At 73.9% G+C, this 57,316-nt stretch carries 48 protein-coding genes and 3 pseudogenes (2 of these 51 only partly in view); 38 read left to right on the forward strand and 13 right to left on the reverse strand.

Going from position 1 to position 57,316, the window contains the following annotated elements; all coding sequences use genetic code 11:
* The 5 genes from ACFYE1_RS08645 to ACFYE1_RS08665 form a co-directional block, all read left to right on the forward strand.
* Positions 1–367 carry the 3' portion of a type II secretion system F family protein gene (locus tag ACFYE1_RS08645; protein WP_387741873.1) on the forward strand. 398 nt of this gene lie to the left of the window's left edge, so 367 of the gene's 765 nt are visible here — the last part of the coding sequence; its start codon lies beyond the left edge, outside the window; its stop codon occupies positions 365–367.
* A complete protein-coding gene (locus ACFYE1_RS08650; protein ID WP_387741875.1) occupies positions 364–930 on the forward strand; it encodes a type II secretion system F family protein in 567 nt (188 codons plus the stop codon). The genes ACFYE1_RS08645 and ACFYE1_RS08650 overlap by 4 nt, the downstream gene beginning before the upstream one ends.
* 269 nt (positions 931–1,199) lie before the next feature.
* Positions 1,200–1,499, forward strand: a complete 300-nt coding sequence (locus ACFYE1_RS08655; protein ID WP_387741876.1) for a DUF4244 domain-containing protein — start codon at positions 1,200–1,202, stop codon at positions 1,497–1,499.
* A 296-nt stretch (positions 1,500–1,795) separates the two neighbouring features.
* Positions 1,796–2,113: a TadE family type IV pilus minor pilin gene (locus ACFYE1_RS08660; RefSeq protein ID WP_387741877.1), complete on the forward strand. Its 318-nt coding sequence runs from the start codon at positions 1,796–1,798 to the stop codon at positions 2,111–2,113.
* Positions 2,097–2,531, forward strand: a complete 435-nt coding sequence (locus ACFYE1_RS08665; RefSeq protein WP_387741879.1) for an Rv3654c family TadE-like protein — start codon at positions 2,097–2,099, stop codon at positions 2,529–2,531. Before ACFYE1_RS08660 ends, ACFYE1_RS08665 begins: the two co-directional genes overlap by 17 nt.
* Before the next feature lie 4 nt (positions 2,532–2,535).
* Here ACFYE1_RS08665 and ACFYE1_RS08670 read toward each other — a convergent pair whose 3' ends face one another.
* Together ACFYE1_RS08670 and ACFYE1_RS08675 are read right to left on the reverse strand one after the other, a co-directional pair.
* A complete protein-coding gene (locus ACFYE1_RS08670) occupies positions 2,536–4,878 on the reverse strand; it encodes a DEAD/DEAH box helicase (protein ID WP_387741881.1) in 2,343 nt (780 codons plus the stop codon).
* 123 nt (positions 4,879–5,001) lie between these two features.
* The gene (locus ACFYE1_RS08675) at positions 5,002–6,792 is read right to left on the reverse strand and encodes a glycoside hydrolase family 13 protein (RefSeq protein ID WP_387741882.1); all 1,791 of its coding nucleotides are present in this window, start codon (positions 6,790–6,792) and stop codon (positions 5,002–5,004) included.
* A gap of 289 nt (positions 6,793–7,081) precedes the next feature.
* On the opposite strand from ACFYE1_RS08675, the gene galT reads away from it, so the two are divergent.
* The 10 genes from galT (at position 7,082) to proC (ending at position 19,175) form a co-directional block, all read left to right on the forward strand.
* Entirely contained in the window at positions 7,082–8,218 is a 1,137-nt protein-coding gene (gene galT / locus ACFYE1_RS08680) for a galactose-1-phosphate uridylyltransferase (protein WP_387741884.1), read from the forward strand.
* Positions 8,215–9,450, forward strand: coding sequence for a galactokinase (gene galK, locus ACFYE1_RS08685; RefSeq protein ID WP_387741886.1), 1,236 nt, complete (start codon positions 8,215–8,217; stop codon positions 9,448–9,450). The genes galT and galK overlap by 4 nt, the downstream gene beginning before the upstream one ends.
* A gap of 76 nt (positions 9,451–9,526) precedes the next feature.
* Positions 9,527–9,979, forward strand: coding sequence for a pyridoxamine 5'-phosphate oxidase family protein (locus tag ACFYE1_RS08690; protein WP_387741888.1), 453 nt, complete (start codon positions 9,527–9,529; stop codon positions 9,977–9,979).
* Between the two features lie 77 nt (positions 9,980–10,056).
* On the forward strand, positions 10,057–11,073 hold the full coding sequence (trhO, locus tag ACFYE1_RS08695) for an oxygen-dependent tRNA uridine(34) hydroxylase TrhO (protein ID WP_387741890.1): 1,017 nt from the start codon (positions 10,057–10,059) through the stop codon (positions 11,071–11,073).
* Positions 11,070–12,728 carry a DUF7059 domain-containing protein gene (locus tag ACFYE1_RS08700; RefSeq protein WP_387741892.1) on the forward strand — a complete coding sequence of 553 codons (1,659 nt, stop codon included), beginning with the start codon at positions 11,070–11,072 and terminating at the stop codon, positions 12,726–12,728. The genes trhO and ACFYE1_RS08700 overlap by 4 nt, the downstream gene beginning before the upstream one ends.
* Positions 12,729–12,786: 58 nt before the next feature.
* Positions 12,787–13,224 carry a pyridoxamine 5'-phosphate oxidase family protein gene (locus ACFYE1_RS08705; protein ID WP_387741894.1) on the forward strand — a complete coding sequence of 146 codons (438 nt, stop codon included), beginning with the start codon at positions 12,787–12,789 and terminating at the stop codon, positions 13,222–13,224.
* A gap of 193 nt (positions 13,225–13,417) precedes the next feature.
* On the forward strand, positions 13,418–16,255 hold the full coding sequence (gene topA, locus ACFYE1_RS08710) for a type I DNA topoisomerase (protein ID WP_387741896.1): 2,838 nt from the start codon (positions 13,418–13,420) through the stop codon (positions 16,253–16,255).
* Between the two features lie 50 nt (positions 16,256–16,305).
* On the forward strand, positions 16,306–17,283 hold the full coding sequence (locus ACFYE1_RS08715; protein ID WP_387741898.1) for a Ppx/GppA phosphatase family protein: 978 nt from the start codon (positions 16,306–16,308) through the stop codon (positions 17,281–17,283).
* Positions 17,280–18,155, forward strand: coding sequence for a sugar phosphate isomerase/epimerase family protein (locus ACFYE1_RS08720; RefSeq protein ID WP_387741900.1), 876 nt, complete (start codon positions 17,280–17,282; stop codon positions 18,153–18,155). The genes ACFYE1_RS08715 and ACFYE1_RS08720 overlap by 4 nt, the downstream gene beginning before the upstream one ends.
* A 183-nt stretch (positions 18,156–18,338) precedes the next feature.
* Positions 18,339–19,175 carry a pyrroline-5-carboxylate reductase gene (proC, locus tag ACFYE1_RS08725; protein WP_387741903.1) on the forward strand — a complete coding sequence of 279 codons (837 nt, stop codon included), beginning with the start codon at positions 18,339–18,341 and terminating at the stop codon, positions 19,173–19,175.
* Between the two features lie 24 nt (positions 19,176–19,199).
* Here the strand turns inward: proC and ACFYE1_RS08730 are convergent, their stop codons facing one another.
* Both ACFYE1_RS08730 and ACFYE1_RS08735 read right to left on the reverse strand, forming a co-directional pair.
* A complete protein-coding gene (locus ACFYE1_RS08730) occupies positions 19,200–19,868 on the reverse strand; it encodes a potassium channel family protein (protein WP_017832491.1) in 669 nt (222 codons plus the stop codon).
* Positions 19,861–21,264, reverse strand: a complete 1,404-nt coding sequence (locus ACFYE1_RS08735; RefSeq protein ID WP_387741983.1) for a TrkH family potassium uptake protein — start codon at positions 21,262–21,264, stop codon at positions 19,861–19,863. The genes ACFYE1_RS08730 and ACFYE1_RS08735 overlap by 8 nt, the downstream gene beginning before the upstream one ends.
* Before the next feature lie 170 nt (positions 21,265–21,434).
* Between ACFYE1_RS08735 and ACFYE1_RS08740 the strand changes: the two genes are divergently transcribed.
* The 11 genes from ACFYE1_RS08740 to ccsB all read left to right on the forward strand — a co-directional run bounded on the left by ACFYE1_RS08740 (position 21,435) and on the right by ccsB (position 31,424).
* Positions 21,435–22,655 carry an acetoin utilization protein AcuC gene (locus tag ACFYE1_RS08740; RefSeq protein WP_387741905.1) on the forward strand — a complete coding sequence of 407 codons (1,221 nt, stop codon included), beginning with the start codon at positions 21,435–21,437 and terminating at the stop codon, positions 22,653–22,655.
* 125 nt (positions 22,656–22,780) lie between these two features.
* Positions 22,781–23,350, forward strand: coding sequence for an ArsR/SmtB family transcription factor (locus ACFYE1_RS08745; RefSeq protein ID WP_387741907.1), 570 nt, complete (start codon positions 22,781–22,783; stop codon positions 23,348–23,350).
* 35 nt (positions 23,351–23,385) lie between these two features.
* A complete protein-coding gene (gene gdhA, locus ACFYE1_RS08750) occupies positions 23,386–24,726 on the forward strand; it encodes an NADP-specific glutamate dehydrogenase (RefSeq protein ID WP_387741909.1) in 1,341 nt (446 codons plus the stop codon).
* A gap of 115 nt (positions 24,727–24,841) precedes the next feature.
* The gene (locus ACFYE1_RS08755) at positions 24,842–25,675 is read left to right on the forward strand and encodes a FadR/GntR family transcriptional regulator (RefSeq protein ID WP_387741911.1); all 834 of its coding nucleotides are present in this window, start codon (positions 24,842–24,844) and stop codon (positions 25,673–25,675) included.
* Positions 25,676–25,839: 164 nt separating this feature from the next.
* Positions 25,840–25,938: a 30S ribosomal protein bS22 gene (locus ACFYE1_RS08760; RefSeq protein ID WP_005504750.1), complete on the forward strand. Its 99-nt coding sequence runs from the start codon at positions 25,840–25,842 to the stop codon at positions 25,936–25,938.
* A 105-nt stretch (positions 25,939–26,043) separates the two neighbouring features.
* The gene (locus ACFYE1_RS08765; protein ID WP_387741913.1) at positions 26,044–26,307 is read left to right on the forward strand and encodes a glutaredoxin family protein; all 264 of its coding nucleotides are present in this window, start codon (positions 26,044–26,046) and stop codon (positions 26,305–26,307) included.
* Positions 26,308–26,358: 51 nt separating this feature from the next.
* On the forward strand, positions 26,359–27,030 hold the full coding sequence (locus ACFYE1_RS08770) for a histidine phosphatase family protein (RefSeq protein WP_387741914.1): 672 nt from the start codon (positions 26,359–26,361) through the stop codon (positions 27,028–27,030).
* Between the two features lie 54 nt (positions 27,031–27,084).
* Positions 27,085–27,705 (forward strand): TlpA family protein disulfide reductase, encoded by a 621-nt coding sequence (locus ACFYE1_RS08775; RefSeq protein ID WP_387741916.1) that lies wholly within the window; start codon positions 27,085–27,087, stop codon positions 27,703–27,705.
* A complete protein-coding gene (locus tag ACFYE1_RS08780; RefSeq protein ID WP_387741917.1) occupies positions 27,702–28,463 on the forward strand; it encodes a cytochrome c biogenesis CcdA family protein in 762 nt (253 codons plus the stop codon). Before ACFYE1_RS08775 ends, ACFYE1_RS08780 begins: the two co-directional genes overlap by 4 nt.
* Before the next feature lie 44 nt (positions 28,464–28,507).
* Positions 28,508–30,334: a cytochrome c biogenesis protein ResB gene (gene resB / locus ACFYE1_RS08785; RefSeq protein ID WP_387741919.1), complete on the forward strand. Its 1,827-nt coding sequence runs from the start codon at positions 28,508–28,510 to the stop codon at positions 30,332–30,334.
* A gap of 13 nt (positions 30,335–30,347) precedes the next feature.
* Entirely contained in the window at positions 30,348–31,424 is a 1,077-nt protein-coding gene (gene ccsB, locus ACFYE1_RS08790; RefSeq protein WP_387741920.1) for a c-type cytochrome biogenesis protein CcsB, read from the forward strand.
* Positions 31,425–31,552: 128 nt separating this feature from the next.
* On the opposite strand, the gene ACFYE1_RS08795 is transcribed toward ccsB, so the two are convergent.
* Positions 31,553–32,026, reverse strand: a complete 474-nt coding sequence (locus tag ACFYE1_RS08795) for a PLDc N-terminal domain-containing protein (RefSeq protein ID WP_387741921.1) — start codon at positions 32,024–32,026, stop codon at positions 31,553–31,555.
* Positions 32,027–32,107: 81 nt separating this feature from the next.
* Between ACFYE1_RS08795 and ACFYE1_RS08800 the strand changes: the two genes are divergently transcribed.
* On the forward strand, positions 32,108–32,395 hold the full coding sequence (locus ACFYE1_RS08800) for a DUF4229 domain-containing protein (protein WP_387741923.1): 288 nt from the start codon (positions 32,108–32,110) through the stop codon (positions 32,393–32,395).
* Between the two features lie 29 nt (positions 32,396–32,424).
* On the opposite strand, the gene ACFYE1_RS08805 is transcribed toward ACFYE1_RS08800, so the two are convergent.
* The 3 genes from ACFYE1_RS08805 to ACFYE1_RS08815 form a co-directional block, all read right to left on the reverse strand.
* Complete coding sequence (locus ACFYE1_RS08805) at positions 32,425–33,306, reverse strand: 1,4-dihydroxy-2-naphthoate polyprenyltransferase (protein WP_387741924.1); 882 nt, start codon at positions 33,304–33,306, stop codon at positions 32,425–32,427.
* Between the two features lie 123 nt (positions 33,307–33,429).
* On the reverse strand, positions 33,430–34,590 hold the full coding sequence (locus ACFYE1_RS08810) for an AMP-binding protein (RefSeq protein ID WP_387741926.1): 1,161 nt from the start codon (positions 34,588–34,590) through the stop codon (positions 33,430–33,432).
* A gap of 72 nt (positions 34,591–34,662) precedes the next feature.
* Positions 34,663–35,637, reverse strand: coding sequence for a 1,4-dihydroxy-2-naphthoyl-CoA synthase (locus ACFYE1_RS08815; protein WP_387741928.1), 975 nt, complete (start codon positions 35,635–35,637; stop codon positions 34,663–34,665).
* A gap of 189 nt (positions 35,638–35,826) precedes the next feature.
* Here ACFYE1_RS08815 and ACFYE1_RS08820 point away from each other — a divergent pair, with 189 nt between their 5' ends.
* From ACFYE1_RS08820 to ACFYE1_RS08840, 5 genes are all read left to right on the forward strand, one after another.
* Positions 35,827–36,636: an alpha/beta fold hydrolase gene (locus tag ACFYE1_RS08820; RefSeq protein WP_387741930.1), complete on the forward strand. Its 810-nt coding sequence runs from the start codon at positions 35,827–35,829 to the stop codon at positions 36,634–36,636.
* A 106-nt stretch (positions 36,637–36,742) separates the two neighbouring features.
* On the forward strand, positions 36,743–39,328 hold the full coding sequence (gene hrpB / locus ACFYE1_RS08825) for an ATP-dependent helicase HrpB (protein ID WP_387741932.1): 2,586 nt from the start codon (positions 36,743–36,745) through the stop codon (positions 39,326–39,328).
* Between the two features lie 362 nt (positions 39,329–39,690).
* Positions 39,691–40,653: an HpcH/HpaI aldolase/citrate lyase family protein gene (locus ACFYE1_RS08830; protein WP_387741934.1), complete on the forward strand. Its 963-nt coding sequence runs from the start codon at positions 39,691–39,693 to the stop codon at positions 40,651–40,653.
* A gap of 172 nt (positions 40,654–40,825) precedes the next feature.
* Positions 40,826–42,802 carry a penicillin-binding transpeptidase domain-containing protein gene (locus ACFYE1_RS08835; protein ID WP_387741936.1) on the forward strand — a complete coding sequence of 659 codons (1,977 nt, stop codon included), beginning with the start codon at positions 40,826–40,828 and terminating at the stop codon, positions 42,800–42,802.
* 109 nt (positions 42,803–42,911) lie between these two features.
* Complete coding sequence (locus ACFYE1_RS08840) at positions 42,912–43,880, forward strand: L-lactate dehydrogenase (RefSeq protein ID WP_387741937.1); 969 nt, start codon at positions 42,912–42,914, stop codon at positions 43,878–43,880.
* A 66-nt stretch (positions 43,881–43,946) separates the two neighbouring features.
* Here the strand turns inward: ACFYE1_RS08840 and putP are convergent, their stop codons facing one another.
* Complete coding sequence (putP, locus tag ACFYE1_RS08845; RefSeq protein ID WP_387741939.1) at positions 43,947–45,443, reverse strand: sodium/proline symporter PutP; 1,497 nt, start codon at positions 45,441–45,443, stop codon at positions 43,947–43,949.
* A 173-nt stretch (positions 45,444–45,616) separates the two neighbouring features.
* A pseudogene (locus ACFYE1_RS08850) lies at positions 45,617–46,595 on the reverse strand (XRE family transcriptional regulator); the annotation flags it as partial.
* Between ACFYE1_RS08850 and aceA the strand changes: the two are divergent.
* Both aceA and aceB read left to right on the forward strand, forming a co-directional pair.
* Positions 46,593–47,426 (forward strand): annotated as a pseudogene (gene aceA / locus ACFYE1_RS08855) (isocitrate lyase); the annotation flags it as partial. The pseudogenes ACFYE1_RS08850 and aceA sit on opposite strands and share 3 nt — an antisense overlap.
* Before the next feature lie 134 nt (positions 47,427–47,560).
* A pseudogene (gene aceB, locus ACFYE1_RS08860) lies at positions 47,561–49,236 on the forward strand (malate synthase A).
* Here the strand turns inward: aceB and gluQRS are convergent.
* Positions 49,158–50,159: a tRNA glutamyl-Q(34) synthetase GluQRS gene (gene gluQRS, locus ACFYE1_RS08865; protein WP_387741940.1), complete on the reverse strand. Its 1,002-nt coding sequence runs from the start codon at positions 50,157–50,159 to the stop codon at positions 49,158–49,160. The pseudogene aceB and the gene gluQRS overlap by 79 nt on opposite strands.
* 40 nt (positions 50,160–50,199) lie before the next feature.
* Here gluQRS and ACFYE1_RS08870 point away from each other — a divergent pair, with 40 nt between their 5' ends.
* Positions 50,200–51,093 (forward strand): MBL fold metallo-hydrolase, encoded by an 894-nt coding sequence (locus tag ACFYE1_RS08870; RefSeq protein WP_387741941.1) that lies wholly within the window; start codon positions 50,200–50,202, stop codon positions 51,091–51,093.
* Here ACFYE1_RS08870 and ACFYE1_RS08875 read toward each other — a convergent pair.
* Positions 51,026–51,874 carry a phosphatase PAP2 family protein gene (locus ACFYE1_RS08875; RefSeq protein ID WP_387741942.1) on the reverse strand — a complete coding sequence of 283 codons (849 nt, stop codon included), beginning with the start codon at positions 51,872–51,874 and terminating at the stop codon, positions 51,026–51,028. The two genes, ACFYE1_RS08870 and ACFYE1_RS08875, sit on opposite strands and share 68 nt — an antisense overlap.
* A 130-nt stretch (positions 51,875–52,004) precedes the next feature.
* Here ACFYE1_RS08875 and ACFYE1_RS08880 point away from each other — a divergent pair, with 130 nt between their 5' ends.
* A complete protein-coding gene (locus ACFYE1_RS08880; protein WP_387741943.1) occupies positions 52,005–53,018 on the forward strand; it encodes an o-succinylbenzoate synthase in 1,014 nt (337 codons plus the stop codon).
* Here the strand turns inward: ACFYE1_RS08880 and ACFYE1_RS08885 are convergent.
* Entirely contained in the window at positions 53,009–53,419 is a 411-nt protein-coding gene (locus tag ACFYE1_RS08885; protein ID WP_387741944.1) for a hypothetical protein, read from the reverse strand. The genes ACFYE1_RS08880 and ACFYE1_RS08885 overlap by 10 nt on opposite strands.
* A 373-nt stretch (positions 53,420–53,792) precedes the next feature.
* Here ACFYE1_RS08885 and ACFYE1_RS08890 point away from each other — a divergent pair, with 373 nt between their 5' ends.
* Together ACFYE1_RS08890 and menD are read left to right on the forward strand one after the other, a co-directional pair.
* Positions 53,793–55,991, forward strand: coding sequence for a PhoX family protein (locus ACFYE1_RS08890; protein ID WP_387741946.1), 2,199 nt, complete (start codon positions 53,793–53,795; stop codon positions 55,989–55,991).
* A gap of 141 nt (positions 55,992–56,132) precedes the next feature.
* Positions 56,133–57,316: the 5' portion of a 2-succinyl-5-enolpyruvyl-6-hydroxy-3-cyclohexene-1-carboxylic-acid synthase gene (menD, locus tag ACFYE1_RS08895; RefSeq protein ID WP_449274636.1), read on the forward strand. 580 nt of this gene lie beyond the right edge of the window; 1,184 of the gene's 1,764 nt are visible here — the first part of the coding sequence; the start codon lies at positions 56,133–56,135; its stop codon lies beyond the right edge, outside the window.

A 57,316-nucleotide genomic window follows, 5' to 3' on the forward strand; every position in this document is an offset into this window, starting at 1 on the left:
CCCGCTGGAACGGCGGGCCGTCGCCACCACGGCCGAGCTCTCCCTGTGCTGGGAGGTCTCCGAGCGCACCGGCGCGCCCCTCGCCGCCCTGCTCGCCGGTCTCGCCGACGCCCTCGAGGCGGAGCTCGACGCCGAGGCGGCTCGCGGCACCGCCCTGGCGGGGCCCCGCTCCACCGTCCGGATCCTGACCTGGCTGCCGGTGCTCGGGATCGGGCTGGGCATGCTCATGGGCGTCGACCCGCTGCGCACGCTGTTCACCACGCCGTGGGGGCTGGCCGCCCTCGTGGCCGGCGCGGTGCTCGCGGCCCTCGGACGGGTGTGGACGCACACGCTGATCGGCCGCGCCGAGGCGGTGGGGGCACGATGACCGCCCTCGCCGCGCCCGCCGCCGGACTGCTCCTGCTGGCCGCCGTGGCACTGGCCGCGCTCCCGTCCCGGGCCCGGCTGCCGGGGACGCCCCGCCCGTCCACGGCCCGCCGCCGCCCACCCGGGCCGCACGTCTCCGCGGGCGTCCTCGTGGAGCTCACCGCCGCCATGCTGGACGCCGGTCTGCCGCTCGGGGAGGCCGTGGCCGTGCTGGGCGGGAGCAGCCAGGACGCCACCGGCGCCGCCCTGGAGGGGGTGGGCTCCCGACTGCGACTCGGGCTGCCGTGGCACGCGGCGTGGGCCTCGGCGGGCGAGCTGCCCACGCACCTGGCCGACTACCGCGAAGCCCTCATGTTCACCGCGACGTCCGGGGCGCCGTCGGCCCGGAGCCTGCGCTCGCAGGCGGCCCAGGTGCGGCGAGCCGCCTATCGGCGGGCCGAGCGCGCCGCGGAGTCGCTGTCCGTCCAGCTCGTTCTGCCGCTCGGCCTGTGCTCCCTGCCGGCCTTCGTCTGCTGGGGCGTGCTGCCGGTCGTGATGGGGCTCGTCCCCGAGGTGTTCGGATGACCCGCCGCGCCCGGAGCCGCGGGCCCCCGGCCGCCGAGGTCGCGCCCGGTCCGCACCGGATCCCCGCCCGTGCCCCTGTGCCCTCGGGGACCTGCCCGGCGCCGCTGTGCTGGGCCGTCCGCCCTCCTCGTCCGGCACTGCGTCGCCCGGTGCTGCTCGTCCAGTACGGGCCGTCCTGCACCTGTTCGCCCTGCACCTGTTCGCCCTGCACCTGTTCGCCCTGCACCTGTTCGCCCTGCACCTGTTCGCCCTGCACCGAAAGGATCGTCATGTCCCAGCACCAGATCACCGCATCCCGTCCCGCCCGGAAGCGCCGCAGCCTCCCGGGGCTCCACCTGGCCGGCGTCACGGGAGGCCGCCCGGCCGCGCCGGCCGCCCGCGGGACCACCGGGGCTCCGCCCCGCCCGCTCGTCCGGGCCGGAGAGGCGGACCTCGGCGCGACCACCGTGGAGTACGCCATGGTCGTGCTCGCCGCCGCGGCCTTCGGCGGTGTCATGGCCGCGGTGCTCTCCTCCGGCCAGGTGCGCGAGCTCCTGACCGCCATCATCGAGAAGGCGCTCGGCGTCTGAGCGTCCGCACCCGCGGGGTCCACGGTGCCTTCCCCGGCACCGTGGACCCCGCGGGTCCTGCCCGTCCCACCGACCGCCGACCCGAGCGGCCACGCACCACGCCCCGAGAGGAGTCCGCCATGCCTGCCGACCGTCCCCGCTCCTGTTCCCGTTCTCGTGCAGTTGCCCGTCGCCGTTCCCTTCGTCGTTCCGCCTGCAGTTCCCGTTCCCGTCCCTGCGCTCCGCCCCGCCCATGGTCCAGTCCCGGGCCACGGCCTGCCTCACCGGACCACGGCGCCGTCACCGCCGAGACGGCCGTGCTCCTGCCCGCTCTCGTGCTGCTCCTGGCCGTGCTCCTCGCGGCCGCCGCGGCAGGAATGACCCTGATCCGGTACGAGGAGGCGGCGCGGGCCTCGGCCCGGGCCGCTGCCCGCGGCGAGAGCGCCGCCGTGGTCCGCGCCACGGCGCTGCACGTGGCCGGGGAGGACGCCGCCGTCCGCCTGGGCGGGGACGCCCGGACGGCCACGGTCACCGTCACCGGCCCCGCTCCCGGCATCCTCGGGACGTGGGGCCGCTGGGAGCTGCGCGCGGACGCCTCCTCCGCGACGGAGGGTGCCGGTGGGAACGGTGGCTGAGCCCGCGGCGCGGGGCGCACCGGGGCGGCTCGACCGCTGCGGGGACGGCGACGGTGACCGGGGGAGCGGCACCGTGCACGCGCTGACGCTCACCCTGGTGCTGGGCGTGCTGCTGGTGGCCGTGCTCCTGCTCGCCCAGGCGGGGATCGCGACCCACCGCGCCGGCAAGGCCGCCGACCTCGCGGCGCTCGCCGCTGCTGACACCGCCCGGGGACTCGTGGCCGGCGACCCGTGCGGCACCGCCGCGCGCGTGGCCCGGGAGAACGGGGCGCGGCTCGAGCAGTGCTCGCTCGTGGAGCCGGAGCGCGTCGTCGTGGACGTGCGCACCGCCGTGGCCCTCGACGGACCGCTCGCCCGCTTCGGGGCCGCCTGCGGCGTGTCCCGGGCCGGTCCGCCGGAGGCAGCCGGTGCGCCCTGAGGGATCAGGGGCGGGGGGCGTCGTGCAGCACCGCGTCGATCAGCCGCACCGCGCCGCCCTTGTCCAGCGGGTTGTTGCGATTGCCGCACTTGGGCGACTGCACGCAGGACGGGCACCCGGTCTCGCACTCGCACGAGGAGATCGCCTCCCGGGTGGCGCGCAACCACGCGACCGCCGTGGCGTAGCCGCGCTCGGCGAACCCCGCCCCGCCGGGGTGGCCGTCGTAGACGAAGACCGTCGGCAGCTCCGTGTCGGCGTGCAGCGCGGTCGAGAGCCCGCCCACGTCCCACCGGTCGCACGAGGCCACGAGCGGGAGCAGGCCGATCGCGGCGTGCTCGGCCGCGTGCAGCGCGCCGGGGACGTCGGGCTCCTCGATCCCCGCGCCGGTCAGCACGGCCCCCGGGACGGTGAACCACACGGACTTCGTGAACAGGTCCCGGGCCTCGAGGTCGAGAGGCTCCTCGCCCAGCACCTCGTTGGAGATCACGGCCTTGCGCTGGAACGAGACCACCTTCGTGGTGACCTGGACCTGGCCGAAGTGGACGGTCACCGGCCCCCAGCGCTCCGAGCGCTCCTCGGCGACCACGCTCACCTGCGTGATGTCCCGGGCGGTGGTGTAGAAGTCGGGGTGCGCCCGCGTCACGGCGGCGACCGACCCGGCCTTGTCGAGGTCGTCCACGATGTAGGTCCGCCCCTGGTGCACGTACACGGCCCCCGGGTGGGCCTGGTAGTGGGACTGGGGGGAGTCCATCGTGCCGAGCACCGCGCCGGTGTCCGTCTCGATGATCCGGATCGGCCCGCCGCCGTCCGAGCGCAGCGACACCATGCCCGCCGCGGACTGGGGATGCGTCCAGAACCAGCCCGTCGGCCGGCGGCGCAGGTGCCCGCTCGACACGAGCGAGCCGAGCACCTCCGCGGCGGTGGGCCCGAAGCTGTCGACCTCCTCCGCGCGCAACGGCTGCTCGGCCGCGGCCGCGCACAGGTGCGGGGCCAGGACGTAGGGGTTCGAGGGGTCGAAGACCGTGGCCTCGACGTCCACGTCGAAGATCGCCTCCGGGTGGTTCACGAGGTACGTGTCGAGCGGGTCGTCGCCGGCCACGAAGGCCGCCAGAGCCTCCTGCCCGGCCCGGCCCGCCCGGCCGATCTGCTGGAAGAAGGACGCCCGGGTGCCGGGCCACCCCGCCACCACCACGGCGTCCAGCCCGGCCACGTCGATGCCGAGCTCGAGCGCGGACGTACTGGCGACCCCCAGGAGCCGCCCGTCCCGCAACCCCTCCTCAAGCTCCCGGCGCTCCTCGGGGAGGAACCCGGAGCGGTAGGCCGCCACCCGGTGGGCCAGCGACGGGTCGACCTCCTCGAGCTGGCGGTGGGCGATCTGGGCGATCGTCTCCGCGCCGCGGCGGGACTTGATGAACGCGATCGTGCGGACCTGGCGGAGCACCAGGTCCGTGAGCATGTCGGCCGTCTCGGCGAGGGCGGTGCGGCGCACGGGGGCGTCGTTCTCGCCGCCGCCGTCCGTCTGCTCCGGCTCCCAGAGCACCACGGTGACCGGCCCGTGCGGGGAGAAGTCCGTGGTCACCGGCGTCACCTCGGCCTCGGGGACGCCGACGAGACGGGCGAAGGAGGCGTGCGGCGCGAAGGAGGTCGCGGACGCCCCGATGAAGACCGGATCCGCCCCGTAGACGCGGCAGATCCGCCGCAGCCGCCGCATGAGGTTGGCCACGTGCGAGCCGAAGACGCCCCGGTACGAGTGGGCCTCGTCCACCACGACGTACTTCAGGCGGCGGAAGAACCGGGACCAGCGCGCGTGGTGGGGCAGCACCCCGTAGTGCAGCATGTCCGGGTTGCACAGCACCACGTCGGCGTGGTCCCGGACCCACCGGCGCTCCGCGGGGTCGGTGTCGCCGTCGTAGGTGGCGGCGCGCAGGGTCGGCAGGCCGAGCGCGTCCAGGCCCTTGAGCTGGTCGGCGGCCAGGGCCTTGGTGGGGGAGAGGTAGAGGGCCGTGGCCTCGTCCGGGTGGTGGATCATGCCCGGGTTCGCCAGCGCCGCGAGCCGGCCGCGGTGCACGGCGTCGGCCACGGGCGCCTGGTAGGCCAGGGACTTCCCGGACGCGGTCCCCGTGGCGACCACGACGTGCCGGGGGGCCAGCACCGCCTGGACCTGGTGCAGGTACGGCGCGTGCACCCCGAGCCGCTCGTAGGCCGCGACCACGTCCGGGTGGAGGTGCTCGGGCCACGGCGCCGTCACGGCGTCCCGGTCGGGGATCTCCCGGACGTGACGCACCTGCTCGGGCGCGGCGCCGCGCCCGAGCAGGGGGATCAGGGAGTCGTGGTCGGAGGACGGCACCGGTTCATTGTGTCACCGCCGCCCCTGGTGGCTCTCACCGGCAGGAGGACCGGCGGGAGCCACCAGTGGTGCGGTGCCGGGCGGCCGGCCTGGCGCCTCCGCGCCGTACCCCTGCCCCTCGCCTCAGCCGTGCGCCGCTGCTCCCCGGGTCCGCCGGTGGACCCGGGCCTCCCAGGGGCGCAGCAGACCCTCGTCGCCGGGGACGACAGGGCCGGTGCGGTTGCCGATCAGGACTCCGGTGCCGGCCCAGCCGTCGGGGAGGTCGGCGCGGACCTCCTCGCCCGAGACGTTGGCCAGCACCAGCAGCTCCACGTCCTCGAGGCGGCGGGTGAAGGCGTAGACCTGCTCGTGGTGGGGGACGAGCATGGTGAAGTCGCCCAGGGCGAACACGGGCTCGGCGTGCCGCAGCCGAATGAGCCGCCGGTAGTGGTGGAAGACCGACCCCGGGTCGGCCCGGGCGGTCTCGGCGTTGACCACGTCGTGGTTGGGGTTGACCTCGATCCAGGGCGTGCCGGTGGTGAACCCGGCGTTCGGGCCGGGAGTCCACTGGACGGGGGTGCGGGCGTTGTCCCGGCCCGTCCAGCGCAGTCCGGCCAGCACGGTGGCCGGGTCCGCGCCGGCGGCCACGGCGTGGCGGTAGTGGTTGACCGACTCGATGTCGCGGAAGTCCTCGATCGCCTCGAAGGGCGCGTTGGTCATGCCCAGCTCCTCGCCCTGGTAGACGTAGGGGGTGCCGCGGTGCAGGTGCAGCAGCGTGGCCAGGCACGTGGCCGAGGCCAGCCGGTGCTCGGGGCTGTCGTCACCGAAGCGGGAGACCACCCGGGGCTGGTCGTGGTTGTTCCAGTACACGCTGTTCCAGCCGATCTCCTCCAAGCCCTCCTGCCAGCGGCCCAGGGAGGCCTTCAGATCGGTCAGTCGCAGCGGCCGGGGGTCGAACTTCCCGCCGGGGCCGTGGTCCAGGCCCACGTGCTCGAACTGGAAGACCATGTCCACCTCGGCCCGGGCCGGGTCGGTGAACAGCGCCGCCTGCTCCACGGTCACCCCGGGCATCTCGCCCACCGTGATGAGCTCGGCGTCCCGGCCGGCGAAGACCTCCCGGTGCATCTCCTGGAGGAACTCGTGGATCCGGGGACCGCAGAGATAGGACGCCGAGCCGTCGCCCCAGGGTGTGCCGTCCACGGGTGGTCCGTCGTGCAGGTGCCCGTCCTCGGCGACGTCCTTGCTGATCATGTTGATCACGTCCATGCGGAAGCCGTCCACCCCGCGGTCCAGCCACCAGCCCATCATGGCGTACACGGCCGCCCGCACCTGCGGGTTCTCCCAGTTGAGGTCCGGCTGCTTGCGCGAGAACAGGTGCAGGTAGTACTCCCCGGAGGACGGATCGAGCTCCCAGGTCGAGCCGGAGAAGAAGCTCTGCCAGTTCGTGGGTTCGGCCCCCGGGGCGCCGGGCTCCATGCCCGCCCGGGGTGCCCGCCACCAGTACCAGTCGCGCTTGGGGGAGTCGGGCGAGGAGCGGGACTCGATGAACCAGGGGTGCTCGTCGGAGGTGTGGTTGACCACCAGGTCCATCACCAGCTTCATGCCGCGTCCGTGCACGGCGGCGAGCAGCTCGTCGAACTGTTCCAGGGTGCCGAAGGTCGGGTCGATGTCCTGGTAGTCGCTGATGTCGTAGCCGTTGTCGTCCTGCGGGGAGGAGTAGACGGGGGAGAGCCAGATGACGTCCACGCCCAGGGCCTCCAGGTGGTCCAGGTGGGCGAGGATCCCGCCGAGATCGCCGATCCCGTCGCCGTCGGAGTCGGCGAAGGACCGGGGGTAGATCTGGTAGACGACCGCGTCGGTCCACCACGCCGGGGCGTCCCCGGTGCCGCTTCCGGACTGCTGGGCGGTGAGGTCCTGCTGGGGGTCGGTGCTCATTCGGCTGCTCCTCGGGTGACGCCGCGGACGGCCGGCCGACGGCGGACAACGGACCCTCCGGGTGGGCAGGCAGTGCCGTTGCTCCGGTGCGACCGGTCTCGGTGCCCCACCAGTCTGCTCGAACGGTGTGCTCCGCCGACACCCCCGACACCGTCGACACCGGGCACGGAACAACGCGATCCAGCGGACAATGTGTCCTGATGAACAGGCTGCGGGCCGCGTGCACCGCCGCCCTGCACCGCGAAGTCCTGAACCGATCCGTCCCCGACCTGCGACTGGAGCCCGTCCGATGACACCGTCCCCGCCCCCTGACGGCGCCGGGACCCTCCCGCACCGGACCCACCACCTCGCCGACGGGCGGGAGGCCGTGTTCTTCAGCGACCGCGGCACCCCACCGGTGGAGCACGTCGTGGACCGCCGGTCCCTGGACGCCCGGTCCGGTGGTGGTGAGGTGCGCTTCGACCGGCTGACGGGGGAGTGGGTGGCGGTGGCCGCCCACCGCCAGGCGCGCACCTACCTGCCCCCGGCCGGCCGGTGCCCGCTGTGCCCCACGACGGGCGGGCGGGAGTCCGAGATCCCCGCGGCGGACTTCGACGTCGTCGTCCTCGAGAACCGCTTCCCCTCCCTGGGCCCGGACCTGGACGAGCTGCCGGACCCGCAACAGGTGGGTGAGCGGTCCCTCTGGGGGGTCCCGTTCCCGGCCGTGGGGCGGTGCGAGGTGGTGGTGTTCACCCCGGAGCACCAGGGCTCCTTCGCGTCCCTGCCCCCCGAGCGGGCGCGCACGGTCGTGGAGGCCTGGGCGCAGCGCACCGAGGCGCTCTCGGCCCTGGAGGGCATCCGGCACGTGTTCCCCTTCGAGAACCGTGGGGAGCAGATCGGGGTGACCCTGCACCACCCGCACGGGCAGATCTACGCCTACCCCTACTCCGCCCCGCACGCGGCCCGGCTGGCCACCCGCTCACGGACCCACCTGGCCGCCACGGGCCGAGCCCTGATGGGGGAGGTCCTGGCGGACGAGCTCGCGGCCGGGGACCGCATGGTGCTGGCCGGCGAGCACTTCTCCGTCTACGTCCCCTACGCCGCGCGGTGGCCCTTGGAGGTCCACCTGGTTCCGCACCGCCAGGTCCCGGACCTGGCCGCCCTCACGGGGGGCGAGCGGGACGAGCTGGCGGTGGTGTACCAGGACCTGGTCCAGCGCGTGGACCGGCTCTACGACACGCCGACCCCCTACATCGCCGCCTGGCACCAGACCCCGATCACGCCTGCCGACCGGGAGGCCGGCTGGCTGCACCTGCAGCTGACCAGCCCTCGCCGGGCGGAGGACAGGCTGAAGTTCCTCGCCGGCTCCGAGGCCGCCATGGGGGCGTTCATCAACGACGTCACGGCCGAGCAGACCGCCGCACGCCTGAGGGAGGCCGCACGATGACCCGCCGGCAGACCGCTCCTCGACCCGGGCACGACGACGCCGCCCGGGCCGAGGAGCTCTCCCTCCGGTTCGCCGAGGTCTACGGGTACGCACCCGACGGGGTGTGGCGCGCGCCGGGGCGGGTGAACCTCATCGGGGAGCACACCGACTACAACGACGGCTTCGTGCTGCCCTTCGCCATCGACCGCTCGGCGATGGTCGCGGTCCGGCTGCGCCGGGGTGCCGCGCAGGGGGCCGGGCAGGGACCGGCCGGGCACGACGTCGTCGACCTGGCCTCCACCTGGGCCCCGGACGGATCGGACCTGGTACGGGACCGGTTCCGGATGCCCGGCCTGGCCCCGGGCGCCGTGTCCGGGTGGGGGGCCTATCCGGCCGGTGTGGTGCACGTGCTCGCCGGCCTCGACGGGGTGGCCGTGCCCGGTTTCGAGCTGCTGCTGGACTCGACCGTCCCGGTGGGTGCGGGCCTGTCCTCCTCCCACGCCGTGGAGGTCGCCACGATCGTGGCGCTCGACGACCTGCTCGACCTGGGCCTGGGCCGGCCGGAGATGGCGCGGCTGACGCAGCGAGCGGAGAACGAGTTCGTCGGGGTCCCGACCGGGATCATGGACCAGTCCGCCTCGTTGCGGGGACGGGCCGGGGCGGCGCTGTTCCTGGACTGCCGCACCCAGGAGGCCGAGCTCGTGCCGCTGCCGGTGGCCGAGCAGGGGCTGACCGTGCTGGTGATCGACACGAGGGTCGCCCATTCCCACTCCGACGGCGGCTACGGCGCCCGGCGCGCCTCCTGCGCGCACGGGGCTGCCGCCCTCGGGGCGGCCTCGCTGCGCGACGTGCCGGAGCAGAGCGACCTGACCGGGCTGGACGAGGAGACCGCCCGGCGGGTGCGGCACGTGCTCAGCGAGAACCGCCGGGTCCTGCAGACCGTCGAGCGGCTGCGGGCCGGAGACGTCGCCGGCATCGGGGAGCTGCTGGTCGCCTCCCACACCTCGCTCCGGGACGACTACGAGGTCTCCTGCCCCGAGCTCGACCTCGCCGTCGACGCCGCCCTGGCGGCCGGGGCCGTCGGCGCGCGGATGACCGGGGGCGGCTTCGGAGGCAGCGCGATCGCCCTCGTGCCCGCGACCCGGGCGGAGCACGTCCGGAACGCCGTCGCGGAGGCCTTCGCAGCAGCGGGCCGCCGGGCGCCGGACGTCTTCGCCGTCGTGCCGGGGGAGGGCGCCGGCCGCGCGCGGTGACGGGGCGTGCTCGGGGCCGCCGGTCACGAACATGACCCGCGTCACCCCGGCAGGGGCCGCGTGCCAGAATGACCGCATGAGCAACCCCATGAACATCTCCGGGCACCATCCCGACGAGGAGGCCCGGGCGCACCGGCCCCCGGTCACGGAGCTGTTCCCGGAGCAGTGCTGGGAGCACCTCTACAGTGCGCGCTTCGGCCGGATCGCCACCATGGACGGCGACGAGATCGAGATCACCCCCATCAACCTCGTGGCCGACGACGAGAAGATCTACTTCTGCACCGCCAAGGGCACCAAGCTGCTGCACCTGGTGCTCAACGAGCACGTCGCCGTGCAGGTCGACCAGGCGCAGGGCGGGGAGGCGTGGTCCGTGATCGTGCGCGGCACGGCCCGGCTGCTGACCGATCCGGAGGAGACCGCCCGGGTGGACGAGCTGCCGCTGCGGCCGTGGGTCGAGACCGCCAAGCTCGAGTACGTCGAGGTGGTCCCCACCAAGGTCACCGGCCGCGTGTTCCGCCTGGGCCACTGACCCGGCGCCCCGCACCGGGTCCCGGCCCGGCGGCCGGCACAGCGCAGGACGCCCCGCCGCGCTTGTAGCCTTGACCAGTGGCACAGCACCGGATCGTCCTGCACTACGTCTTCACCCCGCTCCCCGACCCCACGGCCGTGATGCTCTGGCAGCGCGCCCTGTGCGAGGGCCTGGGCCTGCGCGGGCGGATCATCGTCTCCCCGCACGGGCTCAACGCCACCGTGGGCGGTGAGGTCGGGGCGCTCAAGCAGTACGCCCGGACCACCCGCTCCCATCCCGGCTTCCGGGACACGGTGTTCAAGTGGTCGGACGGCTCGGCCGAGGACTTCCCGCGGCTGTCGGTCAAGGTCCGGGACGAGCTCGTGTCCTTCGGCGCGCCCGGGGAGCTCGAGGTGGACGAGCACGGCGTCGTCGGCGGCGGCACCCGCCTGGCCCCCGCCGCAGTGGACGAGCTCGTGGCCCGCCGCGGCGAGGACGTTGTGTTCTTCGACGGCCGCAACGCCCACGAGGCCCGGATCGGGCGCTTCCGCGGAGCCGTGGTCCCCGACGTCGCGCACACCCGTGACTTCGTGGCCGAGCTGGACTCCGGGAAGTACGACCACCTCAAGACCCGGCCCGTGGTCACCTACTGCACCGGAGGGATCCGCTGCGAGGTGCTCTCCGCGCTGATGCGCAACCGCGGCTTCGAGGAGGTCTACCAGCTCGACGGCGGCATCGCCGAGTACGGCCGCGAGCGCGGGGACCGAGGGCTGTGGGAGGGCTCCCTGTACGTCTTCGACCGGCGCATGCACGTGCGGTTCACTCCGGCCGCGGTCACGATCGGGCGCTGCGACCGGTGCGCCGGCCCCGCGAACCGTTTCGTCAACTGCGCAGACGCCGCCTGCCGCGCTCTCTTCCTCGCGTGCCCGGCCTGCCACGAGGAGTGCCCGCAGCTCACCTGCCCCACCGGGTGCAGGACCTCCTCGCGCCCCGCACCCGACGACGGCGCCCCGGTCGCCGTGGGGTCCGCTCCGACACCCGCACCCGACGACGGCGCCCCGGTCGCCTTCCGGCCCGTCCCGGCGCCCGTGCCCGTGCCGACGAGCGCCGCATGAGCCCGGCCGACTCCGGCCCCTTCGGGGCGCCGGCCTTCTCCCGGGTCCCGGGGACCCCCGTCTCCGACGACCCGCGGGCGCCGGTCGAGCTGCGCCACGCCCTCCGCCGGACGGGCTTCACCCACGACCGTGTGGCGGAGCTGCTGGGGGAGGCCGCCATGGACGCGCTCGCGCGGGACCAGGCCGTGCCCGCCCTGCGGGTGCTCGAGCCGGCCCTCCGCACGCCCGGGCACCCGGACCGGGGTCTCGCCGGGGTCGTCGCCCTCTTCCTGCTCGGCCGCACCGTCCCCCTGAAGACGCTCGAGCCCGCCCCGGTGCGGCCGGAGCAGCTCGTGGGCCTGGGGCTCGCCGAGGAGACGTCGGGCGGGTTGCGCTCCACCGTTGACCTGCGCCCCCACGCCTCCGACGACGGGACGGAGCTGTACGTGGCGAGCGACCTGGGCGAGTCCCAGCGCCCCGGCGCGCTCCGCCGCGACCACGTGCTGGGCATCGGGCAGGCCTCCCTGACGCTGGCCCAGGCGACCGACCGCCGCCGCGCGGACCGGGCGCTGGACCTGGGCACCGGGTGCGGCATCCAGACGTTCCACCTGCTCTCGCACGCGGGGCACGTGACTGCCACCGACGTCTCGGACCGGGCGCTGGGCTTCACCCGGTTCAACCTGCTGCTCAACGCTCAGGCCCTGGACATCGACCCCGGCCGGCTCGAGGACCGCGTGAGCCTGCGGGCGGGGTCCCTGCTGGAGCCCGTGCGCGGCGAGCTGTTCGACCTCGTGGTGTCCAACCCGCCGTTCGTCATCACCCCGCGCCCCGCCGGCGAGACCCCGCAGGACCGCTACACCTACCGGGACGGCGGCCTGCCGGGGGACCGGATCGTGGCCGACCTCGTGCGGGAGCTGCCCGGGGTCATGGCCCCCGGGGCCACCGCCCACCTGCTCGGCAACTGGGAGGTGCTCGCCCCGGCGCCCGGGGACGCGAGGTCGGCGGCCGAGCGCTGGGCTCTGCGGCCCGAGCAGTGGGTGGCCGAGGACGTCGACGCGTGGTTCGTCCAGCGGGAACTGGCCGGCCCGGAGGAGTACGCCGAGACGTGGTTGCGGGACGCCGCCGAGTCCCGGGAGCTCGACCACTACGAACGGGCCTACCGCGCCCACCTCGACGATTTCGCCACCCGCGGCGTCGAGGCCGTGGGCTTCGGGATGATCCGTCTCCGCCGCCCCGCCGGGAGCCGGCCCGGGGGTGCGCTCCGCCGCTTCGAGCACGTCCCCCACCCGGTCCAGCAGCCGCTCGCCCCCGCGCTCGCCGCGACCTGGGAACGGGCCGACTGGCTCGCGGCACACCCGCAGGACTGGCCGGACGCCCGGCTCGTGGCCGCCGAGGACGTCACCGAGGAGCGCCACCAGCGTCCCGGCGCGGAGCACCCCGGTGTGATCCTGCTCCGGCAGGGGGCCGGGCTGCGCCGGACCGTGGTGCTCTCGAGCGAGGCCGCGGGCTTCGCCGGGGCCTGCGACGGCGAGCTGAGCGCCCGGCAGATCCTCGGGGCGCTGGCCGCCCTGCTGGACTGGGCGGGCGAGGAGCGGCAGCGGCTGACCGAGGAGGTCCGGCACCTCGTGCTCGACGGCTTCCTCGTGCCGCAGGAGCTGGTGCCGCCCTCCGCCTGAGCACTTCTGGGGCGGATCAGCAGGCGACGCGGCGGCGGTGGGGTGGAAGGATGGAGGCATGACCATCGGAGAGAACCTGAACCCCATCAAGAACCTCGACAAGGACACCGTCTGGCAGCTCCTCGAGCAGCACCCCTTCGGCCGGCTGGCCGTCGAGGCCGCCGGCCTCGTGGACATCTTCCCGGTGAACTACGTGGTGCACCACCGCAAGCTGTACTTCCGCACCGCCCAGGGGTCCAAGCTCTCGAGCCTCATCGTCAACGACCAGGTGGCGTTCGAGATCGACGAGGTCACGGAGGAGCACGTCGTGCGCTCCGTGGTGGTCCACGGCAAGGCCCGCCGGCTCGAGACGCGCGCCGAGATCGACGCCGCCGAGGAGCTGCCGCTGAAGCCCTGGGCGCCCACGCTGAAGTACAACTTCGTGGTCATCGACGTGGAGCACGCCACGGGCCGCGAGTTCACGATCGGCGACGAGCCCGAGCGCTACCCCTCCTGAGCCCGGTCCGGGCCGCCGCGCCTCCCGGGCGACCCGCCCGGGAGGCGCCGACGTCCCCCGGGTCACCGCCGCGCGGGGGTTGACGGCGGTGACGCGTTATGGTGGAGCGCAACGGCGGGCCGACGCCCGCCCATTCGCCCCGACGTCCAGCAGCGCCGCGGCCGTGGCACCGCGGACCGCAGCAAGGAGTACCGTGCCAACGAAGGCCACCCAGAGCCCGGGAACGGGCAAGAGCCTGCTCATCGTGGAGTCCCCCTCCAAGGTCAAGACCATCGCCGGGTACCTCGGCGACGCCTACGAGGTCGAGTCCTCGATGGGGCACATCCGTGACCTCCCGCAGCCCTCGGAGCTGCCGGCGGAGCTCAAGAAGGGTCCCTACGGCAAGTTCGCGGTGGACGTGGAGCACGGCTTCGAGCCGTACTACGTGGTGAACCCGGACAAGAAGAAGAAGGTCACCGAGCTCCGGCGCAAGCTCAAGGACGCGGACGCCCTCTACCTCGCCACCGACGGCGACCGCGAGGGGGAGGCCATCGCGTGGCACCTCCTCGAGGTGCTCAAGCCCAAGATCCCCGTCTACCGGCTGACCTTCTCGGAAATCACCCGCGAGGCCATCGAGCGGGCCTTCGGCGAGCTGCGCGAGCTCGACCAGGACCTGGTCGACGCCCAGGAGACCCGTCGCATCCTGGACCGGCTCTACGGCTACGAGATCTCCCCGGTGCTGTGGCGCAAGATCGCCTCGGGCCTCTCCGCCGGACGCGTGCAGTCCGTGGCCACCCGCCTGGTCGTGGAGCGGGAGCGGCAGCGCATGGCGTTCGTGCCCGCCGACTACTGGGACCTCAGCGGGACCTTCGCCCGCACCGACGGCGAGGATGCCGGCACCGCCTTCAGCGCCCGTCTGTCCTCCGTGGACGGCAAGCGGGTGGCCGGGGGTCGCGACTTCGGTGACGACGGCGTGCTCAAGGGCGCCGCCGACAAGCTCGCGCACCTGGACGAGCAGGCCGCCCGTGAGCTGGCCGCCGGCCTCGAGGACGCGGCGTTCACGGTCCGTTCGCTCGAGACCAAGCCGTACACCCGCCGCCCGGCCGCGCCGTTCACCACGTCGACGCTGCAGCAGGAGGCGGCGCGCAAGCTGCGCTTCACCTCCCGCACCACCATGCAGGTGGCGCAGAAGCTGTACGAGAACGGCTACATCACCTACATGCGCACCGACTCCGTGGCGCTGTCCGACCAGGCGGTCTCGGCCGCCCGGCGGCAGGCCACGGAGCTCTACGGCGCCGACTTCGTGCCCGGCTCCCCGCGCGTCTACAGCTCCAAGTCGAAGAACGCGCAGGAGGCGCACGAGGCCGTGCGCCCGGCCGGGGACTCCTTCCGCACCCCGAACCAGGTCCGCGGCGAGCTCTCCGCGGACGCGTACCGGCTCTACGAGCTGATCTGGAAGCGAACCGTGGCCTCGCAGATGGCCGACGCCAAGGGGTCGACGGCGACCGTGCGGCTCGGGGCGACGTCGTCCGCCGGGCGGGACGCCGAGTTCTCCGCGTCCGGCACCGTCATCACGTTCCGCGGCTTCCTGGCCGCCTACGAGGAGGGCCGCGACGAGGACCCCGCCGACGGCAAGGACGGCAAGGACGGCAAGGACGGCGACAAGCGGCTCCCGCGGATGGCGGAGGGCGACCGCCTGGACGCCACCGACGTCGAGGCCGACGGGCACCGCACCTCGCCGCCCCCGCGCTACACCGAGGCGTCCCTGGTCAAGGTGCTCGACGAGCTCGGCATCGGCCGGCCCTCGACCTACGCGGCGACCATCTCCACGATCATGGACCGCGGCTACGTCCGGGTCCGGGGCTCGGCGCTCATCCCCTCGTGGACGGCGTTCTCCGTGGTGCGCCTGCTCGAGGAGCACTTCTCCGACTACGTGGACTACGACTTCACGGCCGAGATGGAGGAGGGCCTGGACCGCATCGCCCGCGGCGAGGAGGACAGCACCGACTGGCTGCAGGACTTCTACTTCGGCTCGCAGGACCACGAGAACGGGCTCAAGCCCATCGTCGACGACCTCGGCGAGATCGACGCCCGCGCCGTGAACTCCATCCCCGTGACCGAGGACATCACCCTGCGGGTCGGCAAGTTCGGCCCCTACCTGGAGGTGGTCGGCGCCGTGGACCCCGAGACCGGGGAGATCACCGACCCCGTCCGGGCGAACGTGCCGGAGGACCTCGCCCCCGACGAGCTCACGCCCGACAAGGCCCGCGAGCTCATCGAGACGGGCAAGTCGGACGGCCGGGAGCTCGGCCGCGACCCCGGGACCGGGCGCGCCATCGTGGCCAAGGACGGCCGCTACGGGCCCTACGTCACCGAGGTGATCCCCGAGCCGACCGCCGAGGAGCTCGCGGCCCAGCCCGTCGAGTACTACAAGAACGGCAAGCCCAAGCCCCCGAAGAAGCCGGTCAAGGAGAAGCCCCGCACGGGGTCCCTGCTCTCCACGATGACCCTGCAGGACGTGACCCTCGAGGACGCGCTCAAGATCCTCTCGCTGCCGCGCACGCTGGGCACGGACGCCGAGGGCAACCAGATCACGGTGCAGAACGGCCGGTTCGGCCCCTACCTCAAGAAGGGGAGCGACTCCCGCTCCCTGCAGTCCGAGGAGCAGCTGTTCACGGTCACGCTGGACGAGGCCCTGAAGATCTACGCCCAGCCCAAGCAGCGCGGCCGCGGCAGCGCCAAGCCGCCGCTCGCGGACCTCGGCACCGACCAGATCACGGAACGGCCCATGGTGATCAAGGACGGGCGCTTCGGCCCGTACATCACCGACGGGGAGACCAACGTGACGGTCCCGCGCGGCGAGACCGTGGAGCAGATCACGCCGGCGCGCGCCAGCCAGCTGCTCGCGGAGAAGCGGGCCCAGGGCCCCGCCCCGAAGAAGACGGTGCGGTCGTCGGCCAAGGGGACGACGGCCAAGAGCAGCACGACGAAGAAGATCACGGCCAAGAAGCCCGCGGCGGCCAAGCCCGCCCGCGCCGGGTCCAAGGGCTGAGCCGCTCCGCACACGCGGGACGGACACGGAACTCGAAGGAGCACCACGGCATGCGTCTCGGAGTCCTCGACGTGGGGTCGAACACCGTCCACCTCCTCCTGCTGGACGTCTACCCGGGCTCCCGGCCCGAGCCGTACGCGTCCCACAAGCTCGCCCTGCGGCTGGTGCAGTACCTCGACGGGGACGGCAACATCTCCGACGCCGGCAGGGACGCCCTCACCGCGTTCGTGGTCGAGGCCCGGGACTTCGCCGTGGACAACCGGGCCGAGGACTTCCTGGCGTTCGCGACCTCCGCGATCCGCGAGGCCGGCAACGGGGCGGAGGTGCTGGACCACGTGCAGTCCCGCTCCGGCGTCACCCTCACGGAGCTGTCCGGGGACCAGGAGGCGGCCGTCACGTTCTTCGCGGTGCGCCGCTGGTTCGGCTGGGGCGCGGGGACCGTCCTCGACCTCGACATCGGCGGCGGGTCCTTCGAGATGGCCCTGGGGGACAACGCGCTGCCCACCGTGGCGACCTCGGTGCCCCTCGGCGCGGGGCGGCTCACGCGCACCTTCATCGCCGGGGACGTCCCGACCCCCAAGGAGATGAAGGCCCTGCGCAAGCACGTGCGCAACGAGCTCAAGCCCGCGGTCGCCCGGGTGAGCGCGGCGGGGGAGCCCACCTGCGTGGCCGGCACCTCCAAGACCTTCCGCTCCCTGGCCCGGATCTGCGGGGCGGCACCGTACGCCATGGGCCCGTACGTGCCCCGCACCCTCCACCTCGAGGACCTGCGGCTGTGGACCCGCCGGATGGAGGCCATGACCCCGGAGGAGCGCGCCGAGCTGCCGGGAGTCTCCGCCGCCCGGGCCGGTCAGGTCCTCGCGGGAGCCGTGGTGGCCGAGTCGGCCATGGACGCCTACGGCGTCGAGTCGATCCGGATCTGTCCGTGGGCGCTGCGCGAGGGACTGATCCTGCGCCGCCTGGACCAGCTGAGCAGCCACTCCGACGTCCGCACCGTGGACCCCCGGCACCTGGTGGGTGCGCCGTGAGCGACCAGCAGGGCTCCGCCGCGGAGCCGTACCGTCCCCACGTGGCGCTGTCCACCAGCTCCCTCTATCCACTGGGGGTCCCGGAGACCTTCGAGGCGGCCGTGGAGCTGGGCTACGACAGCGTGGAGGTGCTGGTCACGCACGAGCGGATGAGCCAGCTCACCCACCAGCTGCAGGACCTCGTGCAGCGCCACCAGCTCCCCATCTCGACCATCCACGCCCCCACACTGCTGCTGACCCAGCAGGTGTGGGGCAAGTCGTGGACCAAGATCCAGATGGCCGCCGCGCTCACCGAGCAGGTGGGAGCGGAGGTCGTCGTGGTCCACCCGCCCTTCCGCTGGCAGCGCCGGTACGCCGCGAACTTCGTGGACGGCGTGCGGGTGGTCTCCCAGGCCACGGGCGTGAAGATCTCCGTGGAGAACATGTACCCCTGGCGGGTCCGCGGCCGCGACACCGTGGTCTACGCCCCGCACTACAGTCCGCTGGGCCTGGACTACGACTGGGTGACGTGGGACTTCTCGCACGCCGCGACCGCCCGGATGGACTCCCTGGCCGCCATCCAGGAACTGGGCTCCCGGCTGGGCCACGTCCACCTGACCGACGGGTCGGGGGAGACCACGGCGGACGAGCACCTCCTGCCCGGCCACGGCGTGCAGCCGGTGGCCGAGTCCCTCGAGTTCCTCGCCTCCACCCGGTGGCAGGGCATCATCGGGGTCGAGGTCTCGACCCGGCGCTCCAAGAACGCCGATGAGCGCACGCAGTGGCTCTCGGAGTCCCTCGAGTTCGCCCACCGGCACACGAGCCGGCCCGACGGCGCCCAGAGTGCCGGCGGCACCGACAGCACGGAGAGCACTGACCGCACCGAGAGCTGACCGCCCCGAGGGCTGACGGCCGAGGGCACCCCCGCCTCCCGGCCCGCGCCCCTCCTCGTCCGCCCCGATCCGCTCCGGACGATGAACACCCGCCGCCCCGCTGCCACCGCTGAATCTCCACCGATGCATGTCACCGATCCATATCCACCGAACCCCTTCCACGACGAGAGGACCTCACCGACCATGACTCCTGTGCTCGCCTTCCTGGGCTGCGGCTCCATGAACGGATCCATCCTGCGGGGGGTGCTGGCCTCCGGAGTGCCCGTCGATCAGGTCCGGGCCACCGTCCGCTCCGCGGAGAGCGCCCGCCGGCTCGAGGACGAGACGGGCGTGCGGCCCTACGTCACCGGGGAGGACGCCGAGGCCAACCGGCGGGCGGCCCGCGAGGCGGACGTCGTGCTGCTCGGCGTGAAGCCCGTCGGCATCCTCGACCTCGCCCGCGAGATCGCCCCCGCACTGCGCACCGGCACGGTCGTGGCGTCGGTGGCGGCGGGGATCTCCGTGGGCGCCCTCGAGCTGGCCCTCCCCGCCGGGCAGCCGGTGGTGCGCACGATGCCGAACACGCCCTCCAGCGTGGGGCGCGGGGTCGTCTCGGTCACCCCGGGGACCGCCACCGCTCCCGAGCAGACGGAGTCCGTGCGCCGGGTGCTCGCGGCCGTGGGCACCGTGGTCGAGGTCCCCGAGGAGCAGGTGGACGCCGTGACCGGCGTCTCCGGCTCCGGGCCCGCCTACGTGTTCCTGCTGGCCGAGGCCATGCAGCGAGCGGGGGAGCGGATGGGGCTGCCGGCGGACGTCGCACGCGTCCTCGCGAAGGAGACCGTCTCCGGCGCCGGGGAGCTGCTGCGCCCGGCGGAGGCCGACCCCGCCGCCCTGCGCAAGGCCGTCACGAGCCCCAAGGGAACCACCGACCGGGCCATCACGACCTTCCAGGACAACGGCTTCGAGGACCTCGTCGCTGCCGCGGCCCGGGCCTCCGCGGACCGCTCGGCAGAGCTCACGCGCGAGTTCAGCGGGTCCTGATTCGCGGCCCGGGAGGCCTCCGGGTCAGGGGCGGGCCGCGAAGCGCTCGAGCAGGTCCACGTGCCCCGAGACGATCAGCAGGTCACGGGAAGTGACCTTGGTGTCGGGACGGGCGTAGGTGAAGTCCTCGCCCGGTGACTTCACACCGACCACGGTCACGCCGTACTTGGAGCGGACGTTGGAGTCGCCCAGGGTGAAGCCCTGCACCTCCCGCGGCGGGTACATCTTGACGATCGCGAAGTCGTCGTCGAACTCGATGTAGTCCAGCAGCCGGCCCGAGACCAGGTGCGCGGTGCGCCGCCCCGCGTCCGCCTCGGGAAAGATCACGTGGTGCGCCCCGATGCGGGAGAGGATCTTGCCGTGCGAGGGCGTGATGGCCTTCGCCCAGATCCGGCTCACGCCGAGGTCCACGAGGTTCGCCGTGATGAGCACGCTCGACTCGATGGACGTGCCCACACCGACCACGGCGGAGTCGAACTCGGCCGCGCCCAGCTGCCGCAGGGCGTCGATGTCGGTGGCCTCGGCCTCGACCACGTGCGTGAGCTGCCCGGAGAGCTTCTGCACCAGCTGGGCGTCCCGCTCCACGCCCAGGACCTCCCGGCCCTGACGGGCCAGCTGGAGCGCGGTGGCGGTGCCGAAGCGGCCGAGGCCGATCACCAGGACGGGGACGCTGTGGGACGAACGGTCAGCCAATGATGGGCCTTTCCTCGGGGTACCTGTACAGGCGCCGGCGCGAGCGCAGCGCCAGGGCGGCGGCCACGGTGGTGATGCCGATGCGTCCCACGAACATGGTCGCCGCGAGCACGTACTTGCCCTCCGGGGGGAGCTCCGCGGACAGGCCGACGCTCAGCCCGCACGTCGCGTAGGCCGAGATCACCTCGAAGAGCACCCGGTCCAGGGGCGCGTCGGAGAAGGCCAGCAGGAATCCGCAGGACACCAGCACGATCGTCGCCCCCATCATGATGACCGAGATCGCGATGCGCAGGGCCTCCTCGGGGATGGTCCGGTAGAACGAGATCACGGACCGGTCGCCGCGGGCCTCGGCCAGCACCGCGAGGAACACGACGGCGAGCGTGGTGACCTTGATGCCACCGGCCGTGGACGCCGAACCGCCGCCCGCGAACATCATGGCGTCCGTCATCAGCAGCGTCTGCGGCAGCTCGCTGTTGGTGTCGACGAGGGCGAAGCCCCCGGAGCGCATGTTGACCGAGGAGAAGAAGCCGTTGAAGATCTTCTCGCCCACGGAGAGGTTCTGCAGCGTCCCCGGATTGGACCACTCGAACGCGGTGTACATGATCCACGCCAGGACGAGCAGCACGGTCGTGGTCGCCACGGTGAGCTTCGTGTTGAGGTTCCACCGGGTGAACCGCAGGCCGACCTGCCGCACCACCAGGACCACGGGGAAGCCGAGGGAGCCGATGAAGACTCCGAGGGCGATGGGCACGACGATCAGCCACGCCGTCGTGTAGGGCCCGAGGCCGGCCTCGTTGGGCACGAAGCCGCCGTTGTTGAACGCCGAGATCGCGTAGAAGACGCCCTGCCACAGGGCGAGCAGGACGGGCTCTCCCTCCAGCAGGAAACCGACGGTGAGGACCGCGGCCAGAACCGCCTCGATGCTCACGGAGGTGAGCACGATGATCTGCAGGAGCGAGCCGACCTCACCGAGCCGCCCGATGTTGAGGGCCTCCTGCGTGAGGAGCCGCGACCTGAGGCCGAGCTTGCGGCCCACGGCGAGAGCGAGGATCGACGTCATCGTGAGGGTGCCCAGCCCGCCGATCTGCATAGCGACCATGATGACGAACTGCCCGAAGAACGACCAGTTCGCGCCGGTGGGCACCGTGGTCAGGCCCGTCACGGTGACGGCGGACGTCGCCGTGAACACCGCGTCCTCCAGCGAGGTGTCGACGCCGGGAGCGGCCGAGACGGGCAGCCACAGCAGGAAGGAGAAGGCGGCGACGACGACGGCGAAGACGATGAGCGCCAGGCGCGCCGGGGAGGACGCCGCGATCCGGTCCACGAGGTCGCGCAGGGAGGTGAGCCGCCAGAAGCGGCCGCGCTCCTCGGGACGGACCCAGGCACCGCGCTGCAGGTTGCTCACGGGCGCTCCTCCTGGTGTCCGGACCGCCGGGCGAGGCGGGGCGGCGGCTGCGGTCGCCGCGACCGCTGACAGTATCGCACTGCCGGGGGTGCGCGGGTGCGACGACACATAGCCGGCGCCGGGCGGGCCCCGGGACACCGTCCGGCGCCCCGGGTGGTCTAATGATCGGTGTGACTCCTGCTACATCCGGGCCCGGCGCCCCGTACCCCACACGACTGTTCTGGGACCCCGCCCTGCTCGAGTACAACTTCGGGGACCACCACCCCATGCACCCGTCCCGGCTCGAGGCCACCTACCGCCTGATCCAGGAGTTCGGTCTCGACCGCCGGGACAACGTCACGGTGGAGGTGCCCGAGGTGGCGCCGGACGATGTGCTCCACCTCGTCCACCCGCAGCACTACGTGGACTCGGTCCGAGCCGTCAGCGCCGACCCCTCCGTGGAAGTCCCCGAGTGCGGGCTGGGCACGGAGGACACCCCTGCCTATCCGGGCGTGCACGAGGCGAGCGCCCGGCTCGTGGGCGGAACCTACCAGGGCGCCGTGGCCCTTCTCGCCGGGGACGCGGTGCACGCCGTGAACTTCGGGGGAGGGATGCACCACGCCCACGCGGAGAAGGCCAGCGGCTTCTGCATCTACAACGACTGCGCCGTGGCGGTCCAGCACCTGCTCGACCAGGGGGTCCAGCGGGTGGCCTACGTGGACGTCGACGGCCACCACGGCGACGGCACCGAGTCGATCTTCTACGACGACCCCCGCGTCCTCACCATCTCGCTGCACGAGACGGGCCTGACCCTGTTCCCGGGTACGGGCTTCGCCAACGAGACCGGCCGCGGGGAGGCCGAGGGGCACGCCGTGAACGTGGCGATGCCCACGGCGTCCGACGACTCCATGTGGCTGCGCGCGTTCGACGCCGTGGTCCCGCCCCTGCTGCGCCAGTTCCGGCCCGGGGTGATCGTGAGCCAGCACGGTTGCGACTCGCACTTCGCCGACGAGCTCACGCACCTGCGCGTCAGCGTGGACGCGCAGCGGCAGACCGCCGTGGCCGTGGCCGCACTGGCCCACGAGCTGTGCGAGGGCCGGTGGATCGCCACCGGCGGGGGCGGGTACAACTGCTACGACGTGGTGCCGCGCTCCTGGACGCACCTGGTCGGCGTCGCCGCGGGCCACCCGATCGACGTGGGCGCCGCGGTGCCGCAGCCGTGGCGCGACTACGTGCGCGAGCGCTACGGCGTCGACGCGCCGCGCGTCATGGGCGACGACGTGGACCTGTGGTGGCGCTCCTGGGAGGTGGGCTTCGACCCGAACGACGAGACGGACCGCACCATCATGGCCACCCGCAAGGAGGTCTTCCCCCAGTGGGGGCTGGACCCGTGGTTCGACTGAGTCCGTCACCCGCGGGGTCCGACGATCGTGCCGGCGGCCGTGACCCGGGCGACGGCGGCGGTCACGGCGGCGGCGCGGACGTGCCGGTGCCGGGAGCCGCACGGCATCCCGTTTACAGTGATCGGATGGGCAACAACAACGACGTGTTCGCGGTGATCGCCGACAAGACCCGGCGGGGGATCCTTGCCGCGCTCAAGGACGGCGAGCGACCCGTGGGGGACCTCGTGGCCGAGCTGGGAGTGTCCCAGCCGACCGTCTCGAAGCACCTGAAGATCCTGCGCGAGGCCGGTATGGTGTCCATGGAGGCACAGGGGCAACGACGCCTCTACGCCGTGCAACCGGAGCCGCTAGCCGAGGTCACCGCATGGGTCCACGAGGTCGTGGGCGGGGCTGCCCACGAGGCGTCCGTCCCGGTGCGCGCCCCGGAGGACGCCACCGCGACCGACAGCGCCGGAACCGACACTGCCGTGATCACCGGGACCGACGAGGCCGGGGCGACCGGGCGGGACGCGGAGGTGGTGCCCGGGTCGGACGCCGCGGCGGCGCTCGTGCCGGAGCCGGCCGTCGACCCCGGCCCGGAGCTGCCCGTCGGCGGCACCACCGCACGCCCGAGCAGGGGCACGGGGGCTCGTGCGGTGGACATCCTGTCCAGCCTCTCCGGCCTGCGCCGCCGCACCAGGAATCCGCGGCGGTGACCGGCCGGGCCCAACCGATCGGAACGAGGAGCACCATGCACGAGGACCTGTACCCCATCCGCCAGGCCGTACTCGCCCGCAACCCCGGAGAGGTGGAGTTCCACCAGGCCGTGGACGAGGTCTTCGACTCCCTGGGCCCCGTGGTCGCGCGCCACCCCGAGCTGCTGGACGCCGCCGTGCTCGAGCGGGTCTGCGAGCCGGAGCGGCAGATCATCTTCCGCGTCCCCTGGACCGACGACCAGGGCCGCGTGCACATCAACCGCGGCTTCCGGGTGGAGTTCAACTCCGCGCTCGGGCCCTACAAGGGCGGACTGCGCTTCCACCCCTCCGTGTACCTGGGCATCGTCAAGTTCCTGGGCTTCGAGCAGATCTTCAAGAACGCCCTCACGGGCATGCCCATCGGCGGCGGCAAGGGCGGCTCGGACTTCGACCCGAGCGGGCGCTCCGACGGCGAGATCATGCGCTTCTGCCAGTCCTTCATGACCGAGCTCTACCGCCACATCGGCGAGTACACCGACGTCCCCGCCGGTGACATCGGCGTGGGCGGGCGCGAGATCGGCTACCTGTTCGGCCAGTACAAGCGGATCACCAACCGCTACGAGTCCAGCGTGCTCACCGGCAAGGGCCTCAGCTGGGGCGGCTCCCTGGTGCGCACCGAGGCCACCGGCTTCGGCACCGTGATGTTCGCGGAGGAGATGCTGCGGACCCGCGGGCAGTCCTTCGACGGGCAGACCGTGCTGGTCTCCGGCTCGGGCAACGTGGCGACGTTCGCGATCCACCGGGCGCAGCAGCTCGGGGCCACCGTGGTCACCGCCTCCGACTCCAGCGGCTACGTGGTGGACCCGGACGGCATCGAGCTGGAGCTGCTCCGCGAGGTCAAGGAGATCGAGCGCGGACGGATCTCGGAGTACGCCGAGCGCCGCGGCGGGCGCGCCCGGTTCATCGCCAAGGGCTCGGTGTGGGACGTGCCGGGCACCGTGGCCCTGCCGTGCGCCACCCAGAACGAGCTGGACGGCTCCCACGCCAAGAAGCTCCTCGACCACGGCGTGCTCGCCGTGGCGGAGGGCGCCAACATGCCCACCACGGGCGAGGCCACCCGGCTGTTCCAGGAGGCGGACGTGCTCTTCGGCCCGGGCAAGGCGGCCAACGCCGGGGGCGTGGCCACGTCCGCGCTCGAGATGCAGCAGAACGCCTCCCGCGACTCGTGGACCTTCGAGTACACGGAGGAGCGGCTCGGCCAGATCATGAAGTCGATCCACGACACCTGCGCCGAGACCGCCGAGGACTACGGCATGACCGGCAACTACGTGGCCGGCGCGAACATCGCCGGGTTCATGAAGGTGGCCGGCGCCATGGTGGCGCAGGGCCTCATCTGATCCCGTGCCGGGCCCGGTGGAACCGGGCCCGGCAGGGGGTCCCCGTCCGCACTTCCGACACGTCCGGAGCCGCGATCGTCCCACGGAGGGCCGCGGTGGTCCTACCCTGGAGACTATGGCAACGCATCGGCAGGTCCTGCAGTGGCTGGAGAACGAGCTGTTCGACGGCCACCTCGTGCTGGGTCAACAACTGCCCTCGGACCGCGACCTCGCGGCCATCCACCGCGTGTCCCGCAACAACATGCGGGAGGCGCTCAAGACCTTGGAGGCCCAGGGCATCGTGCGGCTGTTCGACGGGCCGCGCAAGTCGATCCTGCCGATGCTGGTGCGGGAGCCCGCGGCCTCCGCGGGGCCCGCCCTGCAGCTGCACATGGCCACCTCGGACTACCCCCTGCGGGACATCGTGCAGACCCGGGTGCTGCTCGAGACGTGGGCCCTGGAGCGCTCGGACCCGGAGCACCCGGCGATGGCCGAGCTCCGGGCGCTGCTCGAGCAGATGGCCCGGGACGACCTGTCCCTCAAGGAGTTCCACCACCTCGAGGTGAGCTTCCACATCGCCCTGTGCAAGACCGCCGGCAACTCCGTAGTCTCGGCCCTGATGTCCTCCCTGCGGGACTCGATCTACGAGTACACGATGGCCCTCGTGGGCCACGTGCCGCTGTGGAGCACCACCTCGGAGCGGTTGCGCGCGGAGCACCACGCCATCTACTCCGCCGTGGCGGCCGGTGACCGCCGGCTCGCGTCCCGGCTGGTGGCAGAGCACATCGAATACCAGTACCGCGAGGCCGGCGTGGACCCCGACCAGGAGCAGCGCACCCCCGGCCCCGCGCCGGACGCCCCTGCCGAGCTGAACCCGCCCGGTGCCGCGGCGGGGCTGCCGGACACGGCCGAGGACGCGTTCGGGAACGAGTCCGGGGACGGGCCGGCGCCGGTGTCCCGCAGCGCCTGAGGCGTCCGCGGCCGGACCGAATGCAGCAATCTCCCCACGAGACGGTAGGGTGTCAGTGAACGTTTGCCCGGCCGTCACCGTCCGCAGGCCGGCACCCCTAGGTCCCGCCTGTCGCGCGGAGCACCCGGGGACCACCACCGAGACATGAAGATGCGAGGGATCCTATGGGTTCAGTGATCAAGAAGCGCCGCAAGCGGATGTCCAAGAAGAAGCACCGCAAGCTGCTCCGCAAGACCCGTCACCAGCGCCGCAACAAGAAGTGACCCTGCGCTGAGCGCGCCACCGGGGCCGCCGTCCGATCGAGGACGGCGGCCCCGGTGCGTTTCCGGGCCCGTCCGCACCGCGCGACGAGCCCGTAGCATGGCCCCATGAGCTCTCCGCCGCCCCCCGCCGTGACCCTTCTCACCCGGCCCGGGTGCCACCTGTGCGAGGCCGCCCGGGAGTCCGTGGACCGGGTCACCTCGGCGCTGGGGCTGGAGTGGCAGGACGTCGACATCGACGCCGACCCCGAGCTGGCCCGCCGGCACGCCGAGGAGATCCCCGTGGTGCTGGTGGACGGCGTCCCGCGCGACTTCTGGCGGATCGACGAGCGCCGGCTCGCCCGGCTGCTGCGCGAGCGCCTGGTCGGCTGAGCCACCTTTCCCGTTTGGGGCCGGTGCGCCCGGTCTGGGACCATGGGTGCCATGCCCTCCTCGACGGTCCATCTGCTGCGTCACGGCCAGGTCCTCAACCCAGACCGCATCGTCTACGGGAGGCTGCCCAGCTACGGCCTCACCGAGCTGGGAGCGCGGATGGCGGAGGCCGCCGCCGCGGAGTTCGCCCGCCGCGTGAACGCCGGCTCCCGCATCGTCCACCTCGTCTCCTCCCCGCTGCAGCGGGCCCGGGAGACCGCCGCGCCCGTGGCCCGGGAGCTGCACCTGCCGGTGCACCCGGACGAGCGGATCGTCGAGGCCCACAACCACTTCGAAGGCCTGCACGTGGACGTCCCCGAGCTGCTGAAGCCCCGGCACTGGCCGCACTTACGCAACCCCCTGCGGCCCTCCTGGGGCGAGCCCTACCGGCACCAGGTCGCGCGCATGGCGGAGGCCGTGCGGGACGCCGGGCGCACCGCCGCGGAGCGCGGCGGGGACGGGGCCGAGGCCGTGCTGGTGTCCCACCAGCTGCCGATCTGGCTCACCCGGCGCTCCGCCGAGGGGCGCCCCCTGCCGCACGACCCGCGTCGGCGGCAGTGCAACCTCGCCTCCATCACCTCGCTCGTCTTCGACGACCTCGACTCCGGCCGCCCGCCCCGGGTGGTCTACGGCGAGCCCGCCGCCGACCTCTACACAGGGGTCAACCAGCTTCCCGGTTCATAATGACCGGGCGTCGCCGCCCTCCCCGTCCCGTCCAGAGCACCAGGTGATCCGTCCGTGACCTCCCGCCCCTCGCCCGCCTCCCGTCCGTCCCGCCGCCGCGTGCTCACGCTCGCGGGCCTCGGCGTCCTCGGGCTCGCCCTTGCCGGGTGCACGGAGGAGGACTCCCTCGCCCAGCAGGCGAACTCGGGGGACAGGAAGGGCTACATCGCCGGGGACGGCACGGTCTCCGAGTACCCGGCCGCCGAACGCGGGGAGCCGGTGCAGTTCACCGGCACGCTCTTCGACGGCACGTCCCTCTCCGCCGAGGACCTGCGCGGACGGCCCGCGCTGCTCAACTTCTGGTACGCGGGGTGCGCCCCGTGCCGCGTCGAGGCCCCCGACCTCCGCGAGCTCGCCGAGCGGTTCGAGGGGCAGACGGCCTTCTACGGCGTGAACCTGCGCGACGAGCGGGCCACCGCCGAGGCGTTCGAGCGCACCTTCGAGATCCCGTACCCCTCCGTCGAGGACAAGGACGGGGGCGTGCTCATGGCTCTGAGCGCCTACGTGCCGCCGCAGGCCGTGCCGACCACGCTCGTGCTCGACGCCCAGGGGCGGGTGGCCGTCCGCATCCTCGGCACCGCGGACCGCTCCGTGCTCGAGACCCTTCTCGAGGACACGGTGGCCGAAGCGGCATGACGGCTGGCAACCCCTTCGCCGAGATCGTCCTCGACGGCTCCCTCCTCGTCGCGCTGCCCGTGGCGCTGCTGGCCGGTCTCGTCTCCTTCGCGTCCCCGTGCGTGCTGCCCCTCGTGCCCGGCTACCTCGGCTACGTCACCGGTCTGACGGGCGCGGACCTGCAGGAGCAGCGGCGCGGCCGCGTGCTCGCGGGAATCACGCTGTTCGTCCTCGGCTTCTCGGCCGTGTTCCTGGTGATGTCCGTGCTGCTGGCCCAGCTGGGCGCCTACGCGTGGTTCCTGGGGCAGAACTGGATCACCGTGGTCCTCGGCGGCCTGGTGGTGCTCATGGGCATCGTGTTCCTCGGCGGGGTGTCCTTCTTCCAGCGGGACCGCAAGATCGGGCGCCGCCCACCGCCCGGGCTCTGGGGCGCCCCGCTGCTCGGCGTGACGTTCGGCCTCGGCTGGGCGCCCTGCATCGGCCCCACCTTCGCGGCCGTGCAGGCCCTCGTCTACGTGGACGGCGCCTCGACCGGCAAGGCGGCCGTCCTCACGGTCGCCTACTGCCTGGGCCTAGGGGTGCCGTTCCTGGCGCTCGCCCTCGCCCTGCGCCGGGGCATGGGCGCCATGGGCTTCTTCCGGCAGCACCGCCTCGGCATCCAGCGCGCCGGCGGCGGCCTGCTCGTCCTCGTCGGCCTGCTCATGATGACGGGCGCGTGGACGGCGTTCGTCTCCTGGGTGCAGGCCGAGCTCGTCACCGACTGGGTGATGCCGATCTGAGCGCCTCCGAGCCCCGGTCCGCGACCGACAACAGAAAGGCCGGCATGAGCACCGTAGCGCCCCCGTCGTCGTCGTCGGGCCCCTCGTCCCCGGTCCCCGGCCAGCGCACCCCGGACGTCGAGCTCCCTGCCCTCGGGCCTATCGGCATGGCCCGGTGGGCCTGGACGCAGCTGACCAAGATGAACACCGCCCTGTTCCTGCTGCTGCTCCTGGCGGTCGCCGCGGTGCCGGGATCGATCTTCCCGCAGCGCATCCAGGACCCGGCGGCGGTCCAGGACTACATCGACACCAACCCCGTCCTGGGGGAGTGGCTGGACCGGGTGCAGCTGTTCGACGTCTTCTCGTCGGCGTGGTTCTCCGCGGTCTACATCCTGCTGTTCGTCTCCCTCGTGGGGTGCGTCCTGCCGCGCGCCGCCAAGCACTGGCGGGCGTGGCGGGCCGAGCCCCCGCGCACCCCGCGCCGGCTGGAGCGGCTGCCCGAGCACCGCTCCCTCGCCCTGGGCGGGCGCGACGGCGCCGGGGCGCCGGCCCCGGACGACGTCGTCGCCGACGCCGCCCGGCTGCTCAAGAAGCGCGGCTACCGGGTGGCGGTGCGGGACGCCGGCACGGCCGCCCCGTCGGTGGCCGCCGAGCGCGGCATGTGGAAGGAGGTCGGCAACATCGTCTTCCACCTGGCGCTGCTGGGCGTGCTAGTGTCCGTGGCCGTCGGCTCCCTCTTCGGCTACAAGGGCCAGCGGGTGGTCGTGGAGGGCGAGTCCTTCGTCAACACCCTCATCGGCTACGACTCCTTCACCCCCGGCACCAACTACGACCCCGACTGGCTCGACCCCTTCTCGGTGCGGCTCGACAGCTTCGAGGCCGTGTTCAACCGGGACACCACGGACCCGCGCAGCTACGGGGCGCCCCTGGACTTCACCGCGGAGGTCACGGTGCAGGACGAGCCCGGCGCCGAGCCGCGGCAGGAGGTGCTGAAGGTCAACCAGCCGCTGAACGTGCACGGCGTGAAGAGCTACCTGGTGGGCAACGGCTACGCCCCGGTGGTCCGGGTGACCGACGGCAACGGGGACGTCGCCTTCGAGGGACCGGTCGTGACCGTGCCCTCCGACGGCGTCTACACGTCCTCGCTCGTGCTCAAGGTCCCGGACGCCCGTCCCGACCAGCTCGGCTTCGTGGGGCTGCTGCTGCCCACCGCCGTGGGCGGGGAGGGCGAGATGCCCCGCTCGGTGGACCCCGGCCTCGCCAATCCACGGCTGATCCTCTCCGCGTACCACGGGGACCTCGGCCTGGACAGCGGTGAACCGCAGAACGTGTACGTGCTCGACGTCGAGCCGCTCACCGAGCTCAACGCTATGACCAACGAGAACGGCGCCATCACCCTGGACGCCGCGAACCCCGTGCACGAGCTGCCCGACGGCAAGGGCACCGTGGAGTTCCTGGACGTCAGGCGCTACGTGGGCCTGGACATCCACTACGACCCCGGCAAGACCGGCGCGTTCGTCTCCTTCGTCGCGGCCTTCGCGGGCCTGCTCATGTCCTTGTTCATCGCCCGGCGCCGCGTCTGGGTGCGCGCGGCGGAGGGCGTCGACGCGGCCGGCCGGCCGTGCACGGTGCTGGAGTACGGACTGCTGGCCCGCGGCGAGGACCCCCGGCTCGCCGCGGAGGCCGAGCGGCTGGACCGCCTCTGGACCGAGCAGTGGCAGGACGCCGGCGTGCGGGACACGGACACCACGACGACGACTACAGCGACGGCGACCACGACGACGGCGGCGACCACGACCGTGACCGCGGCGGCCGGGAGCACCGTGCGCGTCGGCAGCCGGTCGGAGACCGACCGGGACGCCCGGCCGGACGCCCGGCCGGACAACGAGTGAGAGGATGGGCGGCATGACCGTCAACGAGACACTGGGCGCCTGGAGCGAGCTGTTCATGCTCCTGGCGGCCATGACCTACCTGGTCGCCTTCGTGGCCTTCGCGTGGGACGTGGCGTCCCATTCCAGGACCCTGCGCGGGACCGCGGGCACCGGGGAGCGCGAGCTCGTGGGCGCCGCCGCGGGCACCGCGGCGACCTCGGGGGACGCCGCCGAGCCCGCCGACTCCCGGGCCGGCCACGGCACGGGCCACCGCGGGCGCGGCTACCGCACGAGCGCGCGCTCCGCCCTGGCCGGGCACGTGGCGGACGAGGAGATGCGCTACACCGGCGAGCGCCGTCCCGCCGCCCGCGTGGCCGTGGCCGTCATGGTCCTGGGCTTCGCCGTGCACACCGCCGCCGTGCTGACCCGGGCCTTCGCGGCCGGACGGGTGCCGTGGGGCAACATGTACGAGTTCTGCACCACGGGCGCCCTGGTCGTCGCGGGCGTGTTCCTCCTGGCCCTGCTGGCCCGGGACCTGCGCTTCGTGGGCTCCATGGTGTCCGGGCTCGTGGTGATCATGCTCTGCGCGGCCACCATCGGCTTCCCCACCCCGGTGGGGCCGCTGCAGCCCGCCCTGCAGTCTTGGTGGCTGGTGATCCACGTGTCCATCGCCGTGGCGGCCTCCGGGGTCTTCACCATCACGTTCGCCATGGCCGTCCTGCAGCTGCTGCAGGCCCGGCGGGAGCGGGCGATCCTCTCCGGCGACCGGCCCGGCACGGGCTTCCTGGCGATGGTCCCGTCCTCCCAGGCGCTCGAGAACCTGTCCTTCCGGCTCAACGCGGTGGGGTTCGCCTTCTGGACCTTCACCCTCGCCGCCGGCGCCATCTGGGCGGAGCAGGCCTGGGGGCGCTACTGGGGCTGGGACACCAAGGAGGTCTGGACCTTCGTGATCTGGGTGGTCTACGCCGCCTACATGCACGCCCGCGCCACCCGCGGCTGGACCGGCAACCGGTCGGCCTGGCTGTCGATCGTCGGGTACCTCTGCGTGATCTTCAACTTCACCGTGGTCAACACGGTCTTCCCCGGCCTGCACTCCTACTCCGGGGTCTGACCCCCGGCCGCCCGTACCGGACGACGACGTACGGCCCGCACCTCTCGGTGCGGGCCGTTCGCCGTGGTCGGGTCGTCGGTGGTGCGGATCGGTCGTGCGGGGCCGGTGGTGCGGATCGATGGTGCGGGTCAGTCGTGCGGGGGCCGGTTGCCGGGGGTGCCGTCGTTCGGTCCGTCCGTGCGGCCGGCGGACGAGCCGCCGGAGGGCCCGTCGTCGGGGCGGTCGCCCGGACCGTCCTTCCGCCCGGTTCCGCCGGCCGCTCCCGGTCCGCCGTTGCGCCGCAGCTCCTCCTCCCACTGCCGGAGCTTCTCGGCCTTCTCCTGCTGCCGGCGGCGCTCCTCGAGGTTGCGCAGGAACTGGGGGTCGTCGTCGGGCCCCTTGCCGCGCACGGAGCGTGACGACTCGGCGGTGCCCTTGGGGCGCCCGAGGAACAGCCACAGGAGGGCGCCGACGAGCGGCAGGAGGAGGATCACCGCGATCCAGCCCCCCTTGCGGAGACCGCGCATGTCGGCGCTGTCGGTCCGAGTGCACTCGATGAGGGAGTACACGATGACGCCCACCGCCAAAGCGGCCGCGCCGATGATGAGGATGGCTCTGCCCATGCCGACAATCGTAGGGGAGTTGCCTGGACGCCAGCTCAGCGCCCCGGGAGTTCTGCCCGCCGGCCCCGCTAGACTGGAGCCGTGAACTTCCTGAAGTACTCCCTGCTCCGGTTCGCGCTGCTCGTGCTGGCCTTCCTGCTCTGCATGTGGCTGGGCGTGGGGCTGGTCCTGTCGGGGATCGCCGCGGTGGCGATCTCCTTCGCGGTCTCCTACCTGTTCTTCCCGCGCCTGCACACCGCCGCGGGCGAGGAGGTCCACCGGTGGTTCGCGCGGGCGCCGAAGCCCCGCAACCGGGGGGCGCTCGAGGACCAGGAGGTCGAGGACGCCTACGTGGACCGGAGGCTGCGCGAGGACGGTCGCGAGCTCTGAGCACCGGCGGCTGACTCCCCGGCGGGGGCTCACCCCCACTGCCGCAGCAGCACCGCCAGCAGGAAGAGCACGGCCCAGCCCACGTTGAGCACCCCGCACTGCCGGAGCACGGGGATGAGCTGGCGCCGGTCCCGCACCCGCAGCACCGTGGCCACGGGTGCCCACGCCAGGGGCAGGAGCAGCAGCACGAGCAGCATCCACGGGTTGTAGGGCACCAGGAACAGCACCAGCGCGAACGCCACGGCGATCTCGGCGGTGAACACCACCCGGGCCAGCGGGTCGCCCAGCCGCACGGCCAGGGTGCGCTTGCCGACCTCCCGGTCCCCGGGCAGGTCCCGGATGTTGTTGGCCATGAGCAGGGCGGTGGCGATGAGACCGGTGGACAGGGCCGCGACGAACGCCTCGAGGTTGAGGGTGCCGGCCTGGGTGAGCGTGGTGCCGAGCACGGCCACGAGCCCGAAGTAGACGAACACGAACACGTCGCCGAGCCCGCGGTACCCGTACGGGCTCCGCCCGCCGGTGTAGCTCCACGCGGCGAGCACGGCCGAGAGGCCGACGGGGATGAACCACCACTGGCGGCTCAGCACCACCAGCACCGCGCCGGCGAGCGCGGCGAGACCGAAGCACAGCAGCGCCGCTGCCTTCACCCGTGCCGGCGCGGCGGCCCCGGAGCCCGTCAGGCGCAGCGGGCCCACGCGGTCGTCGTCGGTGCCCCGGATGCCGTCGGAGTAGTCGTTGGCGTAGTTCACGCCGATCTGCAGGAAGAGGGCCACCAGCAGGGCGAGCAGCGCCCGGACGAGGTCGAAGGAGTGCAGGGCCTGGGCCGCGGCGGAGCCGGCCACCACGGGGGCGAGGGCCATCGGCAGCGTCCGGAGCCGGGCTCCCTCGATCCACTGTGCTGGCGTGGCCACGGGCTACCTCCGTCGAGAACGACCCGCGCGGGGTGCGGGGTGCGGGATGCGGGCCGCGTGGGGGTCCGCGGCCGCGCACCATTGTGTCACGGCGCTGCCCCGGCCCCGGCTCGGGCGGGGGGCTCAGCCGAGCAGACGGCCCACGGCGGCACGGTCCGGTTTCCCGGTGGGCAGCAGGGGCAGCTCGTCCGGCCAGGCCCAGCGCCGGGGCACCGCGGCGGTGCCGTGCCGGGCGCGCACCGACTCCTCGAGCTCGGTGCGCAGCCGCCGGCGGTCCGTGCCGGGGGCCGCGACGACCGCGGCCCCCACCGCCTGCCCCCACTCGGCGTCGGGCACGCCGAGCACCACGGCCTGCCGCACCGCGGGGTGCTCCGTCAGCGCGGCGGTCACGAGCCCCGCGGCGACCTTGACCCCGCCTGTGTTCACGACGTCGTCGATCCGCCCGTGCACCGTGAGCACGCCGTCGGCGGAGAGCCCGCCGAGGTCGTCCGTGCGGTACCAGCGCGTCCCGGCGGTCTCCCGGAAGTGCCGTGCGGTCTGCTCCGGGTCCCCGGCGTAGCCGGCGGCGACGACGTCCCCGCCGAGCCAGATCCGGCCCGGCCCCGCCGGGCCGGGGACCCCGGGTCGCGGGGCGTCGTCGTCGGCCCCCGCCACGTGCACGGAGACGCCGTCCAGGGGCACGCCGTCGTAGACGCAGCCCCCGCACGTCTCGGTCATCCCGTAGGTGGAGACCACCCTGACATCGGCGGCCCGGGCGGCCGCCAGCAGTCGCGGGGGGGCCGCCGAGCCGCCGAGCAGGATCGCGGAGAAGCTCTTCAGCGCGGAGACCGCGTCCCCGTTGCGCACCCCGGACGCCGGTTCCAGGATCCGCTGCAGCTGGGTGGGCACGAGCGAGGTGTAGCGCACCGGGTCGTCCATCTCCTCGGCCGCCGCCGCGAAGGACTCCGGGGTGAAGCGGGCCGCCGGGTCGAGGACCACCGGGTCCGTCCCGGCGTAGAGGGAGCGGACGAGCACCTGCACCCCCGCCACGTAGTGGACGGGCAGCGCGAGCAGCCACTGGCCCACCCCGCCGGTGCGCACCGCGGTGGCCATCGAGGACGCCGCGAGCGCGTCCCGGGCGAGGACCGTGCGCTTGGCCCGGCCGGTGGACCCGGACGTGCGCACCACGACGGCGGGGCCCTCCCGGCCCAGCGCGCGGGTCAGCGGGGACATCAGCCGCAGGGGGTCGCCGGGCACGGGCCCGTCGAGGACCACGGCGTCGCCGGGGACGATCAGCTCGGCCATCACGGCCCTCCTCCTCGCGCCGCCGGACGGGTCGTGACCCGCAGAACAGGTTGTGGCGCGGCGGCAGGCGGCCTAGAAGTAGTAGGGGAAGCCGGACCAGTCGGGGTCGCGCTTGCCCAGGAACGCGTCCCGGCCCTCGACGGCCTCGTCGGTCATGTACGCCATGCGGGTCGCCTCGCCCGCGAAGACCTGCTGGCCGACCATCCCGTCGTCGGGCAGGTTGAACGCGAACTTCAGCATCCGGATCGCCTGCGGGGACTGGGCCGCCACGTCCCGGGCGGCGGCCATCGCCGCGTTCTCCAGCTCCGCGTGCGGGACGACCTCGTTGACCGCGCCCATCTCGAACATCCGCTGCGCGTCGTACTCCCGGGCGAGGAAGAAGATCTCGCGGGCCGCCTTCTGCCCCACCTGCCGGGCCAGCAGCGCGGAGCCGTAGCCGGCGTCGAAGGAGCCCACGGTGGCGTCCGTCTGCTTGAACCTCCCGTGCTCCCGGGAGGCGATCGTCAGGTCGCAGACCACGTGCAGGGAGTGCCCGCCGCCCGCGGCCCAGCCCGGGACGGCGGCGATGACCACCTTGGGCATGGTGCGGATCAGGCGCTGCACCTCGAGGATGTGCAGCCGCCCGGCGCGGGCCGGGTCGATGCTCTCCGCGGTCTCGCCCTCGGCGTAGCGGTAGCCGTCGCGGCCGCGGATGCGCTGGTCCCCGCCGGAGCAGAACGCCCAGCCGCCGTCCCTGGGGGAGGGTCCGTTGCCGGTGAGCACCACGGCGCCCACGTCGGACGTCATCCGCGCGTGGTCGAGCACGCGGTAGAGCTCGTCGACGGTTCCCGGCCGGAAGGCGTTGCGCACCTCCGGGCGGTCGAAGGCGATCCGCACCCAGGGCAGGTCCCGCACGACCGCGCCGTCCGGGTCCCGCTCCACGCCGCGGTGGTAGGTGAGGTCCTGCAGGTCCTGGAAACCCTCGACCGTCCGCCACTGCGCAGGGTCGAAGAGCTCCGAGACCCGCTCGGGGAGGTCGCTGCCGGGGGTGCGGGAGGTGTCGGTCACGCTCCCGAGTCTACGACGGCGGATCCGGCCGGCCACTCGCGGGGGACGGCGACGCCGGAGCGACGACGGCGGGGCACGGCCGCTGCCCGGTCAGGCGCCTGTCGGACGCGGCGGTGACCCCGGCCCGCTCCGGGACCACCTCGTCCGCCGCAGGGGACGGAGGTGCCGGGAGGTGGCTAAGCTCGGAGGATGGCAGACTTCCGGACGAGCACCCTGCACACGACCCCCGTCGGGGACGACGGCGCCCCCGTCGTCTTCCTGCACGGCCTGTTCGGCCGGGGCAAGAACTTCACCCGGATCGCCAAGGACCTCCAGCCGGACTTCCGGAGCCTGCTGGTGGATCTGCCCAATCACGGACGGTCCGAGTGGACGGACCGGGTGGACTACGAGCAGATGGCGGACTCCGTGGCCGAGACCCTGCGCGACGATCTCGCCTCGGAGGGACCGGTCGCCGTCGTCGGGCACTCCCTCGGCGGCAAGGTGGCCATGGTGCTGGCGCTGCGACACCCGGATCTCGTCTCCCGGCTCGTGGTGGTGGACATCGCTCCCGCCCGGACCGGTGGCGGCGAGGGCGAATTCGCACACCTGCTCGACAGCCTCGCCGCCGTGGACCTCACGGTCGTCGAGCGCCGCTCGGACGCGGACGAGGCCCTCATGGAGCCCATCCCGCAGGACACCACCCGGAGCTTCCTGCTGCAGAACCTGCGCCGCGGCAAGGAGGGGCTCTCCTGGGAGCCGAACCTCGAGCTCCTGCGGTCGAGCCTGGACACCATCGGCAGCTTCCCCGACACCGGGGACGCCGTCTACGAGGGACCCGTCCTCTGGGTCGCCGGCGGGCTCTCGGACTACGTCCGCGACGAGCACGCAGCGGTCATGCGCTGCCTGTTCCCCAGGACGCACCGGGTGACGATCCGCGAGGCCGGCCACTGGGTCCACTCGCAGGCGCCGGAGAAGTTCGTCGAGGTGCTGCGCGGGTTCCTGGCGCACACCGGGAACTGACCGCCTTCCCCGCGCGGAGCACGGCCGTCCCGGACGGTGGTCCGGCGGGGGCGGCAGCCGCCGGACCACGACGACCGGCCCCCTGTTCCGGTGGGAGACTGGGACGATGAGCTCCGTCCCCTTCGACCTCGCCCGGATCGGCACCGGACTGCCGGTCGCCGGGGTGCTCGGCGAGCTCCGCGCGGCGCTGGCCGGCGGTGTCGCGGTGGTGCAGGCCCCGCCCGGCACCGGCAAGACCACCCTGGTGCCCCCGCTCGCCGCCGACCTGCTGCACGAGCAGGCCGGGGGCTCCGGGCCCGGCCGGGTGGTCGTCACCCAGCCCCGGCGGGTCGCCGCGCGCTCGGCGGCCCGCCGGCTCGCGCACCTGGCCGGGACCCGCGTGGGCGAGCTGGTGGGCCACACGGTGCGCGGCGACCGGCGCACCGGGGCCCGCACGCTCGTCGAGTTCGTCACCCCGGGGGTGCTCCTGCGCCGGCTGCTGCAGGACCCCGGCCTGCCCGGGGTGGGGGCCGTGGTCCTCGACGAGGTCCACGAGCGCGGCCTCGAGTCGGACCTGCTCGTCGGCATGCTGGCCGAGGTGCGGCAGCTGCGCGAGGACCTGGTGCTCGTCGCGATGTCCGCGACCCTCGACGCCCCTCGCTTCGCCGGCCTGCTGGGTGGGGGCGCCCCGGCCCCGGTGGTCGACTGCCCCGCAGCCCTCCACCCGCTCACGGTCCGGTGGGCCCCGGCGCCCGGACGGCGCACCGACGACCGCGGGGTCACCCGCCCGTTCCTCGACCACGTCGCCCGGACCGCGGCCGACGCCCACACGCAGGCGCTGTCCCGGGACGTCGCCACGGACGCGCTCGTGTTCGTCCCCGGGGCGTGGGAGGTCGCGCAGGTCGCCCGGCGGCTGCGGGAGACCTGTCGCGGGACCGAGGTGCTCGAGCTGCACGGCCGGGTCGGGGCCGCCGAGCAGGACCGGGCGACCTCGGGACGCCGACCGGGGGACCCGCCGCGCGTGGTCGTCTCCACGGCCCTGGCCGAGTCCTCCCTGACGGTGCCGGGCGTGCGCCTCGTGGTCGACTCCGGGCTGTCCCGGGAGCCCCGCCGCGACTCGGGACGCGGCATGACGGGCCTGGTCACGGTCGCGGCCTCGCGGGCCTCGGCCGAGCAACGGGCGGGCCGTGCCGCCCGGCTCGGACCCGGGGAGGTCGTGCGCTGCTACGACGAGCGGACCTGGGCCGCGATGCCCCACCACCGCACCCCCGAGCTCGCGGCCGCCGACCTCACCGGCGCCGCCCTGCTGCTCGCCTGCTGGGGCGCTCCCGGCGGACGGGGCCTGCCCCTGCCGGACCCGCTGCCCGCACCGGCCCTGGCCGACGCCGTCGCCGTCCTGCACGGGCTCGGGGCGCTCGACGACGACGGCCGGGCCACCGCCACCGGGCGGCTGCTCGCGGCGGTGCCCGTGGACCCGCGCCTGGCCCGCGGCCTGCTCGACGGCGCCCGCACGGTGGGCGCCCGGCCGGCGGCCGAGGTCGTCGCAATGGTCTCGGACGACCACCGCCCGCCCGGCGGGGACCTGTCCCGCCTGCTCGCCGACCTGCGCTCCGGACGGGCCCCGGACGCCCGCCGCTGGGCCGACGAGGCCCGGCGCCTGGAGCGGATCGCCACGGACCCGCCGGTCGCCGGACCGCACGAGCCGCCGGTGCCGCCGCCGGCCGGGGACGTCCCGGCCGAGCTCGTGGCCGGTGCCGTCGTGGCGCTGGCCCTGCCGCAGCGGGTCGCCCGGAAGGTGGGGGACACGTATCTGCTCGCCTCCGGGACCCGCGCGGGCTTGGTCCCGGGGAGCGGCCTGGCGGGCCACGAGTGGCTGGCCGTCGCCGACGTCACCCGGGCGGCCGGTCAGGCCGCCGCCGGGACCGGCGCGGTGGTGCGCGCCGCGGCGGCGCTCGACCGTGCCCTCGCCCAGCGCTGCGCCGAGCACCTGCTCACCGACGAGGTCCGCACCCGGTTCGAGAACGGGCGGGCGAGCGCCCGCCGGGTCCGTGCGCTCGGGGCGATCGAGCTGTCCGCGACACCCGTGCCGCCCACGCCGGAGGCGGCCCGCGACGCGGTGCGCGCCGCCCTGGCCGAGCAGGGCCTCGGCCTGCTCGGCTGGTCGGACGGCGCGGACCGGCTCCGGCGCCGGCTCGCGCTGCTCCGCCACCGGCTGGGGGACCCGTGGCCCGACATGGCCGACACCGCTCTGCTCGACCGTCTCGACGAGTGGCTCGCCCCCGAGCTCGGCGCCCTCGCCGGCGGTGCCCGGGTCGACCTCGCCGCGCCCCTGCGGCGGCTGCTCCCGTGGCCGGAGGCCGCCCGCCTCGACGAGCTCGCGCCCGAGCGGCTCGTCGTGGCCAGCGGCTCCCGGGCCCGGATCGACTACCCGGCCGCCGACGACCCCGCCGGCCGGCCCGTGGTCAGCGTCAAGCTCCAGGAGTGCTTCGGGTGGGCGGCGTCCCCGACGGTCGCCGACGGCCGGGTCCCGGTCCTCTTCCACCTGCTCTCCCCGGCGGGGCGGCCGCTGGCCGTGACCGACGACCTCGCCTCGTTCTGGTCCGGTCCCTACGCCCAGGTGCGCGCCGAGATGCGCGGCCGCTACCCCAGGCACCCCTGGCCCGAGGACCCCTGGACCGCGCCCGCCACCGCCCGCACCGCGCGCCGCACCTGACCCCGTCTGCCGAGCCCGTCTCCCGGGCCCGGCGCTCGCGTCCCGTTCCTGAGCCCGGTCCCCGCACCGCGTCCCCGGGCCCCGGGCCTGCGCACGCTGAGTGGCGCCCTCCTGTGATCTGGGTTACGGTGGGCTCACCGCACCTGCCGAGCGCGTTGATCCAGCGCGCACGGACCGGCTCGCCCACCTCGCGATCCCCGGCCCGAGGCACGCACCGGCCGGACCCCCGCGACGCGATCGTTCCCGCGGTTCCGGCACCGGGCACGGTTCCGCCGGGCAGCACCTGCCCTCCCCGCACAGGTGCTCCGGCACACTTCTCGCAGCGCAGCTCGCTGCACCTCACGGAGAACGGGTACGCCCTCATGACTGCCACCTCGATCGAGACCTCGTCGACGACCCCGACCACCTCGTCCCTGCCGCTGGTTCCCCAGGTCACCGCTCCCGCGGTCGGCCCGGAGCTCGCCCGCTCCTGGCTGCTCGTCAACGGCGCCCAGCCCGAGCGGTTCGCGGCGGCCCGGGCGAGCGCGGCCGACGTCGTCGTCCTCGACATCGAGGACTCCGTGGCGCCCAAGGACAAGGAGCGGGCCCGCCGCAACGTCATCAGCTGGCTGGACGCCACGGACGAGCACGGCGAGCAGCACCACGCGTGGGTGCGGGTCAACGGCTTCGGCACCCAGTGGTGGGAGGAGGACCTCCGGGCGCTCGCCGGCGTCCGCGGCCTCGACGGCGTCATGCTGGCCATGGTCGAGTCCCCGGAGCACGTCACCCGCACCGCGGAGCTGCTCAAGGACACGAGGATCGTCGCGCTCGTCGAGACGGCCCGCGGCGTGCAGCACCTGCAGGCCATCGCCGGAGCCCGCTCCACGTACCGCCTCGGCTTCGGGCTGGGCGACTTCCGGCGCGACACGGGCTTCGGCGAGAACCCCATGACGCTGGCCTACACGCGCTCGCAGTTCACCATCGCCTCCCGGGCGGCCAACCTCCCCGGGCCCATCGACGGGCCCGCCGTCGGGGCTCTCGGTCCCAAGCTCGCCGAGGCCACGGCCGTGACCCTGGAGTTCGGCATGACGGGCAAGTTGTGCCTGATGCCGGAGCAGACCGCCACGGTCAACGAGGGCCTGAGCCCGTCCCTGTCCGAGCTGTCCTGGGCCGGCGAGTTCCTCCAGGAGTTCGACGCCGACGGCGGGGAGATCCGCAACGGCTCCGACCTGCCGCGCCTCGCCCGCGCCAAGAAGATCCTGGGCCTGGCCGGCGCCTTCGGCCTGAGCGTCCCCGAGGGCTACGACGTCCACTTCGAGGCGCCGACCGACACGTACCACTGCTGATCCGGTGGTGAGGGGCCGGAACCCGGCCCCTCACCACGCGGGAGCGCACCCCCTCCCGACGCGTCCGACGGACCGGGAGGTGCCGTGCAGCCACGGCACCTCCCGGTCCGTCCGTGTCCGGCCACCCCGCCCGGCCTGGGCCGGGCGGGGTGGCCGGACTAGATTCGGTAGCGTGCAGACCTTCCGCCCCGCCCCGCAGCCCCCGGCGTCCCGGCCCCTCCACCGGTGGCCGAGGACGGCCGTCCCGATCGCCCTGTCCGCCTGTTTCCTCGCCGGCGGCTGCTCGGCGCTCTCCCCCGACGGCGGACGGGAGGCCGCCGAGCGGGTCGCCGCGGCCCTGAGCGCGGGCAGCGTGGAGGAGCTGTCCTTCGGGGACGTCCAGGGCGGCTCCGCCCAGGCGCAGTACGAGCGCATCACCGCGGGCCTGGGAGAGGCCGTCCCGGCCGTCGAGGTCACCGCGGTCGAGGACGCCGGGGAGGAGGGGCGGCGCGAGGCCACCCTGTCCTGGTCGTGGGACCTCCCGGGAGCGGAGCAGGACTGGGGGTACGACTCGGTCCTCCCGCTGGTCCGGACCGGGTCCGACGAGTGGGCCCCCGAGTGGTCCCCGGCCGTGGTGCGGCCGGGCCTGGAGGACGGGGAGGCCCTGCGCGCCCGGACGGTGGCCGCGGACCGCGGGGACGTCCTCGGGGCGGACGGCGAGACGCTGGTGACGGAGCGGCCGATCCGGCGGGTGGGCATCGACCGGTCGCAGCTGGACGGGGCGGACCCGGGGGAGGCGGCGCGCCGGCTCGCCGCGGCCGTGGACCTCGACGCCGACGCCTACGCCGAGGCCGTCGAGCAGGCCGGGCCCGAGGCGTTCGTAGAGGCCCTGCCGCTGCGGGAGGAGGACTTCCGGGAGCTGGACGCCGAGCAGACGGCCGCCGTCCCGGGGCTGCGCGTGGTCGAGGACGAGATGCCCTTGGCCCCGGCCCGAGGCTTCGCCGCCGACCTCCTGGGCGGGGTGGCCGAGGCGACGGCCGAGGACGTGGCGGACTCCGGCGGGGAGCTCGCCCCCGGAGCGACGATCGGCCGCGGGGGAGTGCAGGAGCGCTTCGACGACCGGCTGCGCGGCACGCCCGGCGTCGTCGTCGAGGAGATCGGGGAGGAGGCGACGACCGCTGGCGAGCCGCTGTTCGAGGTGCCTCCGCAGGCCGGGGAGCCGGTCGCGCTGACCCTGGACCGCGGGCTCCAGTCCACCACCGAGGAGCTGCTGGACGGGATCGAGTCCCCGTCCGCCGTCGTGGCGGTCCGGCCCTCCACGGGCGAGCTCGTCGTGTCGGCCAACGGACCCGGCTCCGAGGGCTACTCCACCGCGCTGCTGGGCCAGTACGCGCCGGGCTCCACCTTCAAGGTGGTCACCTCCCTGGGGATGCTCCGGAAGGGCGACACCCCCGGGACCGTCGTGCCGTGCCCGCCGTCCACGACCGCGGCGGGCGTGCGGATCGACAACGTCGAGTCCTACCCGGCCGAGTTCACCGGGTCCATCACGCTCACCGAGGCCCTCGCCCACTCCTGCAACACCAGCTTCGTGGACCAGCACGACCGGATCAGCCAGGCGGAACTGGCCGAGGCCGCGGCCGCGCTCGGCATCGGCGCCGGGACGGACCTCGGGGTGCCGGTGTTCTCCGGCTCCGTCCCCGAGGAGGAGGACCCGGCCCAGCACGCCCTGGCCATGTTCGGGCAGGGCCGCACGCTGGTGTCCCCGCTGAGCATGGCGAACCTCACCGCCTCGGTCGCCGCCGGACAGCTCGTCACCCCCCGGCTGGTCAGCACCGAGGGCGTCCTCGAGGAGGACGCCACGGCCGGGCCCGGCCCGGCGGAGCCCCTGACCGACGAGGAGGCGGAGCAGCTGCGCACGATGATGCGGGCCGTCGTCTCGTCCGGACACCTGGGCGTGCTCCAGGAGCTCGAGCCGGACACCGCGATCGGCAAGACCGGCACGGCCGAGTTCGGCGACGAGGAGCCGCCCCGGACCCACTCCTGGGTGATCGCCGAGCACGAGGACCTCGCCGTGGCGGTCTTCGTGGAGGACGGTGACCTGGGCTCGGTCACCGGCGGTCCCATCATGCGGGACTTCCTGGCTGCGGCCGCCGCGTCCCGCGCCGGCTGAGGCGCGCCTCGACACGGCGCCCCAGGGCCTTCCGCTGCCCGCGCCGCTGGCCCAGGATGGAAGTCCACCGTCCGCCGTCGCGGACCGCCGAACCCGTCAGGAGCTCCCCGTGCCCGAATCCGTGCCCACCAGCCCCGCGAGGACCAAGATCGGCGTGGTCGGCGCCGGCTCCGTCGGCTCGTCCCTGGCCTACGCGGTCCTCATCAAGGGCGTCGCGCAGGAGGTGGCCCTCTACGACCTGGCCGGGGACCGGGTCCGTGCCGAGGGCCTGGACCTGGCCCACGGGGCCATGTTCACCCCCAGCTCCCGGGTGACCGGCTCCGACGACATCGCCGTGCTGGCCGGCTCGGACGTCGTCTTCGTGACCGCCGGGGCCAAGCAGCAGCCCGGCCAGACCCGGATGGAGCTGGCGGGCGCCAACGCCGCGATCCTCGAGCAGCTGATGCCGCGCCTGGTGGAGCAGGCGCCCGGGGCCGTGTACGTGCTGGTGACCAATCCGTGCGACGTCCTCACGGTCATCGCGCAGAAGCTCACCGGGCTGCCCCCCGAGCGGGTGATGTCCTCCGGGACCGTGCTGGACACCTCCCGGCTGAGGTGGCTGCTGGCCGAGGAGGGCGGGGTGTCCACCACAAGCGTGCACGCCACGATCGTCGGCGAGCACGGGGACACCGAGTTCCCCCTGTGGTCGAACGCGAACATCGGGCAGATCCCGCTGCGGGACTGGACGGTCGGGGGCCGCCGGCCGTTCACCGACGAGCGGCTGGACGAGATCACGCACCGGACGATCAACGCGGCGTACACGGTGATCCAGGGCAAGGGCGCCACCAACTACGCGATCGGCCTGGCCGGGGCGCGGGTGGCCGAGGCCGTGCTGCGCGACGAGCACGCCGTGCTGCCCGTCTCCACGGTCCTCGACGACTACCGGGGGATCAGCGGGGTCGCCCTGTCCGTGCCGTCGGTCGTCGCGCGCCGGGGCGTCGTCGAACGCCTGGTCGTGCCCATGGACGAGCAGGAGCAGGCCATGCTGCACCGCTCCGCCGAGGCGATCCGGGCCACCGTGGCCACGATCGGGTACTGACCCCCGGAACAGCACCGGGGCCCGTCCCGGCGTGCGGAACGGGCCCCGGTGCTGCAGCGGGAGAGGTCAGCGGGCGGCCATCTCGTCCTGCGCCGCGTGGGTGAGGCGCACGGCGTCGTCGAACTCGCGCTCGACGTCCTCGTCGCGCCGGTACGTGGCCTTCGAGACCAGCATCGCGCTCACGAGGCACACGACGAAGCCGGGGATGATCTCGTAGAGGTCGGCCCACGGCGTCACGGTCCACGCGAACACGGTGACCGCGCCCAGGACCATGCCGGTGATCGCGCCCAGGTTGGTCAGCTTGCGCCAGAACAGGGACAGGATCACGATCGGGCCGAACGAGGCGCCGAAGCCCGCCCACGCGAAGGCCACGAGGCCGAGGATCGTGTTGTTCTGCTCCCAGGCCAGGAACGTGGCCACGACGGCGACGGCGGCCACGCCCGCGCGCCCCATCCACACCTGCTTGCGCTCGGAGGGGGCCTCCTTGACGGTGAGCTTGTAGAGGTCCTCCACCAGCGCGGAGGAGGAGACGATGAGCTGGGAGGACACCGTGGACATGATCGCCGCCAGCACCGCGGCCAGGACGAAGCCCGCGATCACCGGGTGGAAGAAGACCTGGGCGAGGTCCAGGAACACGGACTCGGGGTCGGTCGGGCTCTCGTCGGGGCGATTGCCGTAGTAGGCGAGGCCCACCAGGGCGGTGGCGATCGCCCCGATGACGCTCAGCACCATCCAGCTCAGCCCGATCCGGCGGCCCGCCTTCGCGTCCGAGGGGGAGCGCATGGCCATGAAGCGCACGATGATGTGGGGCTGGCCGAAGTAGCCGAGGCCCCAGGCCAGGGCCGAGATCACGCCGATCACGGTGGCGCCGCGCACGAGCGAGAGGGCGTCCGGGTCCACGGCCGTGATGTTCTCGGCCATCTGCCCGAAGCCGCCGACATTGATGAGCCCGACGACCGGGACCATGAGCAGGGCGATGAACATGAGGATGCCCTGGGCCACGTCGGTGTAGGTCGCGCCCAGGAAGCCGCCGAAGAGGGTGCAGGCGATGGTGACGCCGACGACCAGGAGCAGCCCGGAGTGGTAGGTGGAGCTGAAGGAGGACTGGAAGAACAGCCCGCCGGCGACCATGCCGGAGGAGACGTAGAACGTGAAGAACACCAGGATGATCAGGCCGGAGACGATGCGCAGCAGCCGGGAGCCGCTCTTGAGCCGGTTGTCCAGGAAGGACGGGATGGTGATCGAGTTGTGCGAGACCTCCGTGTAGGAGCGCAGCCGGGGAGCGATGAACTTCCAGTTGACCCACGCGCCGATGATCAGCCCGATGGCGATCCACGCCTCGACCAGGCCGGAGAGGAACACTGCGCCCGGCAGGCCGAGGAGCAGCCACCCGGACATGTCGGAGGCGCCGGCGCTGAGCGCGGCGACGCCGGGCTTGAGGTTGCGCCCGCCCAGCATGTAGTCGTCGAGGTTCTTCGTCCTGCTGTTGGCGTAGAGCCCGATCGCGATCATGGCGGCGAAGTAGATGACGATCGCTATCGTCTGGGCTATCTCCTGGGGCATGGTGTCCTTTCCGCCCGGCGCCGGCCCGGTGGAGCGCAGCGTCCAGGGAGGTGGGTGGTACGGGGGTCCCACGGGACTTTACGCGCGTTCCCGGGCAGTGGCCAGCCGCTGGAGGTGCAGGTGGCCGGCCGCCGCGGGTCCGGGCACGGCCCACCGACGCCCCGGGCGCCCCCTCAGGCGTTGTCGTGCGCCTGCAGGAACTCGTAGACCTGGCGCTCGTCGACCCCTGGGCGCCCCCTCCGGCAGAGCGGCCAGCACGTGCGAGTGCGCCCGGGTGTTGGGCCACGCCTGGCCCGCCCACACCCGGCTGAGCCCCGCGGGCGGGCGTCGGCAGCACGAGGGGTCCGGGCACGTCGACACGGTCCGGTGCGGGGTGTCGCGGCCGCGGAACCAGCGGGCGTCGGTCAACGCGACGCCCACGCCGATCGAGAACGCGCCCTGGCTCGAGAGCTCCGTGCGCGTGGAGCACCAGTAGGTCCCGGAGGGCGTGTCCGTGTACTGGGCGAACGCCGTGAACTGGTTGGGCTGGTCGAAGACGGTGCGCCCGGACCACTGGCGGCAGGACATCTGGCCCTCGATCGCCCCGGTGTGGTCCGCGGGGAACGCCAGGCCGTCGTTCTCGTAGGCCTTGTGGATCACCCCGGACGAGTGCACCTTGTGGAAGTGGGTGCGGATGCCCAGGTGCCGGGTCGCAAGGTTGGTGAAGCGGTGGCCCGCCGTCTCGTGGGAGACGGCGAAGCGGTCCTTGAGGTCCTCGAGGAACAGGTCCCGGTCCTTCTTCGCCTCGAGGAGGAACGGGACGGTCTTGTCCTCCGGCAGCATCACCGCGGTGGCGAAGTAGTTGGTCTGCACCCGCTGGGCGAGGAACTCGGCGTAGTCCTTCGGCGGCTCGTGGCCCAGCACCTGGTGACCCACGGTCTGGAGCAGCACCGCACGGGGGTCGTGGTCCGCCCGCGGGCTCTGCACCAGGTAGATCCGCCGGTTGAGCAGGTCCGTCACCGAACGGGTCGAGTGCGGGAGGTCGGTGACGTGGTGGATGCTGTAGCCGAGCCCGCCCACCATCTCGGAGATCACGGAGTTGGACACGGGACCCGAGGAGCAGCCGCCCAGAACCAGCAGCTCCTTGGCGGCCTGCTCCAGGTCCGGGAAGTGGCCGACGCCGAGGCCGGCTTCGGCGGTCCGCTCAACGCCTACGAGCTCATGAAGTCCATGATCGCCGCCGGGGCGGCCGGTGTGCACTGGGAGGACCAGCTGGCCTCCGAGAAGAAGTGCGGGCACCTGGGAGGCAAGGTGCTCATCCCCACCCAGCAGCACATCCGCACCCTGAGCGCGGCCCGGCTCGCGGCGGACGTCGCCGACGTCCCCTCCCTGATCATCGCCCGCACCGACGCGGAGGCGGCCACCCTGATCACCTCGGACGTCGACGACCGCGACAAGCCGTTCGTCACGGGAGAGCGTACCGCGGAGGGCTACTACAAGGTGCGCAACGGCCTCGAGGCCTGCATCGTCCGGGGCAGGGCGTACGCCCCGTACGCCGACCTGCTGTGGATGGAGACCGGCACCCCGGACCTCGAGCTGGCCCGGAAGTTCGCCGAGGGCATCCACGCGGAGCACCCCGACCAGATGCTCGCCTACAACTGCTCGCCGTCCTTCAACTGGAAGAAGCACCTGGACGACGCCACGATCGCCAGGTTCCAGCGGGAGCTGGGCGCGATGGGCTTCAAGTTCCAGTTCATCACCCTGGCCGGCTTCCACGCCCTGAACTACGCGATGTTCGACCTGGCCCACGGCTACGCCCGCCACCAGATGACGGCCTACGTGGAGCTACAGGAGCGGGAGTTCGCGGCCGAGGAGCGCGGCTACACCGCCACCCGGCACCAGCGCGAGGTCGGCACCGGCTACTTCGACCTGGTCTCCACGGTCCTCAACCCGGAGTCCTCCACCACGGCGCTGGCCGGGTCCACCGAGACCGCCCAGTTCTGACCCGGACGGCCGCGACCGGCCGGGGGCCCGCAGGGGTCCCCGGCCGCGCCGCCTCCGACGACGATCCGCCCCGGCCCGCTCCGCAACCGCCCCATCCGATCTCCGCAGAACACTCTTCAGGCGAGGAACCAGCCATGATGACCATGACCAGCAACCCCGTGACGATCAACGGCGTGACCCTCTCCGGTCACCACGTGCCCCGGCAGGACAGCGTGCTCACCCCCGATGCGCTCGGGTTCCTGGCGGCCCTGCACCGCGAGTTCGAGCCGCGCCGGCGCGAGCTGCTGCGGACCCGCGAGGAGCGGCGCCGGGCGATCGCCCGCGGCACCGACCCGACCTTCCTGCCGGGGACGAGGGCGATCCGCGAGGACGACTCCTGGCGGGTCCCGCCGCCCCGCCCGGGCTCGAGGACCGCCGCGTGGAGATCACCGGTCCCACCGAGCGGAAGATGACGATCAACGCGCTGAACTCCGGGGCGAAGGTGTGGCTGGCGGACATGGAGGACGCCAACACGCCGCCCTGGACGAACGTGGTCACCAACCAGCTGAACCTCGTCGACGCGCTCGAGGGGACCATCGAGTTCACCAGCCCGGACGGCAAGCGGTACGCCCTGAAGAACAAGGACCCGCGGGCCAACCCCACGATCGTGGTCCGCCCCCGCGGGTGGCACCTGGAGGAGAAGCACCTGTCCGTGCGGGGCGAGCCGATCGCCGGGGCGCTGGTGGACTTCGGCCTCTACTTCTTCCACAACGCCCGACGGCTGAAAAAGCTGGGCCTCGGCCCCTACTTCTACCAGCCCAAGACCGAGTCCCACCGCGAGGCGAGGCTGTGGCACGACGTCTTCACCCGGGCCGAGTCCGTGCTCGGCGCGGACCGCGGCACCATCCGGGCCACCGTCCTGATCGAGACGATCACGGCCGCGTTCGAGATGGAGGAGATCCTCTGGGAGCTCGGCGAGCACGCCGCCGGGCTCAACGCGGGGCGCTGGGACTACGTCTTCTCGATCATCAAGAACTTCCGGACCCGCGGGCCCCGCTTCATCCTCCCGGACCGCGACGCCGTGACCATGACCCAGCCGTTCATGCGCGCCTACACCGAGCAGCTCGTGCGGGCGTGCCACCGCCGGCAGGCCATGGCGATCGGCGGCATGGCCGCGTTCAACCCCTCCCGGCGGGACGAGGAGGTCAACCGCACCGCGATCGGAAAGGTGCGCGCCGACAAGCTGCGGGAGGCCCACGACGGCTTCGACGGATCCTGGGTGGCCCACCCCGACCTCGTGCCCGTGTGCCGCGAGGTCTTCGACGAGGTGCTCGGCGAGCGGCCCCACCAGCTCGACCGGAGGCCGGAGGACGTGGTGCCCGACGACAGGGCGCTCCTCGATATCGCCTCGGCCGAGGGGAGGATCACCGAGGCGGGGATCCGCAACAACGTCGAGGTCGGGATCCGATACGTCGAGGCCTGGCTACGGGGCAACGGCTCGGTGGCCATCCACGGGCTCATGGAGGACGCCGCGGCGGCGGAGATCTCCCGCTCCCAGATCTGGCAGTGGGTCAACTCCCGGGCGATCACGGACCGGGGCGAGGAGATCACCGGGGAGTGGGTGGGTGAGCTCGTCGAGGAGGAGTTCGCGCGGATCGAGCGCGCCGAGGGCGACCGCTTCGACGAGGCCCGCTCGATCTTCGAGGACGTCGCCCTGGGCGACGACTACCCGGCCTTCCTGACGACCCTCGCCTACGAGCGGTTCCTGGCCGAGCCCGAGGACCCGCACGCCCCGGAGGAGGTCGCCCCCCGGTCCCGGGTCCGCGCCTGAGGCGCCCAGCCGGCCGGGTCGACCACCCAGGGGTCCCGGGTCAGGACGTCCTCGTCGAAGACGGCGAGGACGTCCTGCGCCGTGCGGACCGGGCCGGGCAGGCCCAGCGACGCCGCCAGCCGGCCCAGCACCTCCTCCGCGCGGAGGTCCGCCGCCGCGAGCTCGGAGAGCGTCACGGCGCCGTCGCGCTTGGCGAGGCGCTGCCCGTGCGCATTGAGCACGAGTGGGACGTGCACCCACTCCGGCTCGTCCAGGCCGAGCACCGAGGCCAGGTAGGCCTGCCGGGGGGTGGAGGGCAGCAGGTCGTCGCCGCGGACCACCTGGTCCACGCCCTGGTGGGCGTCGTCGAGGACCACCGCGAGGTTGTAGGCGGGGCGGCCGTCGTTGCGCAGCAGCACGAAGTCGTCGACGCGCCCCGTGCACGCCCCGGCCCAGCGGTCTACGACGGTGCGGCAGCGCACGTCCGCGCGCAGCCGCACCGCGGGGGGCCGCTCGCGCCGGCGACGCGCCCGCTCGGCGTCAGCGAGGTCCCGGCACGTGCCCGGGTAGGCGCCCGGGGCCCCGTGCGGCGCGCTCGCGGCCGCCTGGATCTCCCGGCGGGTGCAGTAGCACTCGTAGGTGCGCCCCGCCGCGGTGAGACGCTCCACCACGGCCCGGTGGGCGGGCTCCCGGGTGGACTGCAGCAGCGGCGGGCCGTCCCAGTCGAGGCCCAGCCGGGCGAGGTCCGCGAGCTGCCGCTCGGCCGCCCCCGGCCGCACCCGGTCGATGTCCTCGACGCGCAGGACGAAGCGCCGGCCCGTCGAGCGCGCGAGGGCCCACGCGAGCAGCGCCGTGCGGAGATTGCCGAGGTGGAGGTCTCCTGAGGGGGACGGAGCATAGCGGCCGGCGCCTCCGTCCGCACGGTCCTGGGCCGAAGTGGTCATGGTTGTCAGGATAGCCAGCGGCGGTCGGTACCCTGGTCGGGTGGCGCGCATCAACGAACTCCGGGACGGCATCTTCGCCGTGAGCACGGACAACTGGAGGCTGAACTCCGGTGTCGTGCTCGGGACCCGCCGCGCCCTGGTGATCGACACGGGTGCGGGCCCGCGCCAGGCCCGGGAGATCCTGGAGGCCGTCCGCTCGCTCACGGTCCTGCCGCTGACCGTGGTGAACACCCACGCCCACTACGACCACTTCCTGGGCAACGCCGTGTTCGAGCGTGCCGGGGCCGAGGACTTCTGGGCCCACCGTGGCTGCGCGGCGGCGATCCGGGCGCACGGCGACTTCCAGCGCTCCTTCGTGGGCACCCACGAGCCGGAGATGGCCGCCGCCGAAGGACGGGACACCCGTATCGTCGTGCCCAACCGGCACCTGCCGGGCACGGGCCGGCGTCCCGCCCTGACCCGGGTGGACCTGGGGCAGCGGGCGGCGGTGCTCTTCTCCTTCGGCCCGGGCCACACCGACAACGACCTCTGCGTGGGCGTCGAGGACGTCGTCTTCACCGGGGACATCGTGGAGCAGGGCGCCGACCCGAGCTTCGACGACTCCTATCCGCGGGGCTGGGCCGAGGCCCTCGAGAACCTGGCCGCCCTCGACCGGTACCGGGTCTTCGTCCCCGGCCACGGCAACCCCGTGGAACGCGGCTTCGTGCTCCAGCAGGCCCGGCTCATGCGCACGGCGATCGACCGGGTGGACGCGAGCGAGGCCGCCGCGGCGCAGCCCGACGGCATGCGGCCCGTGACCGCCTCGATGTTCCGCCTGCCCTACAGCCCGGGGGCGGCGCGGATCCTCCTGGACCGGCTCGAGCGGATCAGGGCCGAGGACGCCGCGACCGAGGAGCTTGCAGCGCTGTCAGCGCCGCTGCCGCCAGCAGACTGACGCCGAGGATCGCCGCGCAGGCCGCGACCGCCGCCCAGCCCCCGCCCGGAACGCGCAGGGCAGCCCACAGGGGCAGCAGGCCGACCAGCAGTGCCCCCGCACCCGAGACGGCCAGCAGGGCGGTCAGGCCGCCGTCGGGCGCGGGGCGCTCCACGGGTCCGGTCAGGCGCAGCACGAGGCCGCCGAGGGCCGCCCAGCCCGCCACGACCAGCAGGGCCGCCACGACGTCCGAGGGCCGGTGCCAGCCGTTGAGCAGCGTGGCCACCCCGGTCGCGGTCGTGGCGCCCGCCCCGACCAGCGCGACGAGCGGCCGGGAGGCGGCGGGTGCCGCGAGCAGCACGACCGCCACGGCGGCGGCGGCAGCGGCCGTGTGCCCGGACGGGAAGGAGTTGACGGCGGCCTCCTGGATCCCCAGGTCCGGCTTCTCCAGCAGCACCCGCTTGAGCAGCTGGACCGTGAGGTTGGACAGCCCGACCACGGCCGCCCCGACCACCGCCGGGGCGAGGCGCCGGGAGCGCACGGCCAGGACCGCGAGGCACACGGCCGAGACCGCGCCCACCACCCACGGGACCGAGTCGAGCAGCTGAGCCGCGCGGTCGGAGAGGTCCGGGAAGGCGCCGTTCGCCTGGCGCAGGGCCAGCTCGTCGAGCCACTGCCCGGTCGCGGTGGTCAGGGACACGACCCCGACCAGTGCGGCCGACGCCCACAGGGCGGCGGCGCCGAGCAGGTGGCCCAGGACCTGCAGGACGGTGGGGGCGGGGCGGCGGGCGGTGGTGGTCATCGAGCTCCTGGGCGGTGGTGCGGGGCGTGGGGGTGCCGGCACGGCCACGGCCGTGCCGGCACCCGCGGAGCCCTCATCATTCCACGCACGGATCGGAGCGCGCTGAGAGGAGCCCCCTAGGCTGGGGAGCATGCTCCCCGCCCCGGTCCTGCCCCCCATCGACGACCTGCTCGCGCACGCGCACGTCGTCGCCCTGCCGATGCGGGTGCGCTTCCGCGGCGTCGATGTGCGGGAGTCGGTGCTCCTGCGCGGCCCCGCGGGGTGGGCGGAGTTCGGCCCGTTCCCCGAGTACGGGGACGCCGAGGCCGGCGCCTGGCTCCGCGCCGCGGTCGACGCCGCGTGGCACGGCTTCCCGGCGCCCCGGCGCACGCGCATCCCCGTCAACGCGACCGTGCCCGCCGTGCCGGCGGCCCGTGTCCAGGAGGTGCTCGCCGGGTTCGGGGGCGGGGTGCGCGCCGTGAAGATCAAGGTCGCCGAGCGCGGCCAGGGCCCGGGGGACGACGACGCCCGGGTCGCGGCCGTGCGGGCCCTGCTGCCGGAGGCCGAGCTGCGGGTGGACGCCAACGGCGGGTGGGACGTGCCCGCGGCCCTCGCGGCCCTGGAGCGGCTCGGGCGGCACGGGCTCGCATACGCGGAGCAGCCCGTGCCCACGATCGGGGGCCTCGCCGCCGTCCGGGAGGGCCTCGCCGACCGGGGTGTGCCGGTGCTCGTGGCCGCGGACGAGTCCGTGCGCAAGGAGGACGACCCCCTCGCGGTGGCCCGGGCGGGCGCCGCCGACCTGCTCGTGGTCAAGGCGGCCCCGCTGGGCGGAGTGCGCCGCGCCCTGGACGTGGTCGCGCAGGCCGGTCTGCCGGCGGTGGTCAGCTCCGCCCTGGACTCCTCGGTGGGCATCCGGGCGGGACTCGCGCTCGCCGCCGCCCTGCCCGAGCTCCCCTACGCCTGCGGGCTCGGGACCGTTTCCCTCATGCGGGCGGACGTCCTGAGGGAGCCGCTGCGGCCGGTGGACGGCGTGCTCGAGCTGCGGGACGCGGTCCCGGACCCCGTGCTGCTGGAGCGCCACGCGGTGTCCGCGGACCGGCGCCGGTGGTGGCTGGAGCGGCTGCGCCGCGTGCACGCCCTGACCGGGGCCGCGCCTCAGCCGTGAGCCACGTCCCCCAGGACCTCGGCCCGGAGCCGGTCCAGGTCCACGGGCTCGCCCTCGTGCAGCCCGTGGCGCCGGACCCACGCCCGGGCGGCGCGCCACACGTCGTCGCAGCCGAGCTCCAGGTCGGGGTGTGCGGCGCCGATCCGCGTCTGGGCCGTGTGCTCGGGGTCGTCGCCGGTGAAGGAGAAGACGGCCACGGGGCTGCAGGCGAGCCCCACCACCCCGCGGACGGAGGTGATGATCCGTCCGTGCAGGCAGTCCCCCGGGTGGAGGTCCCACGCGCGGTGGACGCTCAGGCAGTCCACGGCCGCACGCCGGTACCGGCGTGCGCCGGGCTCCTGCGGACCGGGTCCCCCGTGGTCCTGCGGGGACAGCAGCCCCACTTCTCGTTCCGTGTGCATCGCGCGCCTCCTTCGCCCGTGTCCGGACCGGCACTGCCGCCGCGGCACGGCCCGTGGTCGGACGGTGCAGAAGGAGGGGGGTCTTCCGGAGTTCCCGGTCACGGTCCGGGGCGCTGGACGGTTGGGACGGCCTGACGGCACGAGCATCCCAGAACCGGGGCGGCCGCGGAATCCACCGGCGCATTGTTTCTTTGAGTGAACTCGGCCGGGGACGGACGCGCTGACCAGGGGCGGGTCCGTCCCCGGCCGGTCACGGCCCGTTCACCCGCGGTTCGCGCCGCCGCCCCCGGGAACTCACCGGGCGGTGATGCAGTGGCAAGGCACATGTTCCCGGCCGCGGAGTCCCGCGGGCCTGATCCCCAGGGGGAGTCCCATGACCGAAACTGCCAGGCGCAACCTCCTGCCCATGCTCGGGCACGCCCGTGGCAAGCGCAGCCCCGTCACGTGCGAGCTCAAGTGCGGCAACGCCTGCGCCGGCCCGGCATGCAACACCTCCGGCAACGGCTACTTCCGGGACATCGCCGGCGCCGCGCTGTCCCGTCGTTCTGCCCTGGGCCTGGGGGCCGCGGCGGCCGTGACCATCGGCGTCGCCGGCGCCACCCCGGAGGCCGCTCAGGCCGCCGGCCGAGGGCGCTCCGGGCTCTCCTTCACGCCCATCGCCCCGGTGCCGAACACCGTGGACGACCTCACGGTCCCCGAGGGCTACGACTGGTCCCCGATCATCCGCTGGGGCGACCCCCTGTTCGAGGACACCCCGGAGTTCGACCCGGCGAACCTGACCGCCGAGGCGCAGGCCCAGCAGTTCGGCTACAACGTCGACTACCTGGACATCCTCCACGACCGGGGCGGACGCACCGGCGTGCTGGTGAGCAACCACGAGTACACCAACGAGGACCTCATGTTCCCTGCCGACCGGCGCGAGGACGTCCAGCTCGTGGCCCGCGTCGCCATGGCCGCCCACGGCATGTCCGTGGTGGACATCAGGCGCACGAAGTCCGGCCAGCCCTGGTCCTACGTCCGCGGCGGTGCCCGCAACCGGCGCATCACGGTCGCCACGCCGTTCACGATCGTCGGCCCTGCCGCCGGGTCCGACCTGCTCAGGACCAAGGACGACCCGACCGGGACCGTGGTCCTCGGGACGCTCAACAACTGCGCCGGCGGCACCACCCCGTGGGGGACCATCCTCTCGGGGGAGGAGAACTTCAACCAGTACTTCAAGGGCAACGACTCCGCCGAGCAGCAGCGCTACGGGATCTCCACGGACGAGCCGAGCCGGCGCTGGCACGAGGTGGACCCGCGGTTCGACTCCAGCCTGCCCGGCTACGAGAACGAGCCCAACCGGTTCGGCTGGATCGTCGAGCTCGATCCTCACGACCCCTCCTCGACCCCGGTCAAGCACACGAGCCTGGGCCGGTTCAAGCACGAGGGCGCCACCGTGCGGATCGGCGAGGACGGGACCGTGGTGGCGTACTCCGGTGACGACGAGCGCTTCGACTACCTCTACAAGTTCGTCTCCGCGAAGAAGTACGTCGAGGGCGACCGGGCCCACAACATGACCCTGCTCGCCGAGGGCAACCTGTACGTGGCGAAGTTCACCGGCGACACCGCGTCGGAGATCGACGGCTCGGGCCGGGTGCCGTCCGACGGCGCGTTCGACGGCTCCGGCGAGTGGCTTCCGCTCGTCGTGGACGGCGAGTCCGTGATCGAGGGCATGGCGGTCGACGAGGTGCTGGTGTACACCCGTCTCGCCGCCGACAAGGCCGGTGCCACCAAGATGGACCGCCCCGAGGACGTGGAGCCCTCCCCGCGCACCGGCAAGGTCTACATGGCGCTGACCAACAACACCGAGCGCGGCACCGAGGGCAAGGCCGGCCCGGACGAGGCGAATCCCCGGACCCAGAACCGCACCGGGCACGTCATCGAGCTCACCGAGCGGGACAACCGGGCGGCCGCCACCGAGTTCGACTGGAGCATCTTGATCGTCGCCGGGGATCCCGCCAAGGATTCCTCGACCTACTTCTCCGGTTTCCCGGCGGACAAGGTCTCGCCGATCTCCTGCCCGGACAACCTGGCGTTCGACTCGCAGGGGAACCTGTGGGTCTCCACCGACGGCCAGCCGGGCACGATCGGATACAACGACGGCCTGTTCCTCGTGGGCCTGTGGGGGAGCGACCGGGGCAACGTCCAGCAGTTCCTGGCGGTACCGCAGGACGCCGAGACCTGCGGCCCGGTGATCCACGACCGCGAGGGCATGGTTTACGTCAACGTCCAGCACCCGGGCGAGGACGGCACCTTCGAGGAGCCCCGCTCCTACTTCCCGGACTACGTGCTGCCCACCAGGCAGGGGGACGGCGAGTGGTCGGTGCCCCGCCCGTCCGTGGCCCAGGTCTTCACCGTCGGTCGCGGTGCGGAGCCCGAGTTCCCCGGCGCCGTCCACGACAAGCCGGGTCGCGAGCGCAACCAGCACCAGCGTCGTGCGAACGGGCAGCACGGTCCCCAGTACTGCGGCTACAAGGGCAAAGCGACCCCGGAGACGAAGAAGGCCGCCAAGGAGGCCCGTCGCACCTTCTGAACGCCCGCCGTCCTGTCCGGTCCCCGGTCCGCCCTCGGCGGACCGGGGACCGGTCCGTTGACGGGACTACCCTGGTCTCCTGTGACCACACCCTCCCTCGACACCGCCCGCACCGTCCTGGAGGTGCTCGCCGCCGCCGGGATGCGGCACCTCGTCGTGGCCCCCGGCTCCCGGTCCGCGCCGCTGGCCTACGCCGCGGCGGCCGCCCAGGCGGCCGGAGCGCTCGAGGTCCACGTGCGGGTGGACGAGCGCGGCGCGGCGTTCACCGCCCTCGGCATCGCACGGGCCACCGGCCGCCCGGCCGGGGTCCTCACCACGTCGGGCACGGCCGTGGGCAACCTGCTGCCCGCCGTGCTGGAGGCCGACCACGCCGAGGTGCCCCTCGTCGTGCTCTCCGCCGACCGCCCGCCGGAGCTGCGGGGCACCGGCGCCAACCAGACCACACGTCAGCCGGGGATCTTCGGCGACCACGTGCGGACCGCCGTGGACCTCCTCCCGGACGACGACGTGCCCGCCCGCCTCGCGGGAGTCCTCGACGCCCTGGCCGACCGTGGGCCGGAGGGACCCCGGCCGGGAGGACCGGTCCAGCTCAACGTGGCCCTGCGCGAGCCGCTGCACCCCGCACCGGAGGACGGCCCGGTGCTCGCGGCCCGGGCGCGGCTGCTGGCCGCCCGGACGGCGGCGCGGCCGGACCCGGGCCCGCGCGCGGTGGCGGCCGGACCCGTCCGCCCCCCGCAGCAGGACGCCGGAACGGCGCGCTCCGTCGTCGTCGCCGGGGACGGCGCCGGGCCGGACGCGGCCCGCTTCGCCGAGGCGTGCGGGCTGCCGCTGCTCGCGGAGCCCTCGTCGAACGCGCGCCGCGGCCCGCGGGCCGTGGGGGCCTACCGACTGCTGCTGGACTCCCCGCTGGGCCGGCGGATCGAGCGCGTGCTGCTCGTGGGCCGGCCCACGCTCTCCCGCCCGGTCGGGGCCCTGCTCGCCCGCGAGGGCGTCGCCACCGCGGCCGTGCGGCCCGCCCCCGTGGCCTGGTACGAGCCCGGGCGCCGGCGCGAACGGGTGCTCGCGAGCTGGGCCGAGGCGGCCGCCTTCACGGGCCGCGGCGCCCCCGGCTGGGCGGACGCCTGGTGCGAGGCGGGCACCGCCGCGGACGGCGCCGTCGCCGGGCTGCTCGCCGCCGAGCCGCCGGGGCGGGCCACCGGGCCGGCCGTGGCCGCCGCGGTCTGGGAGGCCTGCCGGCGGGACGGTGCCGTGCTGGTGGCGGGCTCCTCCAACCCGGTGCGCGACCTGGACCTGGCCGCCCGGCCCGGCCCCGGCTCCCCGCTCGT

Origin of the sequence: Kocuria nitroreducens (assembly GCF_042879195.1) — a bacterium.
Classification (GTDB): domain Bacteria; phylum Actinomycetota; class Actinomycetes; order Actinomycetales; family Micrococcaceae; genus Kocuria; species Kocuria nitroreducens.

Bases quoted from the DNA above. Each gene is read 5' to 3' on its own strand.
- ACFYE1_RS08650 (WP_387741875.1), top strand. From the start codon at position 364: ATGACCGCCCTCGCCGCGCCCGCCGCCGGACTGCTCCTGCTGGCCGCC.
- ACFYE1_RS08655 (WP_387741876.1), top strand. From the start codon at position 1,200: ATGTCCCAGCACCAGATCACCGCATCCCGTCCCGCCCGGAAGCGCCGC.
- ACFYE1_RS08675 (WP_387741882.1), bottom strand. From the start codon at position 6,792: ATGAGCACCGACCCCCAGCAGGACCTCACCGCCCAGCAGTCCGGAAGC.
- galT (WP_387741884.1), top strand. From the start codon at position 7,082: ATGACACCGTCCCCGCCCCCTGACGGCGCCGGGACCCTCCCGCACCGG.
- galK (WP_387741886.1), top strand. From the start codon at position 8,215: ATGACCCGCCGGCAGACCGCTCCTCGACCCGGGCACGACGACGCCGCC.
- ACFYE1_RS08690 (WP_387741888.1), top strand. From the start codon at position 9,527: ATGAGCAACCCCATGAACATCTCCGGGCACCATCCCGACGAGGAGGCC.
- ACFYE1_RS08700 (WP_387741892.1), top strand. From the start codon at position 11,070: ATGAGCCCGGCCGACTCCGGCCCCTTCGGGGCGCCGGCCTTCTCCCGG.
- ACFYE1_RS08705 (WP_387741894.1), top strand. From the start codon at position 12,787: ATGACCATCGGAGAGAACCTGAACCCCATCAAGAACCTCGACAAGGAC.
- ACFYE1_RS08715 (WP_387741898.1), top strand. From the start codon at position 16,306: ATGCGTCTCGGAGTCCTCGACGTGGGGTCGAACACCGTCCACCTCCTC.
- proC (WP_387741903.1), top strand. From the start codon at position 18,339: ATGACTCCTGTGCTCGCCTTCCTGGGCTGCGGCTCCATGAACGGATCC.
- ACFYE1_RS08740 (WP_387741905.1), top strand. From the start codon at position 21,435: ATGATCGGTGTGACTCCTGCTACATCCGGGCCCGGCGCCCCGTACCCC.
- ACFYE1_RS08745 (WP_387741907.1), top strand. From the start codon at position 22,781: ATGGGCAACAACAACGACGTGTTCGCGGTGATCGCCGACAAGACCCGG.
- gdhA (WP_387741909.1), top strand. From the start codon at position 23,386: ATGCACGAGGACCTGTACCCCATCCGCCAGGCCGTACTCGCCCGCAAC.
- ACFYE1_RS08755 (WP_387741911.1), top strand. From the start codon at position 24,842: ATGGCAACGCATCGGCAGGTCCTGCAGTGGCTGGAGAACGAGCTGTTC.
- ACFYE1_RS08760 (WP_005504750.1), top strand. From the start codon at position 25,840: ATGGGTTCAGTGATCAAGAAGCGCCGCAAGCGGATGTCCAAGAAGAAG.
- ACFYE1_RS08765 (WP_387741913.1), top strand. From the start codon at position 26,044: ATGAGCTCTCCGCCGCCCCCCGCCGTGACCCTTCTCACCCGGCCCGGG.
- ACFYE1_RS08770 (WP_387741914.1), top strand. From the start codon at position 26,359: ATGCCCTCCTCGACGGTCCATCTGCTGCGTCACGGCCAGGTCCTCAAC.
- ACFYE1_RS08780 (WP_387741917.1), top strand. From the start codon at position 27,702: ATGACGGCTGGCAACCCCTTCGCCGAGATCGTCCTCGACGGCTCCCTC.
- resB (WP_387741919.1), top strand. From the start codon at position 28,508: ATGAGCACCGTAGCGCCCCCGTCGTCGTCGTCGGGCCCCTCGTCCCCG.
- ccsB (WP_387741920.1), top strand. From the start codon at position 30,348: ATGACCGTCAACGAGACACTGGGCGCCTGGAGCGAGCTGTTCATGCTC.
- ACFYE1_RS08795 (WP_387741921.1), bottom strand. From the start codon at position 32,026: ATGGGCAGAGCCATCCTCATCATCGGCGCGGCCGCTTTGGCGGTGGGC.
- ACFYE1_RS08810 (WP_387741926.1), bottom strand. From the start codon at position 34,590: ATGGCCGAGCTGATCGTCCCCGGCGACGCCGTGGTCCTCGACGGGCCC.
- ACFYE1_RS08820 (WP_387741930.1), top strand. From the start codon at position 35,827: ATGGCAGACTTCCGGACGAGCACCCTGCACACGACCCCCGTCGGGGAC.
- hrpB (WP_387741932.1), top strand. From the start codon at position 36,743: ATGAGCTCCGTCCCCTTCGACCTCGCCCGGATCGGCACCGGACTGCCG.
- ACFYE1_RS08830 (WP_387741934.1), top strand. From the start codon at position 39,691: ATGACTGCCACCTCGATCGAGACCTCGTCGACGACCCCGACCACCTCG.
- putP (WP_387741939.1), bottom strand. From the start codon at position 45,443: ATGCCCCAGGAGATAGCCCAGACGATAGCGATCGTCATCTACTTCGCC.
- gluQRS (WP_387741940.1), bottom strand. From the start codon at position 50,159: ATGACCACTTCGGCCCAGGACCGTGCGGACGGAGGCGCCGGCCGCTAT.
- ACFYE1_RS08875 (WP_387741942.1), bottom strand. From the start codon at position 51,874: ATGACCACCACCGCCCGCCGCCCCGCCCCCACCGTCCTGCAGGTCCTG.
- ACFYE1_RS08880 (WP_387741943.1), top strand. From the start codon at position 52,005: ATGCTCCCCGCCCCGGTCCTGCCCCCCATCGACGACCTGCTCGCGCAC.
- ACFYE1_RS08885 (WP_387741944.1), bottom strand. From the start codon at position 53,419: ATGCACACGGAACGAGAAGTGGGGCTGCTGTCCCCGCAGGACCACGGG.
- ACFYE1_RS08890 (WP_387741946.1), top strand. From the start codon at position 53,793: ATGACCGAAACTGCCAGGCGCAACCTCCTGCCCATGCTCGGGCACGCC.